The following is a 56199-nucleotide window of genomic DNA, read 5'->3' as shown; positions in this document are numbered from 1 at the left end:
CCAGCAGCAGCGGCGGCTGAGGGCTGGCCAGCAAGGCCTGCAGTTCACGCGCGCTGAGCTCCTGCATCGCGGGCCGGCGTCAGAACGAGAAGGCCGGGGCCTGCTCGAATCCGGGCAGACGCGGCGCGACAGTCTCGAACAGCACGGTCTGGCTGCTGCCCTGCGCCGAGCGGTGCAGCAGCTGGGCCTGCATCACCGGCTCATGGCCGACGATGGCGATCAGCCGGCCGCCCGGCTTCAGCTGGTCCACCAGCACCTGGGGCAGCTCGGCCACCGAGCCGGACAGCACGATGACGTCGAACGGCGCCTCGCCCGGCAGGCCCTGGCGGCCATCGGCCTCGATCACCTTGACGTTGACCACGCCGGCCCGGCGCAGCGCCTCGCGGGCCTGGGCGGCGAGTTGGGCATCCGGCTCCAGCGTGTACACCTGCTGGGCGCGGTGGCCCAGCAGCGCGGCCATGTAGCCGCTGCCAGTGCCGATCTCCAGCACTTTCTCGTGGCGCTGCACCTGCAGCTCCTGCAGCAGGCGCGCCTCCACCCGCGGGGGCAGCGTGCGGCGGGTGGCATTCAGCGGCAGCTCGGTGTCGGTGAAGGCCATGTTGCGATAGGCGGCGGGCACGAAGTCCTCGCGCTTGACCACGGCCAGCAGTTCCAGCACCGACGGGTCGAGCACGTCCCAGGGGCGGATCTGCTGCTCGATCATGTTGAAACGGGCTTGTTCGAAGTTCATTTCTCGTCCTCTCGTTGGGCGCGCTCCGCGCGGCCCTGGGGATGCCATGACCCAAGGGGTGCCATGGCCCGGCCGGCATTCTAAGGAATGCCCGCCCCGCCCTCGCCCGGCGGGTCGGTCGGCTGTCGCATGCGCACGGCAGCGGGCATCTGTCCAGGGTCGCGGAGCAGTCCTCGCAGCATCAGTTCCATCTGTGTCGCCAGCACCAGGTCCGGGTCGGGCTTGGGGCCATGACCCAGCCCGCAGGCGCCGATGGAATGCTGGTGCATCACCAGGTGCAGCACCGGGCCGATCAGCACATGCACGGTGGACTCCACGTCCACCGGGCGGAACTCGCCGCGCGCCACGCCGCGTTGCAGCACCTCGGCCAGCAGCGCGCAGAAGGGCAGGATCACCTCGTCCACATAGAAGCGGGTCAGCTCCGGGAAGTTGCGCGCCTCGCTGACCATGATCTTCATGATGCCGCCCACCGGCGTGCAGCCCATGCGCTGCCACCACTCGTGCATGACCCAGACCAGCAGCTCGGCCATGGGGCCCTGGTGGCGCGCCAGTTCCTCGGCCCCCTCGGCGATCTTGGCCGCCAGCGATTCGCGCACCACCGCCTTGAACAACTCTTCCTTGGAGGGGTAGTACAGGTACAGCGTCCCTTTGGAAACGCCGGCCCGCGCGGCCACCTCCTCGGAACGGGTGGCGGCAAAGCCCTTCTCGACGAACAGGGCCAGCGCCGCGTCCAGGAGTTCCTGGGGGCGGGCCTCCTTGCGGCGCTGACGGGGACTGGCGGGGCTGCTCATCGAATAATGACCAATTGGTCAGTAATGTAGAAGAGCCCGGGGCCAGGGTCAATCCTGGCGCTCTCAGTCGCGAGCGAAGAGCGCCACCACCGCCTCCCTGACCCACTGATGCAGCGCCGAGCTGTCGTGGCGCTCGTGCCAGAACAGCTCGACCGTGCGCGATGGCGCCGCCAGCGGCGGCGGCACGCGGCGCAGGCCCGCCATGTTGAAGACCTCCAGCCCTCGGGACCAGGGCAGCACGGCGATCAGGTCCGAGCGTCGCACCACCTCATAGGCGCTCGCATAGTGGCTCACCGTCGACACCCGCCGTCGCTCCAGCCCGCGGCTGTGCAGCACGCGGTCATAGATGACGTTCGTCGTGCCCTCCAGGCTGACGTCGACCTGGGGCGCGTCGAGGAATTTCCTCAGCGGGATCCTGGCGTAGGCAGCCAGCGCATGGTTCTTGCGCATGAAACAGAAGAAGTCCACCGTCCACAGCCGACGCGAGCGCAGATAGGCCGGTCGTTGGATGTCGTCGCTGTAGGCACCGATCGCGAAGTCGGCGCGGCCGTCGCTCAAGGTCTGGCAGAAGTCCATCACCGTGCCGGCCACGGCATGGCAGCGCACGCCCGGCGCATGCCGGCCCAGGTGCTCCAGCAGGCCGGGCGCCACGAGACAGCTGACGTAGTCCGACATGGCCACGCGCAACTCCGCGCGGCAGCTCGCGGCCTCGAAGCTCGCCCCTTCGATGGAGTCGCGCACCACTTGCAGCGACATCGCCAATGGGCCCCACAGCTCGGTTGCCCGCCGCGTCGGGGCCACGCCGGCCCCCTGGCGCACGAACAAGGGATCCTCGAAGGTCTCGCGCAGGCGGCGCAGTGCATTGCTGACGGCGGGCTGGCTCAGCGACAGCTTGTCGGCCGCGCGGGTCACGCTGCCCTCGGTCATCAGGGCTTCGAACACCTTCAGCAGGTTGAGGTCGGCGGAACGGTAGCTCATGGCGCCAGGGTGGCTTGCTTCGCCCATCCGGACAAGCATTCACCGCATGAATGTATCAAATTCCAACTATAAATTATTAAAAATGAAACAACCTCCCTAGGATCGCGTCCAAAGAAGTCGGCCCTCGCACCGGCTCGTTTGGAGACTGCCAATGACCATGATCTCTGCCCGCATCGAGCGGCTGCCGTTCTCGGGATTCCACCGCAAGCTGCTGCTGGCTGGCGGCCTGGGCTACACCTTTGACGCGATGGATGCCGCCATCATCGCCTTCGTGCTGCCGGTGCTGCGCAGCGCCTGGGCGCTGTCCAGCCTGCAGCTCGGCATCATGGCCAGCGCCGGCTTCGTGGGCTTCTTCTTCGGCGCCCTGGCCGCCGGCACCTTGGGCGACCTGATCGGCCGCCGCGCCGTGATGATGTCGGCTCTGGTCGTCTATTGCCTGGCTTCGGCGCTGAGCGCGATGACCCAGGACTGGACCAGCTTTCTGGGGCTGCGCATCGTCGCCGGGCTGGGCTGCGGCGCCGAGAGCGTGATCATCGCGCCCTATCTGTCGGAGTTCGTCGCGCGCCGCTACCGGGGCGCGTTCACGGGAACGCTGGCCGGCTTCTTCTCGTTCGGCTTCGTCGCCGCGGCCCTGCTGGGCTATCTGGTCGTCCCGGCTCACGCCGAGGGATGGCGCATCGTCATCTTCATCACGGCCCTGCCGGTGCTGATGCTGCTTTGGTGGCGCCGCACGCTGCCGGAGTCGCCGCGCTGGCTGGAGAGCCAGGGCCGCGTCGCCGAGGCCGAGGCGGTTGTCCAGGCGATGGAGCGCTCGGTCGAAGGCCGCGGCGCCACGCTGCGTCCGCTGGACGCGCAGGAGGTGGCCGCCAGCGCGCCCAGCACCACACAAGGCTCGGTGCTGCGGAACTACGCGACCCTGGTGGCTCGCGGCCTGCGCCGCACCACGGTGATGACCTGGCTGATGTGGGCATCCATGACCTTCAGCTACTACGCCTTCTTCACCTGGATCCCCAGCCTGCTGGTGCAAAGCGGCATGACCATCACCAAGAGCTTCGGCTATTCGCTGGTGATCTACATCGCCCAGGTGCCCGGCTATTTCACCGCCGCGTGGATGAACGAGCGCATCGGCCGGCAGGCCACCATCGTCTCCTACATGCTGCTGGGCGGTCTGTGCGCGCTGGGCCTGGCGCTCACGCGCAGCGAAAGCCAGATCATGCTGATCGGCGTGCTGCTGTCCTTCTTCATGAATGGCGCCTACGCCGGCATCTATGCCTACACGCCGGAAGTCTTTCCCACCCATGTCCGCGCCACCGGTTCGGGCCTGGCCTCGGGCATCGGGCGCATCGGCGGCATCGCGGCGCCGGTGCTGGTGGGCCTGGTCTACCCCAGCCTGGGCTTTGCCGGCGTGTTCGGCATGACCACGGCGGTGCTGCTGTTCGGCTCGGCCGCGGTGCTGATCCTGGGCGTGCCCACGCAAGGCCGATCGCTGGAGACGATCACCTCCGGCACGTTCACGGGCTGAGCACCGGAGCCCCGCCATGAACCACAGCTCCGAATCCATGCCCGTGGCCTGGCTGTCCCGGGTCGCGCAATCCCATGCGCAACAGGGGCGCCACCCAGGCGCGGTCTTTGAAGCACTCAACGAGGCGGCGGCGGCGGTGCTGGGCCACCGGCTGTTCACGGTGTTGCGCTTCGACCGCCACGCGCGCCAGGCGCAGCGCGTCTACACCAGCCAGCCCGACGCCTATCCCCTGAACGGCAGCAAGCCAATCGCCGATTCGCCGTGGGTGGCCCAGGTGCTGGAGCGCGGCGAGCCCTACATCGCCCGCGACGCCGACGACATTCGCGCCACCTTTGCAGACCATGCGCAGATCCTGTCGCTGGGCTGCGCCAGCGCGCTGAACCTGCCGGTGTGCTGGCAGGGCGAAACCCTGGGCACGTTGAACCTGCTGCACCAGGAGGGCTGGTACCGCCCCGCCCATCTGGCCTTCGGCCTGGTGCTGGCCCAACTCGCCCTGCCCGCGCTGCGGGCGCCCGCAAGAGCCTGTTTCTGAACCTCCATGATCCGCAACACCACACTGATCAAGAACGCCCGGCTGCTCGACCCCCTGCAGGCGGAGCTGCTGGACCGCCACGACCTGCTGATCGAGGGCGACACGATTCGCGAGGTCTCCGACCGTCCCCTGGCGGCGGGCCATGCCCGCGTCATCGACGCCGGCGGCAGGACGGTGATGCCGGGGCTGATTGACCTGCATGTGCATGTGATCGCGGTGGAGCTGAACCTGGCACTGCAGGCGCATCTGCCCAATGTCCTGGTGACCTTGCGCAGCGTGCCCATCCTGCGGGGCATGCTGCGGCGCGGCTTCACCACCGTGCGCGACGCGGGCGGCGCCGGGGCCGCGTTCAAGCAGGCGATGGAGGCCGGCTTGATCCAGGGCCCGCGGCTCTTCGTGTCGGGCCGCGCGCTGAGCCAGACGGGCGGGCATGGCGACGCGCGCGCCCGCTCGGACTACCTCACCGCCGCCAGCCTCTGCCCCAATTGCGCGCGCGTCGGCGAGATCGCGCGCGTCGCCGACGGCGTGGACGCGGTGCGCAAGGCCGCGCGCGAGGAACTGCAGATGGGCGCCGACCAGATCAAGATCATGGCGTCGGGCGGCGTGGCCTCGCCCACCGATCCCATCGAGGCCTTCGGCTACAGCGAGGACGAGATCCGCGCCATCGTCGCCGAAGCGGCGGGCCGCCAGACCTATGTGCTCGCGCACGCCTACACGCCGGCCACCATCGCGCGGGCCGCGCGCTGCGGCGTCCGCAGCATCGAGCATGCCAACCGGGTCGACGCCCAGAGCGCCGGCGTGATGGCCCAGTGCGGCACCTACGCGGTGCCCACGCTGGTCACCTATGACGCGCTGGCAACCGAAGGCGCCTCGCTGGGGCTGCCGCCGGCCAGCGTCGCCAAGGTGGCCGAGGTGCGCGATGCCGGGCTGCGCGCGCTGGAGATCCTCAAGGCCGCCGGTGTGCCGATGGGCTTCGGCACCGACCTGCTCGGGGCCTCTCACCGGCTGCAGAGCGACGAGTTCCGTTTGCGCACCCAGGTGCTGTCGCCGGCCGAGGTGATCGCCAGCGCCACGGTGGTCGGCGCCGAGCTGCTGGGCATGGGCCAGCGGCTGGGACGCCTCGCGCCGGGCGCGCTCGCGGACTTGCTGCTGGTGGATGGCAATCCGCTGCGCAGCATCGACTGCCTGCTCGGCCAGGGCGAGCACATCCCCCTGGTCATGAAAGGGGGCGTCGTGGAGTTCCAGGCCCTGTGACCCGGCGCGCCGGGGCCTGACACCTGGCGCCCGGCACCCGTACCGAGATGCCGATGCAGTGCCCGCCACAAGCCCTCAGGGCCCCGTGGCGGCGGGAGCCTGGGCGTGTCCGTGCACTTTCTCAACCCCTCACTGGAGACAACGCGATGAAGAATTCCAAGCTGCGCCGCCCCCGGCGCCACGCCTCGCTGGGCCTGCTGCCCCTGCTGCTGGCCCTGCAGGGCACACCGGCCCAGGCGCAAACCCTGTCCCTCTACGGACTCGTCGACGCCGCCATCACGGCCACCAGCACCGGCGCGCCCGGCGGTGCCAGCGTCAAGGGCGTGGGCTCGGGCGTGCTCGCGGCCTCGCGCTGGGGCCTGCGCGGCGGCGAGGAACTGGGTCATGGCGTCAAGGCCTTCTTCACGCTCGAAGCCGGGCTGGACATGGACACCGGCGCGGCCAAGCCCTATGCCGGCAACCCGGCCACGGCCACGCCTCAGGCGCCCAATGGCGGGGTCGGGACGGGCTTCAACCGGCGCGCCATCGTGGGACTGGAGAGCAGCACCTACGGCTCGCTGAGCCTGGGGCGCGACTACACCCCACTGTTCTATGCCGGACTGGAGTCCGACATCTTCCGCTTCGGGCTGTTCGGCAACCTGCAGGCGATCGTGCCGCTGGCCGGCGGGGTCGAGCGCTGGGCACGCGTCAGCAATGCGCTGTTCTACCGCTCGCCATCCTGGGACGGCCTCAGCGGGCGCGTCGCCTACAGCCTGGGTTCCGAGAGTGCTGGCGGCGATGCGGCCAGCCCGCCCCGCCATGCCAACGAGTTCGTCGGCCTGGGTGTCGACTACACGACGGAGCGACTCAGCCTGAACGCGTCCTACCAGGCGCTGACCTATCCCGTGGTCGGCGGCTCGCCATCGGCCTTCACCGGTGCGACGGCCCAACGCAAGGACCTGCTGCTGGGCGCGCGCTACACGCTGGGCGCGCTCACCGTCGCCGGCGGCTACTGGCAGGTCGGCGCGCCTCAGCGCGCCCGCAACGCCTGGTTGGGTGCCTCGGTCAGCATGGGCCAGATCCTGCTGCTGGGGCAGTTGCAGCGCCTGCATCAGGACGGTCCGGCCGGCACCGCCGCGCGCAAGGGCACGGTGCTGGGGCTGGGCACCCTCTACAGCCTGTCCAAACAGACGGTCGTGTATGCCAACTATGGCCGGTTGTTCAACGGCGCGAATGCATCCTTCAGCCTCTACGCCAGCGATGCGCTGGTGGCCGCCGCCCAGCCGGGCGCCGACCCCAGGGGCCTGGCGGTCGGTGTGCGCCAGTCGTTCTGAGTGACCGTCTCCGACGTCGAAGCCACGCGGAGGCAGCCCCCGGCGAGCGGCTCGTGGCCTTTTGGAAGACGACGCCGCGGCCAGGGAATAAATCACCGTTCGGCCGTGACGCCCCCTCAAGCGAGCGTCCGGCCGCGCGCGGTGATCCCGGATACTGCCGCCCATGCTTGAGAGACCGCGCCTACGTTCCTCCCGCCCGTCCCCCCCCCTGCTGCGCGCCAGCGCCTGCGCCGCGCTGTTGGCCCTGTCGGGCTGGGCCGGGGCCACGCCCGACAAGGCGGCCCGCTTCTACGAAGACGCGCTGCAGCGCTACGAGTCCAAGGACCTGCCCGGCGCCGCGATTCAGCTGAAGAACGCGATCCGCGAGGACCAGCGCCTGCTCGCCGCCCATCTGCTGCTGGGCAAGGTGCTGCTGCGCTCCGGCGAACTGCGCGCCGCCGAAGCCGCGTTCGAGGAGGCGCGCAAGCAGGGCGTCAGCCGCAGCGAGCTGATGCTGCCGCTGGGCGAGCTGTACACGCTGCTGGGCGAACGCAAGAAGCTGCTCGCCGAAATCTCCCCCGCCGGCCTGCCGCCCAACCTCCAGGCCGAGGTGCTGACGCTGCGCGGCTCGGCCCAGGCGCTGCAGGGCGATGCGGCCGAGGCGCGGCGCAGCTTCACCGAGGCGCGCGCCGCCGCGCCGCGTTCGCCGGTGCCCTTGATCGCCGAGGCGCCGCTGCTGCTGCGCCAGGGCGAGCGCGAACCCGCCAAGGCCGCGGCCCGCAAGGCCACCGAACTGGCGCCGCAAAGCGCCGCCGCCTGGTACACGCTGGGCTCCATGCTGCACGCCACCGGCGACCTCAAGGGGGCGCTGGCCGCCCACGACCAGGCGCTGAAGCTGGAACCGCGCCATGTCGATGCCCTGGTCTCGCGCGCAGCCGTGCTGCTGACCCTGGGCCGCGAGGCCGACGCCGAACGCGACCTCGCCCAGCTCAAGACCTGGGACCTGCGCGACCCGCGCGCCTCCTACATGCGCGCCACGCTGCTGGAGCGCCGCAAGGACCCGGCCGCGCGTGCCGCCTACGAAGAGGCGGCCAGCCTGCTCGATGCCGTGCCGCCCGGCGCGCTGCAGGCCAGCGAACCGCTGCTGCTGGCCGGCGCGCTGGCGCAGAACGCGCTGGACAACGGCGAAAAGGCGCGCGAGCTGCTGAAGTCGCTGCTCAGCCTCAACCCGCGCCACTATGCCGGCCAGCTGCTGCTGGCCTCCATCGCCGTGCGCGCGCAGGACTACAACGTGGCCCAGCCGCTGCTGGAAAACCTGCAGCGCGCCGACCCCAGCGACACCCGCGTGATGTACCTGCTGGGCACGGTGCAGATGGCGCGCAAGCGCTATCTGCAGGCCAGTGAACTGCTGGAAAAGGCCGTAGCCCAGGGGGGCGCCCCCGAAGCCATGCAGGCGCTGGGCTTCAGCCAGCTCGCGCTGGGACAAGGCCGCGAAGGCCTGGCCAACCTGGAAAAGGCTTTCGCCGCCAACGTCGCCGATGCGCGCGCCGGCATGCAGCTGACCATGATTTACGCCAGCCAGGGCCAGACCGCCAAGGCAGTGCAGACGGCGGAGTCGCTGCTCAAGCGCGATCCAGCCAACCTGGCCTTGCTGAACTTCCTCGGCAACATGAAGGGCCGCATCGGCGACAAACGCGGCGCCCGCGAGGCCTTCGAGCAGGTGCTCAAGAAGGACCCGTCCTTCCGCCCCTCGGTGCAGAGCCTGGCCTGGCTGGACATGGAGGAACGCCGCTTCGACGCCGCGCGCGCGCGGCTGGCGCCGCTGCTGGCCGCCAACCGCGACGACGCCGAGATCCTCTTCCAGACCGGCGTGCTGGAATACCGCGCCGGACGGCTGGAGCAGGCCCAGCCGCTGCTGGAGCGCGCCAGTGAGCTGCAGCGCGGCGACCCGCGCGCCGGCCTCGCGCTGATCGAAGTGCTGAATGAGCAGCGCCAGAGCGCCAAGGCGCTGGAAGCCGCCAAGGCCCTGGGCGCCAAATACCCCAGCCACCTGACCGTGCAGGTGGCGGAGGCACGCGCCTATCTGGCCGCCGGCGATGCGCGCAATGCCCGGCTGCGCCTGCAGGAGGCGACCAAGCTGGCCGAGTTCGACGCCGGCAAGCAGACCGCGATCGGCCGGCTGCAGCTCGCCGCCGGCAACCTGGACGGCGCCGAGTACAACGTGCAGAAGGCGCTGCAGGCCAGCCCCGACGACCTGGGCGCGCTGACCCTGCGCGTCGAGATCGCGGCCAAGCGTGGCCAGCCGGCCAAGGTCGACAGCGCGCTGGCCGCCCTCAATGCCAAGCACGCGGGCAGCGTGCCGGCGCTGATCACCAGCGGCCATGTCGCGATGTCGCGCGGCCTGTTCCCCGCCGCGCTGAACAGTTATCGCGGCGCGATGGACAAGGCACCCAACACCGCCACGGCCATCCTCGTGACCCAGGCCCAGCTGGCCGCGGGCGACCTGCCCAAGGCCCTCGCCTTCATCGAGGGATGGAGCGCCAAGAACCCGGCCGACCGCAATGCCCTCAAGGCCGTCGCGGAACTGCAGGTGCTGGCGGGCCGCCACGACGCGGCCAAGGCCTCGCTGCAGCGCCTGCTGGCCGCGGAGCCGGGCAACGCCTCGCTGATGAGCCGCCAGGCCCAGGTGCTGCAGCAGCTCAAGGACCCCGGTGCCCAGGCTTTGGCCGAGAAGGCCCTGGCCGCCGCGCCGGACGACCCCGAGGTGGCCGACGCCCTGGGTTGGATCCTGGTGCAGCGGGGCGACCCGTCGGGCGCACTGCGCCACCTGCGCGCCGCGCGCCTGCGCAACCCGGCGCAGATGGACATCCGCTTCCACCTCGCCAGCGCGCTGGCCCAGGTCGGCCGCAAGGCCGAGGCCAGGGAGGAGCTGGCCGTGGTCGTCGCCAACGCCGGTGGGCGCGCGCTGCCGCCGGCCGTCCAACAGCTGCGCAAGGATCTGGGACTGTGATCTCGTCCACACAAACCCCGCATCGGCGCCACAGCCCCCCGGGTCGTGGGGTTGTGGGCGATCTACGACTTGTTACGCTTGCGCCCCAGCTGCGACCGGTCCGTGCCGGCCGCCGCCCGACTCCAGACCGACACCAGGGAGAAGAACACATGCCCGCCATTGCCGCGCCGACCAAGACTGCCGTCCAACTGCTGCTGGCCATGGGCTTCGCCCTCGGGGCCCTGCAGGCTCAGGCGGGCAACGCCAACCTCAGCAGCGCCAACCAGACCAAGGGCACCAGCGCCACCGTCTACTTCGGCGACAGCTCGCGCTCGGCGAGCTTCCGCTCCCAGAAGGTCACCGACACCAGCAGCAATGAATCCTTCTGGGTCTATTGCGTGGACCCGCTGACCAGCACCGACCTGCCCTCGTCCTACACGACCATGAGCCTGTCGGACTGGCTGACACCCACCGGCTCCAGCGAATACAAGGCCCAGTTCTCGCAGGGTAGCTACACCAGCAGCACCTACACCAACCCGGCGTCGGGCAACAAGTACATCGCTCGCAACGAGGCCACCGTGCTGTCCAAGCTGACCGAGCTGTACGCGCATGCCTACGCCGAGGCCGACCCCACCAAGTCGGGCAACGACACCAAGGTCGCCGCCTTCCAGTGGGCGGTGTGGGAGCTCGAAGGCGAGAGCAACTACAGCAGCACCGCCGGCGGCCTGCGCTTCAATACCGCGGCCGCCACGCCCAACGCGTCGCTGAAGACCCAGGTCGACGCCTATCTGAGCGCCCTGGCCTCCGGCAACTGGAGCAACGTCAACGGCACCGACCTGTCGGCCACGACCAACTACACCTACACGGTCTACCAGAGCAACAACTTCGCCTCGCAGTCCTTCCTGCGCGTGACCGCCGCCGGCAACAGCAACAACGTGCCCGAGCCGGGCTCGCTGGCCCTGGCCGGCATGGCGCTGTTCGGCGTCTTCAGCCTGCGCCGCAAGGGCGGCAGCACCCGCTGAACCCGGGTTTGCGATGACACCACAGCCAGCCCGCGGGGCTGGCTTTTTTTCGCCGCGGCCCGGCCCGTGGGCGCATGCCCGCGCGGTCGCGCCGCTATGATCCGCGCTCGCCGGCCGCCCTGGGCCGTCTGAAGTTCCATTCGCTAGGAGGTCCGTGTCTTGGACGTCGTGCTGTTGATCAAGGCCGCCCTGATGGGCATCGTCGAAGGCCTGACCGAATTCCTGCCCATTTCCTCCACCGGCCACCTGATCCTCGCGGGCTCGCTGCTCGGCTTCGACGACGACAAGAGCAAGGTCTTCGACATCGCGATCCAGACCGGCGCCATCCTGGCGGTGATCATCGTCTACTGGCAGCGGCTGCGCGACACGGCGGCCGGCCTGGGCAGCGACGCGCGCGCGCGCCGCTTCGTGCTCAATGTCGCGATCGGCTTCCTGCCCGCCGTGGTGCTGGGCCTGCTGTTCGGCAAGGCGATCAAGGCCCATCTGTTCACGCCCACCGTGGTCGCCTCCACCTTCATCCTGGGCGGCCTGATCATCCTGTGGGCGGAGCGCCGTCCGCCGTCGGCCGTGCGCGTGCAGGACGTGGACCAGATGGGGCCGCTGGACGCGCTGAAGGTGGGGCTGGTGCAGTGCCTGGCCATGGTGCCGGGGACCAGCCGCTCCGGCGCCACCATCATCGGCGGCATGCTGCTGGGCCTGTCGCGCAAGGCGGCCACCGACTTCTCCTTCTTCCTCGCCATCCCGACGCTGATCGGCGCCGGGCTGTACAGCCTCTACAAGGAGCGCGCGCTGCTGTCGGCCGCGGACATCCCGCTGTTCGGCGTGGGCCTGCTGTTCTCCTTCGTCAGTGCCTGGATCTGCGTGCGCTGGCTGCTGCGCTACATCTCCTCGCACAGCTTCGTGCCCTTCGCCTGGTACCGCATCGCCTTCGGCATCGTGGTCTTGGCCACGGCCTGGAGCGGACTGGTGGTGTGGGCCGACTAAAATCAAGCCCATGACGATCACGATCAAGACCGGCGCCGACATCGACGCCATGCGCGTTGCCGGCCGTCTGGCCTCCGAAGTGCTGGACATGCTGACGCCGCATGTGAAGCCCGGGGTCACGACGCAGCAGCTGGACGACCTCGCACGCCACCACATCCTCGAGGTGCAGGGCGCGATCTCGGCCACCATTGGCTACCAGCCGCCCGGCTACCCGCCCTTCCCCGCGGCGATCTGCACCTCGGTCAACCACCAGGTCTGCCACGGCATTCCCAACGACCGGCCGCTGAAGAACGGCGACATCGTCAACATCGACGTTACCGTGATCAAGGATGGCTGGCACGGTGACACCAGCCGCATGTTCATCGTCGGCGAGGGCTCCATCGCCGCCAAGCGCCTGTGCAGCTTCACCTACGAAGCCATGTGGCGCGGCATCGCCAAGGTCAAGCCCGGCGCGCGCCTGGGCGACATCGGCCATGCGATCCAGACTTTTGCCGAGAACGCCGGTTTCTCCGTCGTGCGCGAATTCTGCGGCCATGGCATCGGGAAGAAATTCCACGAAGAGCCGCAGGTGCTGCACTACGGCCGCCCGGGCACGCTGGAAGAGCTGGTGCCCGGCATGGTGTTCACCATCGAGCCCATGATCAACGCCGGCCGCCGCGAGATCCGCGAGATGGGTGACGGCTGGACCATCGTCACCAAGGATCGTTCGTTGTCGGCGCAATGGGAACACACCATCGTCGTCACCGACACCGGCTATGACGTGCTCACCCTGTCGGCCGGCAGCCCGCCACCGCCGGCCTTCATCACGGCCACGCGGACCTAGTCAGCTTGTGCCGCCCGTCCAAGGAGTACCTTGGCCGGCCCTCAGGGGCGGCGATGACGGCGGCATTCAGCCATCGGTAGCGAGCGGCGGCATGAGGCCCAGCGTGGCGTCGAGCCATCCCCGGCGCGCGACTGATCTCCGGAACGGCGGAGTCGCCCCGGTGGTCGTCGGACCACGCCTCGGAGCCCGGCGCCAGCCTCGGTCGAATCGAATTCCTGGCCCTCTTTGGGGCTCCTTGTCCTGGACCCGCAGGAACAGGAACTCGCCGGCCAGAGCAAGACCCGGCGGCCCCTGCGCACAGCGCGGCAAGCCAAGGCCGGCCGCCCAGCCCCACCAAACTCCATGCCATGGAGCCATGCCGCCATGAGCCCTCCCCACGTCGCCCTGAGCGAACTCCGCCAGCACTTCAAGAGCGGCAAGGCCGAACTGCTGGAGCGCTTCGCGCAGGCCAAGCCCAGCGCCGCCGCGGCGCAGACGCTGATGCGGCGGCTGGCGCGCCATGTGGACGCCACGCTGCAGCAGCTCTGGGCCCAGGCCGGCATGCCGGCCGACGCGGCCCTGGTGGCCGTGGGCGGCTACGGCCGCGGCGAGCTCTTCCCCCATTCCGACGTGGACGTGCTGCTGTTGCTGCCCGACGGCCTGGAAGCCCACCAGCCCGGACCGCTGAAGGCCGCGCTGGAAGCCTTCATCACCGCCTGCTGGGATACCGGGCTGGAGATCGGGTCGTCGGTGCGCACCCTGCGGGAATGCCTGGACGAGGCGGCCGGCGACGTCACCATCCAGACCGCGCTGCTGGAATCGCGCTGGCTGGCCGGCGCGCGGCCGCTGGTGCGGCGCTTCGAGCGTGAGTTCATGCAGGCGCTGGACGCGCGCGCCTTCCTGCGCGCGAAGACGCTGGAGATGCGCCAGCGCCACACCAAGTTCGAGGAAACGCCCTACGCGCTGGAGCCCAACTGCAAGGAAAGCCCCGGCGGGCTGCGCGACCTGCAGGTGCTGATCTGGATCGCGCGCGGAGCCCAGCTGGGCAAGACCTGGCCCCAGCTCGCCGCCAAGGGACTGATCACCGCCTTCGAAAGCCGCCAGCTGCAGCGCAACGAGAACCTGCTCAAGCTCATCCGCTGCCGCCTGCACCTGATCGCCGGGCGGCGCGAAGACCGCCTGGTCTTCGACCTGCAGACCGCCGTCGCGCAGAGCTTCGGCTATGTCGCCAGCCCGGGGCAGCGCGCCTCGGAGCAGCTGATGCGGCGCTACTACTGGGCCGCGAAGGCGGTCGCCCAGCTCAACCAGATCCTGATGCAGAACCTGGAGGAGCGCATCCTGGGCACCCAGGAAAATGCGCTGCGTCCGCTCAACGAGCGCTTCCTGGACCGCGGCGGCATGCTGGAGGTGGCCAGCGACGATGTCTACCAGCGCGACCCGCACGCCATCCTGGAAACCTTCCTCGTCTTCCAGCAGACGCCCGGCATCAAGGGCCTGTCGGCGCGCACGCTGCGCGCGCTCTACAACGCGCGCGCGCTGATGAACAGCAGCTTCAGGCGCGACCCGGACAACCGGCGCATGTTCATGCGCATCCTGGAACAGCCCCAGGGCCAGACCCATGTATTCCGGCTGATGAACCAGACCTCGGTGCTGGGCCGCTATCTGTGGGTGTTCCGGCGCATCGTCGGGCAGATGCAGCACGACCTGTTCCACGTCTACACGGTGGACCAGCACATCCTGATGGTGCTGCGCAACATCCGGCGCTTCTTCATTCCCGAGCATGTGCACGAGTACCCGTTCTGCTCGCAGCTCGCCGCGCAGTTCGACAAGCCCCAGCTGCTCTACATCGCCGCGCTGTTCCACGACATCGCCAAGGGCCGCGGCGGCGACCATTCCGAGCTCGGCGCCACCGAAGTGCGGCGCTTCTGCCGCGAGCACGGGCTGGAACGCGCGGACCGCGAGCTGGTGGAGTTCCTGGTCGCGCAACACCTGACCCTCTCAAGGGTGGCGCAGAAGGAAGACCTGTCCGACCCCGAGGTGATCACCGAGTTCGCCGGACTGGTGCGCGACGAGCGCCACCTGACTGCCCTGTACCTGCTCACCGTGGCCGACATCCGCGGCACCAGCCCCAAGGTCTGGAACGCCTGGAAGGGCAAGCTACTGGAAGACCTGTACCGGCTGACGCTGCGCGCGCTGGGCGGCGCCAAGCCCAACCTGGACGCCGAGATCGAAACGCGCAAGCAGGAGGCACGCCAGCAGCTGGCCTTGCTGTCCATGCTGCCCGGCACCGAGGCGCCGCTGTGGAACACGCTGGCGATCAGCTACTTCGCGCGCCACGACGCGCAGGACCTGGCCTGGCATGCGCGCGCGCTGTGGCGCCATGTGCAGAGCGAGGCGCCGGTGGTGCGCGCGCGCCCCTCGCCGGTGGGCGAAGGCCTGCAGGTGCTGGTCTATGCGCGCGACCAGCAGGACCTGTTCGCGCGCCTCTGCGGCTACTTCGACGGCGCCGGCTTCAACATCCTGGACGCCAAGGTCCACACCACGCGCAGCGGCTACGCGCTGGACACCTTCCAGGTGATCGCGTCGGACCTGGACCTGAACCACCGCGACCTCGCGTCGCTGGTCGAGACCAAGCTGGCCCAGGTGCTGACGCAGCAGGCGCCGCTGCCGGAGCCGCGGCGCGGACGGTTGTCGCGCCGCGTCAAGAGCTTCCCCTATCCCGCGCGCGTCTCGCTGCGTCCGGACGAGCGCGCGCAGGCCTGGCTGCTGTCCGTGTCGGCCACCGACCGTGCCGGTCTGCTCTACGCCATCGCGCGCGTGCTGGCCCAGCACGGCATCAACCTGCAGCTGGCCAAGATCTCCACCTTGGGCGAGCGCGTCGAGGACACCTTCCTGGTCGATGGCCCCGCGCTGCAGCAGAACCGGCTACAGCTGCAGATCGAGAACGAGCTGCTGGACGCCGTCGCCCTTCCCTCCTGAACCAGAGCTGTTTCGCCGCATGGCCACCTATCAGCAAATCGAAGCCGCCAAGGCCCTGGCGGAGCTGTCGCGCTTCGCGGCGGTGATCGACGTGCGCTCGCCGGCCGAGTTCGCCGAGGACCACATGCCCGGCGCCGTCAACTGGCCGGTGCTGAACGACGAAGAGCGCCGTGTCGTCGGCACGCTGTACAAGCAGGATCCCTTCGAGGCGCGCAAGCTGGGCGCCTCGATGGTGGCGCGCAACATCGCCGCCCACCTGGACGCGCATCGCGAGCGCCTGCCCAAGCACTGGCGGCCGCTGGTCTATTGCTGGCGCGGCGGCCAGCGCTCGGGCGCGATGAACTGGTTCCTGAACCAGATCGGCTTCAAGTCGCTGCAGTTGCTGGGCGGCTACAAGTCCTTCCGCGCCGAGGTGCGCCTGGCGCTGGAGCAGCTGCCTGGCCGGCTGCGCCTGGTGGTGCTCTGCGGCCGCACTGGCTGCGGCAAGACCCGGCTGCTGCAGGCGCTCGCGGCGCAGGGTGCGCAGGTGCTGGACCTGGAGGCGCTGGCGCGCCACCGCGGTTCGGTGCTGGGCGCCCTGCCCGGCTCGCCGCAGCCCTCGCAGAAGGGCTTCGACACCGCGCTGTGGCGGGCGCTCGCGGCGCTGGATCCGGAGCGGCCGGTCTATGTCGAAAGCGAGAGCCGCAAGATCGGCTCGGTGCAGCTGCCCGAGGCCCTGCACCGGCAGATGCGCGGCCATGGCCAATGCGTGTGGGTGGAGATGGACGAGCCCGGCCGCGTCGAGCTGCTGCTGCAGGACTACGCCCACTTCCGCGCCGACCCCCAGGGCTTCGGCGCGCTGCTGGACGGCCTGGTGACGCTGCGCGGCCGCGAGCGCGTGCAGCGCTGGCAAGACCTGGCCCTGCAGGGCCAATGGGCCGAAGTCTTCGCCGAACTGATGCGCGAACACTACGACCCCGGCTACGAGCGCTCGCTGCTCAACCACTTCCCGCAGCTCGCGCAGGCCCAGCGCCTGCAGCTGCCCGACGGCAGCCCCCAGGCCATGGACAGCGCCGCACGCCGCCTGCTCGCGCAGGACTGACTCCGCCCCATCCGCTGCCGCCGCAGGCTGCGCCCCGGGGCTCCCCCGGAACAACAGGTATTCAGGGCCGAGCGCCGGGCCGCCCCAAGCCGGCCCATCTGGCGATGTGCGAGCGGGCCCACCCCCGCGAGCATCGCCGCCCCCTCGGGGGGCCGACCAGCGTATTCGCTGGCCGGGGGGCCGCATTGCCACGGGCCGGCGCCGGGCTGCCCCAAGCCGGCCCACAGGGTGACACAGGCGGGGCAAGCCCCGCCTGTGTCACCGCCCCCTCTGGGGGCCGGACCCGCGTACCCGCGGGTCCGGGGGGCCTCAATTCCTCGCGTGCGTCACCCGAAACTCCCGCACCCCCGGCAACTCATGCAGGCGGCTGGAGAGCCGCGTCAGCGTCTCGCCGCCATAGTTGCGCCGCGCGGTGCAGACGAAACGCCACTCCTCGAAGTCCGCGCTGCGCTCGATGCTCAGCGAGCCGGGCGCGAAGCGGTAGCCCAGCATCTCGGTGAAGCGCACCAGATCGTCCTGCTGGAAGCGCTGGCCGGGCCCGCCGCGGATCACCACCGCGATCGCCGGGTGCGAGGGCAGCGCGGCCTCCAGCTTGGAGCCCCACATCATCAGCGCGGCGCACAGCGCGGAAAGGCTGACCGCGGCAAAGTAAAAGCCCATGCCCAGCAGCACGCCCACCGCGCAGGCCGCCCACAGCGAGGCCGCCGTGGTCAGCCCGCTGATGTTCATGCCCTCGCGCATGATCACACCGGCGCACAGAAAACCGATGCCGGTCACCACGCCCTGGATCACCCGCGTGGGGTCGGCGACCAGCGGCATGCTGCCGCCGGCCAGGTGGCCGCCGTACCACTGCTGCGGGTAGGCCAGCAGGATGATCACGCCGGTCGAGGCCATGCAGACCAGCGCATAGGTGCGCATGCCCGCGGCGCGGCCGTGGAAGCTGCGCTCGTAGCCCAGCAGCAGCCCCAGCAGGGCCGCCGCCAGCAGATGCGCGAGCATCAGCACATTGGCCTGCATGGGCTCGCCGGTCCAGTAGTGCTTGAGCAGCTCGGGGTCCAGCAGGTTCATCGCGTACTCCCGCGGCCAGGACGCCGGTTGATGGCGGAGCTCAGACCGCCAGCAGCTCCACCTCGAAGATCAGCGTGGCATGCGGCGGAATCACGCCGCCGGCACCATAGGCGCCATAGGCCAGCTCGGGCGGGATCACCAGCCAGCGGCGGCCGCCCACGGCCATGCCCTGCACGCCTTCGTCCCAGCCGGGGATCACCTCGCCGCCGCCCAGGTTGAAGCGGAAGGGGTCGTTGCGGTCCTTGCTGGAGTCGAACTTGCGGCCGCGCTGGCCGTCCTTGTAGAGCCAGCCGGTGTAGTGCACGGTCACGCGCTTGCCCGCGGCGGCCACTGTGCCGTCGCCGACCACGGCGTCGTGGTACTGCAGGCCGCTGCCGGTCTGGCTCAGGTCCAGCACCAGCGGCTCGCTGCCGCCGCTCACGCCCAGCAGTTCGACCTCGAACATCAGCGTCGCGTTGGGCGGGATCACGCCGCCGGCGCCGCGCGCGCCATAGCCCAGCTGCGGCGGGATCACCAGCACGCGGGTGCCGCCGATCTTCATGCCCTGCACGCCTTCGTCCCAGCCGCGGATGACCATGCCACCGTCGAGCTCGAACTCGAAGGGTTCGCCGCGGTCCTTGCTGGAATCGAACTTGGCGCCCTTGCGCCCATCCTGGAACAGCCAGCCGGTGTAGTGGACCTTGACGTCCTGCCCGGCCTGCGCCGTGGCGCCTTCGCCGACGTGCGTGTCCTCGTACTGCAGACCGGAGGCGGTGGTGATCATGGGTTGTCCTTTGGTTTTGGAGGGAGGGAAATCGTCAGACCTCGATCATGCCACCCGTGCGGCGCGCCAGCGCAATCCCCAGGCCTGCGTCGCGGCCGCCAGCCAGTCCGCCAGTGTCGCTGCGGGCAGTTCGGGCAGGCCCAGCGCCGCGCCGGCGCGGCGCAGCGCGGCCAGCGGATCGTCCAGCACCAGCGCCTGGGCACCGTTCTGCTTGGAGAGCTTCTCGCCGTTGGCGCCCAGCACCAGCGGCGTGTGGAGATAGCGCGGCTGCGGCAGGCCCAGCAGCTGCTGCAGCCGCATCTGGCGCGGCGTGTTGTCGGCCAGGTCCTCGCCGCGGACCACGTCGGTGATGCCCTGCTCGCCGTCGTCGACCACCACGGCCAGCTGGTAGGCCCACAGGCCGTCGGCGCGCTTCAGCACGAAGTCGCCGACCTCCCGGGTCAGGTCTTGCCATTGCGGGCCGAGGCGGCGGTCCGTCCAGCCGATGCCCAGCGGCGCATCGTCGTCGCGGCCGGCGGTGCTGCGCAGCCGCCAGGCCCGCGCGGGCCGCCCCCGCAGCCCGTGGCGACAGGTGCCGGGATAGACCAGCTCGCCATGGCGTTCGCGCGGGCCCCCGCGGAGCGCGAGCGCCTGTGCGATGTCCTTGCGCGAGCAGGCACAGGGATAGGCCCAACCCAGGGCCGCCAGCCGCTCCAGCGCCGCCTGGTAGAGCGCGCTCCGGCGCGACTGCCACAGCGGCGGCTCGTCCGGCAGAAGGTGCACGGCCGCGAGCTGCCGCAGGATGAACTGGTCGGCGCCCGCGGGGCAGCGCGGGCCGTCCACGTCCTCGATGCGCACCAGCCAGCGCCCCTGGTGGGCGCGCGCGTCCAGCCAGCTGGCCAGCGCCGCGACCAGCGAGCCGGCGTGCAGCGGCCCGGTGGGCGACGGCGCGAAGCGGCCCACATAGGGGCGGCGCTCGCCAAGGGATTGAGAAGTGGCCGAGGCGCTGGCCGCGCTCACAGCAACAGGCCCTCGTGCTGCTCGATCAGCGCCTGGCGCGTCACGCCCGTCTGCAGCTGCGCCAGCCACCAGGCCAGGGCCTTGGCCGGCGGGTGGCCGGTGTTGCGCCAGGCGTAGTGCAGCGGCACGCGGCGCTCGCCCTGGTAGGTGCGCTTGGCCACCAGGCGGCCGGCCTCGACATGACGGCGCACCATGGGCGTGGGCAGCGAACCGCAGCCCAGCCCGCGCAGCAGCGCCTCCAGCTTGGTGGCCATCGAGGGCACGGTGAGCGTTTCCTGCCCCGGCACCACGCCCACGGTCAGCGGAGCGAGCTGGCGCGCCGTGTCGGCCACCGCGACGATGCGGTGTTGGGCCAGCAGCGCGGCGCTGAGCGGCTCGGGCGCGCCGGCCAGCGGGTGATGCGGCGCGACGCAGAAGGTCATCGCCAGCGGCCCCAGCGGCTCGCAATAGACCGCGCTGCCGGGCGGCTGGGCGCTGGTGCCGATCGCCAGGTCGGCCTGGCCCGAGATCAGCGCCTCCCAGGTGCCCGAGAGCACCTCGGTGCGCAGCCGCAGCCTCGTCGGCGGCGGCTGGCCCATCTCGCGCTGCTGGTAGAAGGCCTCCATCAGATCGAAGAGCGCGCGGCGGGCGATCGCGTCGTCGATCGCGATGGTCAGCTCGCTCTCCCAGCCGGTGGCGACGCGGCGCACGCGGTTGGCCACGGCGTCCATCTCCTGCAACAGGCGGCGCCCCTCGGTGAGCAGCTCCTGGCCCGCCGCGGTCAGCACCGCCTGGCGCGAGCTGCGGTCGAACAGCAGCACATCCAACGCCTCCTCCAGCTGGCGCACGCTGTAGGTCAGCGCCGAGGGCACCTTGCCCATCTCGCGCGCCGCGGCGGCAAAGCTCCCGCTGCGCGCGATGCTGTCCATCATCGCCAACGCCTCCGGCGTCAGCACGCGGCGCTTGTCGGGTTGCTGCTGCGCGCTGGTGCGCGGCATCTCGCTGGCGGACGCGGCCGCAGTCGGCCGGGAGGATTCAGGCGAAGAGGGGTTGGAACGCGGCATGGCTTCATCTTATTTGAACGATGGCTTCAAGAGCCCGCTGCCCCGCTGCGGACCGCGCTGCCTACAGTGGATCCATCCAAGGAGAACCCCATGCTTGAACTGATCCGATCCTCCGACCGCGGCCATGCCGACCACGGCTGGCTCAACAGCTATCACAGCTTCTCGTTCGCCGACTACTACAACCCACGCCGCATGGGCTTTGGTCCGCTGCGCGTGATCAACGAGGACCGCATCGCCCCGGGCACCGGCTTCGGCACCCATGGTCACCGCGACATGGAGATCATCAGCTATGTGCTCAGCGGCGAGCTGGCCCACCAGGACAGCATGGGCAACGGCCGTGCTGGTGGCGCCCATGCCGGCGTGATCCGGCCGGGCGACGTGCAGCGCATGAGCGCCGGCACCGGCGTGATGCACAGCGAGTACAACCATGCGCAGGACCGCAGCACCCACTTCCTGCAGATCTGGATCATGCCGGAGCGCCAGGGCGTGGCGCCCAGCTACGAGCAGGCGCACTTCCCCGATGCCGACAAGCGCGGCGCGCTGCGCCTGGTGGCCTCGCCGGACGGGGCCCAAGGTTCGGTCACCCTCCATCAGCAGGCCCGGCTGTATGCCGGCTTGTTCGACGGCGCCGAACAGGCCCAACTCCCCCTGGCCGCGGGGCGCCTGGCCTATGTGCACCTGGTGCGCGGCGAGCTGACGGTGAACGGCCAACCCCTGAAGGCCGGCGACGCGTTGCAAATGGCCGACGAGCCCGCCGTGACCCTGTCCGCTGGGCGTGACGCGGAGGTGCTGGTGTTCGATTTGCCGGAATAGGGCCCCCCGCCCAGCGGGACCGCTGGGCGGCCCCCAGAGGGGGCGGCGAAGCAGGCGGGGTATGCCCCGCCTGCTTCGCCCTATGGGCCGGCTTGGGGCGGCCCGGCGCTCGGCCCCTGGAATACACCCCCTCGTCCAGGGAGTACCCTGGCCGGTCCCCCAGGGGGACGCCGATACGGGCGGCATTCAGCCACCCGTATCGCCAAGCGGGCCGGCTTGGGGCAGCCCGGCGCTCGGCCCTGGAATACCCCCCTCGTCCAGGGAGTACCCTGGCCGGTCCCCAGAGGGGACGCCGATACGGGCGGCATTCAGCCACCCGTATCGCCAAGCGGGCCGGCTTGGGGCGGCCCGGCGCTCGGCCCCAAATGCAGTCGCTGTTCGCGGCGAAATTGGCAGGCGTCTCGGCAAGAGGCCCGATGTGGAGTCGAGCCGTACTCGGCGAGCGACTTACATCCTGAGCGGTGGAGCCGCCCCGATGGTCGTCGGGCCAGGACTCAGTGCCCAGCGCGGGCCTCGGTCAAATCGCATTTCAGGCCCTCCTTTTGGTGACTTTTCCTGGGCCCTCAGGAAAAGTCACCCGGCTGCCGGGCCGGGACCCGGCGGGCTCTGCGCCCCGCGCAACAAAGCAAAGAGCAAAGAGCAAAGAGCAAACAACTCCAATCCCCCCTCCCCCCGAACCGTAAACTGCCGGCCATGCAAGCCGCCCTCCGCCACCTGAGTCTGATGCCCCTCGCCGACTGGCTGGGCCTGCTGCTGTTCTTCGCCGGCTGGGTGGGCTATGCGCGTTTCGCCAAGCGCCGCGCGCAGCAGCGGGGCTCGCTGCTGGCCATCTCCAACGCGGTGCGGCGCCGCTGGATGCTGCAGCTGACCTACCGCGAGGTGCGGGTGCTGGACGGCACGGTCTCGCACAGCCTGCTGTCCAGCCCCTCGTTCTTCGCGTCCACCACCATCCTGATCATCGGTGGCCTGCTGGCCGCGCTGGGCGCGGGCGAACAGACCAGCGCCATGGTGCGCGAGCTGCCCTTCACCGTGAACACCAGCACCGTGGTCTTCGACCTGAAGCTGGTGCTGCTGGTCGGCATCTTCGTCTACGCCTTCTTCCGCTTCACCTGGAGCATGCGGCAGTACAGCTTCGGCTCGCTGCTGATCGCATCCTGCCCCGAGGCCCAGCAGTTCGAGACCCAGGACCTGTCGCGCGAGGCCTTCGCCGACCGCGCCGGCCGGGTCATGGGCCTGGCGGCCGAGGCTTTCAACGATGGGCTGCGCGCGTATTACCTGGCCTTCGCGATGGTGGCCTGGTTCTTCTCGCCCTGGGCCTACATGCTGGCGACGCTGGGCGTGATCTATGTGCTGTTCCAGCGCGAGTTCCACTCCGAGGTGCTGGACGCCCTGCGGCAGGATCTGTGAGCTGACACAAAAAAGCCCGGTGCCCAAGAAAGGCACCGGGCTCCCGGAGTGGTGGCGCGACGCGGGCAGCGCGTCGACTCAGTGCACCACCCGGCCGAAGCCGAACTCCCCGTTCTCCACGCCGACCGGGATCACGTCCTTGGGCCCGAAGCGGCCCTGCAGGATGAGCTTGGACAGCGGGTTCTCGATGCGCTGCTGGATCGCGCGCTTGAGCGGACGGGCGCCAAACACCGGGTCGAAGCCGACCTTGGCCAGTTCGTCCAGCGCCTCGTCGCTGACGTCCAGGCGCATCTCCAGCTTGGCCAGGCGCTCCTCGAGCTGGCGCAGCTGGATCTTCGCGATGGACTTGATGTGCTCGGCGCCCAGCGCGTGGAAGATCACCGTCTCGTCGATGCGGTTCAGGAACTCGGGGCGGAAGTGCTGCTTGACCTCGCTCCACACCGCGTCGCGGATCACCTCGTCGCCCTGGCCCTGCAACGCCATGATGTGCTGCGAGCCGAGGTTGGAGGTCATCACGATGACGCAATTCTTGAAGTCCACGGTGCGGCCCTGGCCGTCGGTCAGGCGGCCATCGTCCAGCACCTGCAAGAGCACGTTGAACACGTCCGGGTGGGCCTTCTCCACCTCGTCCAGCAGCAGCACGCTGTAGGGCTTGCGGCGCACGGCCTCGGTCAGGTAGCCGCCCTCGTCATAGCCCACATAGCCCGGGGGCGCGCCGATCAGCCGGCTGACCGAATGCTTCTCCATGAACTCGCTCATGTCGATGCGCACCATGTGGTCTTCGCTGTCGAACAGGAAGCCGGCCAGCGCCTTGCACAGCTCGGTCTTGCCCACGCCGGTCGGGCCCAGGAAGAGGAAGCTGCCCAGCGGCCGGTTCGGATCGGACAGACCCGCGCGGCTGCGCCGGATGGCGTCGGCCACCGCGGTGATGGCCTCGTCCTGGCCGACCACGCGCTCGTGCAGCTTGTCTTCCATCTTCAGCAGCTTGTCGCGCTCGCCTTGCATCAGCTTGGACACCGGGATGCCGGTGGCGCGGCTGACCACCTCGGCAATCTCCTCGGCGCCGACCATGGTGCGCAGCAGCTGCGGGGTGTTGCCTTCGCCCTTGGCCTTGCCGGCCTCCTTGGCCTGCGCCTCCTTCAGGCGCTTGTCCAGCTCGGGCAGCTTGCCGTACTGCAACTCGGCGACCTTGTTGAAGTCGCCCTTGCGTTTGAGTTCCTCGATCTGGAAGCGGATGCGGTCGATCTCTTCCTTGACCTGGGCCGAGCCCTGGGCCGTGGCCTTCTCGCTCTTCCAGATTTCGTCCAGGTCGGCGTACTCGCGCTCGAGCTTGAGGATCTCGTCCTCGATCAGCGCGAGGCGGCGCTGCGAGGCCTCGTCGGTTTCCTTCTTCACCGCCTCGCGCTCGATCTTCAGCTGGATCAGCCGGCGGTCCAGCTTGTCCATGGCCTCGGGCTTGGAATCGATTTCGATCTTGATCTTGGCCGCGGCCTCGTCGATCAGGTCGATGGCCTTGTCGGGCAGGAAGCGGTCGGTGATGTAGCGGTGCGAAAGCTCGGCCGCGGCGACGATGGCCGGGTCGGTGATCTCCACGCCGTGGTGCACCTCGTACTTTTCCTGCAGACCGCGCAGGATGGCGATGGTGGCCTCCACGCTGGGCTCGTCGACCAGCACCTTCTGGAACCGGCGCTCCAGCGCGGCGTCCTTCTCGACGTACTTGCGGTACTCGTCCAGCGTGGTGGCGCCGATGCAGTGCAGTTCGCCACGCGCCAGCGCGGGCTTGAGCATGTTGCCCGCGTCGATCGCGCCTTCGGCCTTGCCGGCGCCGACCATGGTGTGGATCTCGTCGATGAAGAGAATGATCCGGCCCTCGTCGGCCGCGACCTCCTTCAACACGGACTTGAGCCGTTCCTCGAACTCGCCGCGGTACTTGGCCCCGGCCAGCAGCCCGGCCATGTCCAGCACCAGCACGCGCTTGTCCTTCAGCGTCTCGGGCACCTCGCCCGCGACGATGCGCTGGGCCAGGCCCTCGACGATCGCGGTCTTGCCCACGCCGGGCTCGCCGATCAGCACCGGGTTGTTCTTGGAGCGGCGCTGCAGCACCTGGATCGCGCGGCGGATCTCGTCGTCACGGCCGATCACCGGGTCCAGCTTGCCGGCGCGCGCGCGCTCGGTCAGGTCCAGCGTGTACTTCTTCAGCGCCTCGCGGTTGCCTTCGGATTCCTGGCTGTCCACCTTCTGGCCGCCGCGCACCGCGTCGATCGCGGTTTCCAGCGCCTTGCGGCTCAGGCCATGGCCGCGCGCCACGCCGGCGAGGTCGCTCTTGGCGTCGGCCAGCGCGAGCAGGAACATCTCGCTGGCGATGAAATGGTCGCCGCGCTTGGAGGCCTCCTTCTCGGCCGCCTGCAACAGGCCCACCAGATCGCGGCTGGGCTGGACCTGCTGGCCCTCGCCCTGCACCTGGGGCAGCCCGGCCAGGATGCCGTCCACCGCGCCCTTCAGCGCGGGGATCTTGACGCCGGCGCGCTCCAGCAGGGCCTTGGGGCCCTCGTCCTGCATCAGCATGGCCGCCAGCAGGTGGGCGGGCTCGATATAGGGGTTGTCGCGCGTGACCGCCAGACTCTGGGCCTCGCCCAGGGCTTCCTGAAAGCGCGTGGTGAATTTATCGACTCGCATGGATGTCCTCCGTTGGCGAGGAAATGGGAGCACCGGCGGCTATTTCAAGCCCTGTTCGCGCACAGGCACTTGACCCAGGGCAAGGCCTGGCCCCGCTCAGCGCAGCAGCGCGCGCATCAGCGCCAGCCCCAGCGCCGCGGCCCCCAGGCTGCCCAGCAGATGGGCCAGCGCGTGCGCCAGCGCCATGCCGGGCTGCCCGCGCTGCAGCAGGGCCAGCGATTCGCCGGTGAAGGCCGAGAAGGTGGTCAGCCCGCCCAGAAAGCCGGTGACCAGCAGCAGCCGCAGCATCTCGTCCGGATGGCGGCCCAGCCATTCCAACGCCATGCCGATCAGTAGGCCGCCCAGCACGTTGACCGCCAGCGTGCCCAGCGGAAATCCCATCCAGCGCGGGTTCAGCCACAGCGCCAGGCTCCAGCGTGCCCAGGCGCCCAGCGTGGCGCCCAGCGCGACCGCGCCGGCCTGCAGGGCGGTGGCGCCGCTCACGCGGCGTTCCCGCTGGCGATGCCCCAGCGCGCCAGCGCCTCGTCGTCGGCCACGCGGGCGTCGACCCAGTGGGCGCCGTCGGGGCCGTGCTCCTTCTTCCAGAACGGGGCCTGGGTCTTCAGATAGTCCATCAGGAATTCGCAGGCCTGGAAGGCCTGGCCGCGGTGCCGGCTGCTGACCAACACGAGCACGATCTGCTCGCGCGGCTTCAGCGGCCCGACGCGGTGGATCACACGCGCCGCGCGGATGTCGAAGCGGCGCAAGGCCTGGTCCACCATGGCCTCGATCGCGGCCTCGGTCATGCCGGGATAGTGCTCCAGCTCCATCAGCTCGACCGGCGCGCCATCCGCACCGTCGCGCACGGTGCCGACGAAGCTCACCACGGCGCCAACGCCGCCATCGTCGCGGCGCAGGGCCAGGGTCTCGGCCCCGAGGTCGAAATCTTGGGTCTGGATCAGGACGCGGGCGCTGGAAGTCATGGGCGGGATTCTGACACTGCCCACCTCGGAGGGGCTCGCAATCCGTCCGCGCTGAGGGATACTGCGCCGTCTTGGGAATCACAAGTTTGGGAGCTTGACGCCATGGGACTGATGGACTTCATCAAGAAACAGTTCATAGACATCCTGCAGTGGACCGAGGATGGCGATGGCACGCTGGCCTGGCGCTTCCCGATGCAGGACTTCGAAATCCAGTACGGCGCCTCGCTGACCGTGCGCGAATCGCAGATGGCGGTCTTCGTCAACGAGGGCAAGGTGGCCGATGTCTTCGGTCCCGGCATGTACAAGCTGACGACCCAGACCCTGCCGGTCCTGACCTATCTGAAGAACTGGGACAAGCTGTTCGAATCCCCGTTCAAGAGCGACGTCTACTTTTTCAGCACCCGCCAGCAGGTCGACCAGCGCTGGGGCACGACCCAGCCGGTGACCATCCGCGACAAGGACTTCGGCGCCGTGCGCCTGCGCGCCTTCGGCAACTACGCCTACCGCGTCGCCGACCCCAAGCGCTTCCACACCGAAATCTCCGGCACCCGCGAGCGCTACACGGTCGCCGAGCTGGACGGCCAGCTGCGCGGGATGATGCTGCAGCACATCTCCGACGCGGTCGCGCAGAGCGGCATCCCCTTCCTGGACCTGGCGGCCAACCAAGTGGCCTTCGCCAAGGCCCTGCTGGAGGCCACCGCGCCCTCGTTCGAGGCGCTGGGCCTCAAGCTGGAGAGCGTGACGCTGCAGAACGTCTCGCTGCCCGAGGAGCTGCAGAAGATCCTCGACCAGAAGATCGGCATGGGCATGATCGGCCAGAACATGGGCCAGTTCATGCAGTACCAGACCGCGCAGGCCATCCCCAAGCTGGCCGAGGGCGTGGGCCAGGGCGGCGGCGGCGTGGCCGGCGACGCGATGGGTCTGGGGGCAGGTCTTGCGCTGGGCCAGACCCTGGCGCAGCAACTGCAGGCCGGCATGGCCGGCTCGGCCGCGTCGGCGGCCACCCCGGCCGCCGCGGCGCAGCCGCAGCCGGTCAGCCAGGGCGCCGACGAGGTCCTGCTGCTCCTGGAGAAGCTGGGCGACCTGAAGGCCAAGGGCATCCTGACCGACGAGGAGTTCGCGGCCAAGAAGGCCGAGCTGCTGAAGAAGCTGAGCTGATTGGCTCCCCCGCCCTCTCCCACTCCGGCCTCCCCGCAGCGCCGCTGGCAGGCCGCGTGCCCCAATTGCGGGGCGCCGGTCGAATTTGCGTCGGCCGCGTCGGCCAGCGCCGTCTGCAGCTATTGCCGCTCCACGCTGCTGCGTGAAGGCGAGAGCCTGCGCAAGATCGGCCTGAGCGCGGAGCTGTTCGAGGACTACTCGCCGCTGCAGCTGGGCGCCGCCGGGCGCCATGCCGGGCTGGCTTTCAGCGTGGTCGGCCGGCTGCAGCTCAAGTACGCCCAGGGCAGCTGGAACGAATGGCATGTGCTGTTCGGCGCCAGCGGTGGCGCGCCGCCGCGCAGCGGCTGGCTGTCCGAGGACAACGGCAGCTTCGTGCTCAGCTTCGAGGCGCCGCTGCAGGGCCAGGCGCCGCGCGTCGGCGACCTGATCGCCGGCAGCCAGCAGATCGTCAACGGCATGGGCTGGCAGGTCGCGTCGCACGAGGACGTCACCGTGGCCGCCGCCCAGGGCGAGCTCCCTCATGCCCCCCTGCTGGAGCGCAGCTACCCGGTGGTCGACCTGCGCAACGCCCAGGGCGAGGTCGGCACGCTGGAGTTCGCCGACGCGCAGCGGCCGCAATGGTCGGTGGGGCGCCCGGTGCGCCTGGCCGAGCTGGCGATGACCGGCCTGCGCGAAGACAGCAGCAAGACCCTGGGCTCGCGCGGCCTGCCCTGCCCCAGCTGTGGCGCCGCGCTGGAGCCCAAGCTGGAGACCACCCAGTCCATCGTCTGCGGCCAGTGCCAGGCGGTGGTGGACATCTCGCAGGGCGCGGGCGCCGACCTGAAGCATTTCGCCCAGGAGACCGGCCTGCCGCCGCAGATTCCGCTGGGCAGCAGCGGCAACCTCGCGCTGCTGGGCGGCAAACCGCTGCCCTGGCAGGTGGTGGGCTACCAGGAACGCTGCGACATCCCCGAGAGCAGCGAGGACGAACAGAGCTTCTGGCGCGAGTACCTGCTCTACAACCGGCTGGAGGGCTTTGCCTTCCTGGTCGACACCGACGACGGCTGGAGCATCGTGCGCCCGCTCACCGGCGCGCCCAAGCCCGGCAAGGGCGGCGCCGTGCTGTGGCAGGACAAGTCCTTCGCCAAGCGCTGGACCTACGCCGCCAAGGTCACCCATGTGCTGGGCGAGTTCTACTGGCGCGTGCAGCGCGAGGAACGCGCCCGGGTCACCGACTACGAATGGAAGAACGGCGGCCGCACCGAGCTGCTGAGCCGCGAGCAGACCGGCAACGAGGTGACCTGGAGCCATGGCCGCACGCTGGACGCCGACGAGGTGCGCCGCGCCTTCGCGCTGCCCGACGAGGCGCGGCCGCAGCTGGCGCGCGACGTCGGCAGCGGCGTCGACGGCAACCGGCTGCTGCGCAACATCATCATCGGTTTTCTGCTGCTGGCGCTGCTGGTGGCGCTGCTGCGCGCCTGCAGCGACGACGACTGCGAGCCCTACCGCAAGTCCTACGGCGAATACAGCGCCGAGTACCAGCAATGCAAGCGCGCCAGCGCAGGCTCGGGCGTGCGCATGGGCTCGGGCGGCGGCTCCTTCGGGGGCTACAGCGGTGGTGGCGGCGGACACAAATAGCGCGCAAGGAGAGACGACATGGAATTCGAATGGCTCAAACCCGGCATCGTGCTGGGCTCCATCCTGTACGCGGTCATCGGCGTGCTGGTGTTCTGGATCAGCTTCGTGATCATCGACAAGCTCACGCCCTACAAGCTGTGGGAAGAGATCGTCGAGCACAAGAACATGGCGCTGGCCGTGGTCGTCGCGGCGATGTGCATCTCGATCGGCCAGATCGTCGCGGCCGCCATCCACGGCTGAACGGCCGCGCCGTGCTCCGCGCCCTGCCGCGGACGGGAAAGGTTGCCACCCGGCATCCGATGTGAGCAGGCGTAAAGCCTCTTGGGAGCGCGCGCGGGTCTTTCTAGACTGCCGCCCTTCCCGAAAGGTCCGCCATGCCACACGCCCAACGCCTGATCGCTTCCACCCTGGCCCTGTCCTGCCTGCTGAGCGCGCTGCCCTTGCGCGCTCAGGCGCAGATCGTTCCCACGGACGCCTTGCTGGCGACCACCCAGCCCGCGGGTGACGCCGGTCGTGAACGCGTGCGCGCCTTCCTGGCGCGCGCCGATGTCCATGCCGCGCTGCAGCAGCAGGGCGTGGACGCCGACGCGGCGCGCGCCCGCGTGGACGCCCTGTCCGACGCCGAGATCGCCGAACTCGACGGCCGCATCGCGCAGGCCCCCGCCGGTGGCGACGTGCTGGGCGTGCTGTTCACCGTCTTCGTGATCCTGCTGGTGACCGACATCCTGGGCCTGACCAAGGTCTTCCCCTTCACCCGCTCGGTGCGATGACACCGCGGCGCGGCCGGCGCGCGCTGCTGACCGCGGCCGGCGCGCTGGGCCTGGGTGGACTGGGCGGCTGCGCCACGCCGCCGCAGACCCGGGCGCTGGATCAGCACTGGCCGCCGGGCCTGCCGCCGCGCGTGCGGCTGGACGACACGCCCTTCATTGCGCAGCAGGACTACGAATGCGGCCCCGCCGCGCTGGCCATGCTGCTGCAGCGCGCCGGCCGGCCGGTGACGCCGGAGCAGCTCAAGCCCCAGGTCTACCTGCCCGGCCGCCAGGGCTCGCTGCAGCTGGAGATGCTGGTGGCCGCGCGCCGCCACGGCCTGGCCAGCCATCGCCTGCCGCCGCGCCTGGACGCGCTGCTGGCCGAGCTGGCCGCGGGCCATCCGGTGCTGGTGTTCCAGAACCTGTCGCTGCCGCTGGCGCCGGTCTGGCACTACGCGGTGGCGATCGGCTACGAGCGCGACACCCGGACACTGTGGCTGCACAGCGGCCGCGAGGCCGGCATGGCCCTGCCGCTCGAAGTCTTCGAGCGCACCTGGTCGCGCGCCGACCACTGGGCCATGCTCGCGCTGCCGCCCGAGCAGCTGCCCGCGACGCTGGACGCCGACGCGCTGGCCAGCGGCCTGGTCGCGCTGGAGCGGCTGGATGCGGCGGCCGCGCAGCGCGGCTATGCGCAGGCCCTGCGGCGCTGGCCGCGCCACGCGGTGCTGCTGATGGGATTGGGCAACAGCGCCTACGCGCAACGCCGCCTGGACCAGGCGCAGGACGCCTATGTGCGCCTGACCCTGGCCCATCCGCAACTGGCCGACGGCTGGAACAACCTCGCCCAGGTGGCGCTGGAGCGCGGCCGGCGCGGCGAGGCGCGCGCGGCCATCGCGCGCGCCGTGGCACTGGGCGGGCCGCGCGAGCCCGCCTACCGCGCGCTGCAGCGCCGCATCCAGGCCGGCGGGTCCTGAATCGAACGGCGCGGCACCGGGCGCGTGTTAGCCTCGCGCGCATGCCGGACACCCACAACAACACCACCACCTCCGACACCGACCCCGAAACCGACGCCACCCCCTCTCGCGTCACGCTGCCCGAAGTCCTGCTGCTCGCCAGCGTCTTCGTGATCGCGGCCTGCGGGCTGGTCTACGAACTGGCCGCCGGCGCGCTGGCCAGCTATCTGCTGGGCGACTCGGTGCTGCAGTTCAGCACCATCATCGGCAGCTATCTGTTCGCCATGGGCGTGGGCTCCTGGCTGTCGCGCTACATCGAGCGCCAGCTGGTCGCCCAGTTCCTCACCATCGAGCTGCTGGTGGGCGTGATCGGCGGGCTGATGCCGGCCCTGCTCTTCACCGCGCACAGCCTGCTGCCGCCCGGCCACCTGGGCGCCTTCCGTCTGCTGCTGTACGGCATGGTGCTGCTGGTCGGCGCGCTGGTGGGGCTGGAGATCCCGCTGGTGATGCGCATCCTGAAGCGCCACTTTCGCGCCCGCTACCAGCTCAAGCATCTGGTCTCGCAGGTGCTGACCTTCGACTACCTGGGCGCGCTGGGCGTGGCCGTGGCCTTCCCGCTGCTGCTGGTGCCGCATCTGGGCCTGGTGCGCACCGGGCTGTTCTTCGGCCTGCTCAATGTGGGTGTGGCGGTCTGGGCGCTGTGGCTGTTCCGCGCCGAGCTGCGCGCGCTGAAGCGTCACGCGCTGGCCTGCGCGGCCAGCCTGGCGCTGCTGGTGGTGGGCATGGTCTACGCCGACCAGCTGAGCACCTGGGCCGAGGACCGCTTCTACGGCGAGCACATCGTGCTCAAGCACAGCAGCGCCTACCAGCGCATCGTGCTGACCGAGAGCCAGGCCGGCGTGCGCCTGTTCCTCAATGGCAACCTGCAGTTCCATTCGCGCGACGAGTACCGATACCACGAGGCCCTGGTCCATCCGGCGATGGCCGCGCATGGCGCGCCGCGCAAAGTGCTGATCCTGGGCGGCGGCGATGGCATGGCGCTGCGCGAGGTGCTGCGCTATCCCTCGGTGCAGCAGGCCACGCTGGTGGAGCTGGATCCCAAGATGACCGAGCTGTTCGCCAGCGCGCCGCGGCTACGCGCGCTGAACGGCGATGCGCTGCGCGACCGCCGCGTCCGCGTCGTCAACACCGACGCCTTCGGCTGGCTGGAGCAGACCGACGAAAGCTTCGACATCATCCTGATCGACTTCCCCGACCCGAGCAATTTCGCGCTGGGCAAGCTCTACACCGCGAGCTTCTACAAGCTGGTCGACCAGCACCTCAACGCCAGCGGCTACGCCGTCGTGCAGTCCACCTCGCCGCTGATCGCGCGGCGCAGCTTCTGGACCGTGGTCCACACCCTGGAATCGGTGGGGCTGCAGACCCAGCCCTACCACGCCCACGTGCCCAGCTTCGGCGAATGGGGCTTCGTGTTGGCCGGCCGCCGGCCTTGGACGCCGCCGCGCCAACTGCCCAGCGGGCTGCGCTTCCTCACGCCGGAGGGCGTGCTGGCGCTGACGCAGTTCCCGTCGGACATGGCGCGGCCGGGCGCCGGCGAAGCGCCGCTGGAGGTCAACCGGCTGTCCAACCAGGTGCTGGTGCATGAGTTCGAGCGCGAATGGGGCCAGGTGAAATGATGCCGCCGGAGGCGGACGGCCACGGGCCTGGCCCGGCCGCGGTCCCGCAGCCGCGGCCAACGACCCGCCGGCGCTGGATGGGCGGCGCCGCCGCGCTGCTGGGCGGCGCGGTCGGCCTGCCGGGCTGCCGGCCCGCGGACGGCGACGCGCGGCAGGCCTTGAAGGACACGCTGGCGCGGCTGCAGGGCGGCTGGGTCGGCGCCGCGCATGCGCGCGGCCACCGGCTGCGCGATGCGGGCCCGCCGGCCTGGCCCGCGGGCGAGCCGCCGCGCCGCGCCCAGGTGCTGGTGCTGGGCGCCGGCATCGCCGGACTGGCCTGCGCGCGGCGCCTGCAGGCGGCCGGCGTGGACACGGCGCTGCTGGAGCTGGAAGACCAGCCTGGCGGCAACAGCCGCGGCCATGCGCTGCACGCCGCGGGCCGTGCCCTGCCCTGCCCGCTGGGCGCGCACTATCTGCCGCTGCCGGGTCCGCAGGCGCGCGAGGTGCAGGAGCTGTTGGCCGAGCTGGGCCTGGTGCGCGAGTTCGCCGGACGCCCGGTCTACGACGAGCGCCACCTGTGCCACAGCCCGCAGGAGCGGCTCTTCCACCAAGGCCGCTGGCACGAAGGCCTGCTGCCGCCCAGCGAGGACGCCGGCGTGCTGGCGCAGTACCGGCGCTTCGGCGCCGAGGTCGAGCGCGCGCGCCGCGAACTGGGCTTCGCGATGCCCGCGCATCGCGCGCCGTGGACGCCCGGTCATGCGCGGCTGGACGCGCAGACCTTCGCACAGTGGCTGGACGAGCGCGGCCTGGACGCGCCGCCGCTGCGCTGGTATCTGGACTACTGCTGCCGCGACGATTTCGGCGCGCCGGCCGCGCAGGTCTCGGCCTGGGCCGGGCTGCACTACTTCGGCAGCCGCCACGGCTTCATGCAGGCCGAGGAGCGCGAGGCCGTGCTCACCTGGCCCGAGGGCAACGCCTGGCTGGTGCAGCGCCTGGCCGCGCCGCTGGCCGGGCGGCTGCATACCGGCCGCAGCGTGCTGGCGCTGCGCGAGCAACGCCACGAGGTCGAGGTGCTGGCGCTGGACGAGCGCAGCGGCCGGCCGGAGCGCTGGAGCGCCGCGCAGGTGGTGCTGGCGCTGCCGCTGTTCATCGCCGCCCGCATCGTCCAGCAGCCGCCCGAGGCGCTGCGCCAGGCCGCCGCGCAGGCACGCTACGCGCCCTGGCGCGTCGCCAACCTGCTGCTGGATGCGCCGCCGCTGGAACGCCTGGGCCTGGGTCCGGCCTGGGACAACGTGGTCTACGGCAGCGCCTCGCTGGGCGTGGTGAACGCCGCCCATCAGGCGCTGGACCCGCGGCCCGGCCCGCAGGTCTGGACCGCCTACCAGGCCCTGCCGGTGGCGCAACGCCAGGCCTTGCAGACACAGGACTGGGGCAGCGCCGCGGCCGAGATCCTGGCCGAGCAGATGCCGCTCTATCCCGACCTGCTGCAACGTGTGCAGCGCATCGACCTGATGCGCTGGGGCCATGCGATGAGCATTCCTCTGCCCGGCGTGCGCGGCAGCGCGGCGCTGGCCGAGCTGCGCGAACGCGGCCAGGGCCGGCTGCATGTGGCGCATGCCGACCTGGCGGGCTATTCGGTGTTCGAGGAGGCCTACACCTCGGGCTGCGAGGTGGCGCAGCGGCTGCTGCGCGCGGCCGGTCGGCGCGCCTGACTCAGCCGCCGGTCACCGGCGGGAAGAAGGCGACCTCGGCCCCATCGGGCACCTCGGTGTCCTCGGCGGCCAGCACCTGGTTCAGCGCGCAGCGCAGCACGCGGCCGCGCGCCAGCGCGCTGGCATGCGGTTCGCCGCGGGCGATCAGGCGGTCGCGCAGCGCGCCCAGCGTGAGCCCCGGCTCGTGCGCCAGGGTCTCCGCGGAACCCAGGGCCTCGCGCAGCGAGGCGAAGTAACGCAGCTGGATGGTCATGGCGTCGTGGCTCTCAAGAAAACAAAGGGCCGGCGCGAAGCGGCAGGTCCCGGGGCGTTCAGAACAGTTCGGAGAACGGCAGGAAGCGCAGCGTCTGCCCCGGCTCGACGGTGGCGCCGGGCGCCAGCTCCACCAGGCCGTCGGCCCAGGCGGCCGAGCTCAGCACGCCCGAGCTCTGGTTGCCGAAAAGCTGCAGCCGGCCCTCGTCGTCGAGGCGGGCGCGCAGGAACTCGCGGCGCTTGTCACCCTTGGTCCAGCGGAAGCCGGCCGGCAGCGGCCAGGCGCGCGGCTGCAGCTGCATCGCGCCCTGCATGCGCAGCAGCACCGGCCGCACGAAGAGCAGAAAGGTCACGAAGCTGGACACCGGGTTGCCCGGCAGGCCCAGCACCCAGGTCTTGCCCTCGCCGTCCGGGCGGTGCACCTCGCCGAAGGCCAGCGGCTTACCGGGCTTGATCGCGATCTGCCACAGGTCCAGCCGGCCCTCGGCCTGCAGCGCCGGCTTCAGGTGGTCCTCTTCGCCGACGGAGACGCCGCCGGAGCTGAGGATGAGGTCCGCGCCACCCGCGACGCTGGCGGCCTCGCGCAGCGCGGCACGCGTGGCGGCCAGACTGTCGGGCACCAGGCCCAGATCGCGCACCTCGCAGCCCAGCGCCAGCAGCAGCGCGTGCAGCGTGCTGCGGTTGGAGTTGTAGATCTGCCCCGGGCCCAGCGGCAGGCCCGGCATCACCAGCTCGTCGCCGGTGGAGAACAGCGCCACGCGCGGCTTGCGTGCCACGCGCAGCCGCGCGGCGCCGGCGGTGGCGGCCAGGCCCAGCGAGCCGGCATGCAGCCGCAACCCCGCCGCCAGCACGCGCTGGCCGCGGTGCAGGTCCTCGCCGCGGCGGCGTATCGCCAGCCCCGGCGTGAGCGGGGCCAGGATGCGCACCTGTCCGAGGCCGCCCGCCGCGCCATCCGCGGCCGGCAGCGCCTCGCAGCTCTCCTGCATCAGCACCGCATCGGCGCCCTCGGGCACCGGCGCGCCGGTGAAGATGCGCGCCGCCGTGCCGGGTTGCAGCGGCCGCGGCGTGCTGCCCGCGGGCACGCGCTGCGACACCGGCAGCACCGTGCCCGGTGCGGGCACGTCGGCGACGCGCAGCGCATAGCCGTCCATCGCGCTGTTGTCGTGAGGCGGCACGTCCAGCGGCGAGATCAGGTCTTCGGCGAGCACACGGCCGCCGGCTTCGGCGGTGGGCAGCCACTCGGTCCCGGCGAGCGGTTGCACCGCCGCGAGCAGGCGCTCCAGCGCCTCGTCCATGGACAACAGGGTGGAACGCGGGTCAGACATGGGTGGCGAGATAGTCCTTGACGGGCTGGACCTGCGCGGGCAGCCGCTGCACGCGCTTGGGCAGCGCCTCGATGCCGGCCAGGTGCGCAGGGCGCGGCGGCGTGAAGCCCAGCGCCTCTTCGATGGTGGCGGCGAACTTCGCCGGCAGCGCGGTCTCCAGCACCAGCATGGGAACGCCGGGCTGGCGCCGCTCCAGCGCCACCTTCAGCCCGTCGGCCGTGTGGGTGTCGATGATCTGGCCATAGCGCTCATGGCACAGACGCAGCGTCGCCAGCCGGTCGGCATGGCTGCTGCGCCCGGATGTAAAGCCGAAGCGCGCGATCGCGGCCGTCTCGTCCGCCGACAGCGCGAAGCGCCCGTCGCGCTCCAGCGCGTCCTTGAACAGGGCCTTCACGCGCGCGCCGTCGCGGCCCAGCAGGTCGTAAACGAAGCGCTCGAAGTTGCTCGCCTTGGAGATGTCCATCGACGGGCTGGAGGTCTCGTGCGTCTCCGCCGTCGGCCGCGGCCGGTAGACGCCGGTGCGGAAGAACTCGTCCAGCACGTCGTTCTCGTTGGTGGCCACCACCAGCTGCGCGATCGGCAGGCCCATCATGCGCGCCACATGGCCGGCGCAGACGTTGCCGAAGTTGCCGGACGGGACCGTGAAGCTGACCTGGGGCCAGTCCGCCAGCGTCGCCGGCGCGCTGCCCTCGGGCAGCCGGCCTTCTGCCCGGAGGGCGTAGAAGTAGCCGGCGAAGTAGTACACGACCTGGGCCAGCAGGCGCGCCCAGTTGATGGAGTTGACCGTGCCGATCTTGTAGCGGCGCTTGAAGTCCAGGTCGTTGGAGACCGCCTTGACAATGTCCTGGCAGTCGTCGAACACGCCCTCGACCGCGAGGTTGTGGATGTTGGCGTCCTGCAGGCTGAACATCTGCGCCTGCTGGAAGGGGCTCATGCGCCCGTGCGGCGAGAGCATGAAGACATTCACGCCCTTCTTGCCGCGCATCGCGTACTCGGCCGCGCTGCCGGTGTCGCCGCTGGTCGCGCCGAGGATGTTGAGCGTCTCGCCGCGACGGCCCAGTTCGTACTCGAACAGTTGGCCCAGCAGCTGCATCGCCATGTCCTTGAAGGCCAGCGTGGGCCCGTTGGACAGGGCCTGCAGCGCCAGCCCCGGCTCCAACGGCTTCAGCGGCGTGATCTCGGGCGTGCCGAAGACCTCGGCGGTGTAGGTGCGGCGCACCAGCGCGCGCAGGTCGTCGGCGGGGATGTCGTCGATGTACAGCGACAGGATCTCGAAGGCCAGGTCCGCGTAGGACAGGCCGCGCCAGCGCGCCAGGGTCGCCGCGTCGAGCCGCGGATAGGCCACCGGCAGGTAGAGGCCGCCATCGGGCGCCAGGCCCTCCAGCAGGATCTCGCAGAAACGGCGCTCCGTCTGGTCGCCACGCGTGCTGATGTACTTCATGATCGGATCAGGCCAGCTCTTCCTTGCGCAGCCGCACGATGGGCGCGAGCACGGTGGGCAGCCCCTGCATCTGCGCCAGCGCCTTGCTCATGCGTCCTTCCTCGGTATCGTGGGTCAGGATGATCAGGTCGGTCTGGCGCTCGCCCTCGGCCGATTCACGCTGCAGCACCGCGTCGATGGAGATGTCGTTCTCCGCCAGGATGGTGGTGATGCGCGACAGCACGCCGGCCTCGTCGGCGACGCGCAGGCGCAGGTAGAACGAGGTCTGCACCTGCTCCATCGGCAGGATGGGCGTGTCGCTCATCGCATCGGGCTGGAAGGCCAGGTGCGGCACGCGGTGGTCGGGGTCGGCCGTGTGCAGGCGGGTGATGTCGACCAGGTCCGCGATCACCGCCGACGCGGTGGGCTCGGAGCCGGCGCCCTTGCCGTAGTACAGCGTGGTGCCGACCGCGTCGGCCTGCACCAGCACCGCGTTCATCGCGCCCTCGACATTGGCGATCAGCCGGTTGGCCGGGATCAGCGTCGGGTGCACGCGCAGCTCGATCCCACCGCCGTCGACGTTGTTGCGCCGCCGCGCGATGCCCAGCAGCTTGATGCGATAGCCCAGCTGCTCGGCATAGCGGATGTCGGCGGGCTGCAGCTGGGTGATGCCCTCCACATGGGCCTTGTCGAACTGCACCGGGATGCCGAAGGCGATCGCGCTCATGATGGTCGCCTTGTGCGCGGCGTCCACGCCTTCGATGTCGAAGGTCGGGTCGGCCTCGGCATAGCCCAGGCGCTGCGCCTCCTTCAGCACGGTGCCGAAGTCCAGGCCCTTGGAGCGCATCTCCGACAGAATGAAGTTGGTCGTGCCGTTGATGATGCCGGCGATCCACTCGATGCGGTTGGCGGTCAGGCCCTCGCGCAGCGCCTTGATGATGGGGATGCCACCGGCCACCGCGGCCTCGAACGCCACCATCACGCCCTTGGCGCGCGCGGCGGCGAAGATCTCGCTGCCATGCACCGCCAGCAGCGCCTTGTTCGCGGTCACCACATGCTTGCCGGCCGCGATGGCCTCCAGCACCAGGGTCTTGGCGATGCCGTAGCCGCCGATCAGCTCGACGACGATGTCGATCTCGGGGTTGGCAATGACCTGGCGCGCATCCGCCACCACCGGGCAGGCGTCGCCGACGATGCTGCGCGCGCGCTCGACGTCGAGGTCGGCCACCATCGCAATCTCGATCCCGCGGCCTGCGCGGCCACGGATTTCCGCCTGGTTGCGGCGCAGCACCTGGAAGGTGCCACTGCCCACGGTACCGATGCCCAGCAGGCCAACTTTGATCGCTTTCATCTCGTACTCGCTCGTCTCGTCTTGAATTCCCCAGCGGCACCGGCTCTGCCGGGCCACCGGATGCGCTCCCTTGAAGGGGAGACAGGTGCTTCGGGGGGTCAGGCCATGTGGCGCTTGCGATAGTGCGACAGGAACCGTTCGATGCGGCCAATGGCCTCACGGAGATCGTCCGTGTTGGGCAGGAACACGAGCCGGAAGTGATCGGGGGCGATCCAGTTGAAGCCCGTCCCCTGCACGATCAGCACCTTTTCCTCGGCCAGCAGCTCGTAGGCGAACTGCTGGTCGTCCTCGATCGGATAGATCTTGGGGTCCAGGCGGGGGAACATGTACAGCGCGGCCTTGGGCTTGACGACGCTGACGCCGGGGATCTGGCTGATCAGCTCGTAGGCCAGGTCGCGCTGGCGCGCCAGGCGGCCGCCCGGCGCGACCAGGTCCTTGATGCTCTGGTAGCCGCCCAGCGCGGTCTGGATCGCGAGCTGGCCCGGCGTGTTGGCGCACAGGCGCATCGAGGCCAGCATGTTCAGGCCCGTGATGTAGTCGCGCGCATGGCGCTTCTCGCCGGACACCACCATCCAGCCGGCGCGGTAGCCGCAGCTGCGGTAGTTCTTGGACAGGCCGTTGAAGGTCAGGCACAGCACGTCCTCGGCCAGCGACGCGATGCTGGTGTGGATGTGGCCGTCGAACAGCGTCTTGTCGTAGATCTCGTCGGCCATGATGATGAGCTGGTGCTCGCGGGCGACCTGGACGATCTCCTTGAGCAGCTCGGCCGGATAGAGCGCGCCGGTCGGGTTGTTGGGGTTGATGACGACGATGGCCTTGGTGCGCGGCGTGATCTTGGCGCGGATGTCGGCGATGTCGGGGAACCAGTCGCTGCCCTCGTCGCAGATGTAGTGCACCGGCGTGCCGCCGGACAGTGCCACGGCCGCGGTATAGAGCGGGTAGTCGGGCGACGGCAGCAGCACCTCGTCGCCGTTGTCCAGCAGCGCGTTGAGCGCCATCACGATCAGTTCCGAGGCGCCGTTGCCCAGGTAGACGTCGTCCACCGCGACGCCCTTGATGCCCTTTTCCTGGCAGTAGTGCACCACCGCCTTGCGGGGCGCGAACAGGCCCTTGGAATCGGTGTAGCCGGCGGCATCGGGCAGGTTGCGGATCATGTCCTGCACGATCTCGTCCGGCGGCATCAGGCCGAAGGCGGCGATGTTGCCGATGTTCAGCTTGATGATCTTCTGCCCCTCTTCCTCCATCTGGCGCGCCTTGTCGAGCACGGGTCCGCGGATGTCGTAGCAGACATTGGCCAACTTGCTGGACTTCGCGACGGTCTTCAAGACGGTGACTCCTCGGAGCGGGAACAAGAGTGGATGGAGCCTGACGCCAGGGACTCCGGGGGATCTTGCATTTAAACACAGGGATTCCCCCGGGCCGGCGCACGGCAGGCTTCATGACTGCCAAAATGAGCGTCAATGAAATTTCAACTCGACGAGCCGCAAGGCGGCAACAGCATCTCCCGGCACGATGCGCAGACGGTCTGGGTGAACGGTCAGGCACACGCGCGCAGCGTGCTCGTGCCCTGGCAGGGCGAGGTCCAGGCCTGGGACGTGCAGCGCCTCGAAGACCTCGGTGAGCAGCACTTCGCGCAGATCCTCGCGCTCAAGCCGGAGCTGGTCGTGTTCGGCAGCGGCGCAAAGCTGCGCTTCGTGCATCCGCGGCTCTACCGCGCATTGATCGACGCGCGCATCGGCATGGACACCATGGACACCGCGGCAGCCTGCCGCACCTACAACGTGCTGGCGAGCGAGGGGCGTTCGGTGTTGGCCGCGCTGCTGATTCCGGGTTGATGGCGGGCCCCGCACCGCTCCCCCGCCAGGGGGGCGCCTGCGTCAAGGGTGCGCTGGCCGTTCGACGTATAATTGTTGGCTGTGCCCGCCGGGGCTCCATCCTTCATATAACGCCACATGACGCCAGCGCTCAACAAACCCCTTCCGGACATTGAAGCTCTTGCAACGGGAGGCGTGAAATTCACACCCCAGGCCTTCTTGGGCCGGGTCGTGGTGCTGTACTTCTACCCCAAGGACAACACCCCGGGCTGCACCACCGAGGCCATGCAGTTCCGCGACCACCACAAGGACTTCGTCAAGGCCGGCGCCGTTGTGCTCGGCGTCTCGCGCGACAACATGGTCTCGCACGAAAAGTTCAAGCAGAACCTGGAGCTGCCCTTCGAGCTGATCGCCGATACCGAAGAGAAGCTGTGCCACATGTTTGGCGTGGTGAAGAACAAGATCATGTACGGCAAGAAGGTCAAGGGCATCGAGCGTTCGACCTTCCTGATCGACGCGCAGGGCATTCTGCGTGAGGAATGGCGAGGCATCAAGGTGGCCGGCCATGTGGACGAGGTCCTGAAGGCCGTGAAGTCCCTGAAGAAGGAAGCCGCCTGAGCCCGTTGCGCTCTGGCTGACCGGGTGGCGCGAGCCGCCCAGTATCCACCAGGCCGGCCCCAGCCATCGCGCTGCGGCCGGCTTTGTTGTATCCGGGCGGCGGCCGGGGATGGCTCACGGCCCGGGAAGGCAGTTTGTGCATAATCGACGCATGCCCCTGTGCCATCGCAACCCACCCAGCGCAAGCCGCACCGAGCCTGGTGCGGCTTTTTGCTTTGTGGGCAGGGGCAGGACCTCCGGCCCTGCTTCCACGATGGAGGGCCCAGGGCTTTACCCGCCTGTCTCGCTCACTCGCACATGCCACTGCCCAAGCCTCCGACCCAGCGCGCCAGCCGCCTAGACCCCGAAGCCCTCGCGACGAACCTGTCGCCCAGCAAACGCCCGCCCGTGCTCGAGGCTCCCGCGACCGCCGCCGTTGCCGCCGCGTCCCCCGCCCTGCCCTCCGCTGTCACCGCCGCCCCCGCGGCCAGCGCCGCGAAGTCGGCCGGCCGGACACGCGCCGGCGGCAAGCCGCGCGACGCGGTCGCCGCGGCACCCACGCCCGAATTGCGTGGCAGCACCCAGCCCTCGCTGGCGCTGGTGGCACCGCCACCCACGCCCGCCAAGGCCAAGCCGGCCGCGACGCGCGCCAAGGCCCGCAAGCAGCCCGCCGGCGAACCCAAGCTCTTCGTGCTGGACACCAATGTGCTGATGCACGACCCGATGTCGCTGTTCCGTTTCGAGGAGCACGACATCTACCTGCCCATGATCACGCTGGAGGAACTGGACGGGCACAAGAAGGGCATGACCGAGGTCGCGCGCAACGTGCGCCAGGTCAGCCGCGAGCTGGACCACCTGGCCGCCAGTCTGAAGAGCAGCAGCCTGGAGGAGATGGCCAAGGGCCTGCCGCTGGACGGCACCGGCCACCGCGAGGCCGGCGGCAAGTTGTTCTTCCAGACCCAGCTGCTGAACGCCGCGCTGCCCCAGGGCCTGCCGCAGGGCAAGGCCGACAACCAGATCCTCGGCGTGGTGCAGGCGCTCAAGGAAGCGCAGCCGGGCCGCGAGGTGGTGCTGGTGTCCAAGGACATCAACATGCGCGTCAAGGCGCGCGCGCTGGGACTGCCGGCCGAGGACTACCGCAACGACAAGACCCTGGAGGACTCGGACCTGCTGTACACCGGCGTCCAGGCCCTGCCGGCGGACTTCTGGGAGCGCCACGGCAAGACCATGGAGAGCTGGAGCCAGGGCGGCACCACCTTCTATCGCATCAGCGGCCCGCTGGTGCCCACGCTGCTGGTGAACCAGCTGGTCTATCTCGAAGCCCCCGGCGCCGCGCCGCTGTATGCCAAGGTCAACGAGATCACCGGCAAGACCGCGGTGCTGCGCACGCTGAAGGACTACGGCCACCAGAAGAACGCCGTCTGGGGCGTCGCGGCGCGCAACCGCGAACAGAACTTCGCGCTCAACCTGCTGATGGACCCGGACTGCGACTTCGTCACGCTGACCGGCTCGGCCGGCACCGGCAAGACGCTGATGACCCTGGCCGCCGGGCTGTCGCAGGTGTTGGACGAGCGCCGCTACAGCGAGATCATCGTCACCCGCGTCACCGTGCCGGTGGGCGAGGACATCGGCTTCCTCCCCGGCACCGAGGAGGAGAAGATGGGCCCCTGGATGGGCGCGCTGGACGACAACCTAGAGGTGCTGGCGCGCAGCGACAACAGCGCCGGCGAATGGGGCCGCGCCGCCACCAACGACCTGGTGCGCAGCAAGATCAAGATCAAGAGCCTGAACTTCATGCGCGGGCGCACCTTCCTGAACAAGTACGTGATCATCGACGAGGCGCAGAACCTGACGCCCAAGCAGATGAAAACGCTGATCACCCGCGCCGGTCCGGGCACCAAGATCGTCTGCCTGGGCAACCTGGCGCAGATCGACACGCCCTATCTGACCGAAGGCAGCTCGGGCCTGACCTATGCGGTCGACAAGTTCAAGGGCTGGGCCCACAGCGGCCACGTGACCCTGGCGCGCGGCGAACGCTCGCGCCTGGCGGACTTCGCGTCCGAGGTGCTGTGACCCGGGCGCGCCGCCACGCCGCCGGCTGACGCCCATGCGCTTCTATGTTTCGGACCTGGACGGCACCCTGCTGGACCCGCAGGCCCAGCTGTCCTCGCGCACCCGCAGCGGGCTGACCGAGCTGCTGCTGGAGGGCCTGCCCTTCACGGTGGCCAGCGCCCGCAACGTGGTGTCCATGCGCCGCATCCTGGAGGGGCTGCCGATCCGGCTGCCGGTGGTCTCGTCCAACGGCGCCTACATCGCCGACCTCACCAGCGGACGCTACGAGCTGGTCAATGCGATGGAACCGGCGCTGGGGCAGGCCATCTTCGCGCTGGTGCGACGGCACGGGCTGATGCCCTTCGTCGCCACGCATGGTCCGTCGGGCGACCAGCTGTTCTGGCAGACCGTCAGCAACGAGGGCCAGCAGCGCTTCGTCGACGAGCGCGAGCGCCAGGCCGATCCGCGGCTGCGCCGCACCGAGCGCATGCAGGACGAACTGCGCGATCCGGTGGTCACCTTGCTGGTGGTCGACGCGGCCGGGCCGCTGCGGGCCCTGCAGGCCGAGATCGAGGCGCAGTTCGGCGACCAGGTGATCACCCACCTCGCCGACGACATCTACATGCCCGGCTGGCCCTGGCTCAACGTGCACGACCGCCGCGCCAGCAAGGACCAGGCGATCGCTTCCCTGGCGCAGCGCTACGGCCTGCTGGGCCGCGAGCTGGTCGTGTTCGGCGACCAGGTGAACGACCTGCCCATGCTGCGCGCCGCGCACCACGCCATCGCCGTGGCCAACGCCAGCGACGACGTCAAACGAGCGGCGCACCGCATCATCGGCCCCCATCACGAGGACGCGGTGCTGCACTACATCGCACAGGACTGGCAGATGCTGCGGGGCGGCTGAGTACCCCGGCCTCGCGTCGCCGCGCGGGATTGGCGGCTCAGCGGCTCTGGCCCAGCAAGCCGCCCAGTTGGCTCAATTGGCCCAACAGCCCGTCCAGGCCCGGGTCGCCCTGGGGCAATTGGCCCTGAGGCGTGAGCCGATCGACGATCTGCGGCAACCACTGGCTCAGCTGGGTGCTGGCCTCGCCCGGCGACACGCCGGCCTGCTGCGCCAACTGGCCCAGCAAACCGCCATGGCCACCCAGCGCCGCGCCCAATTGATCCGCCGACACCGGCAGATTGGCGCCCGTGGACACCCAGGACCGGACCTGCTCGCCCAGCCCCGCCGACTCCAGCTGCTGCAGCAGCGCGCCCAGCCCGCCGGCCACGCCGCCGCCCTGCCCCTGGCTGGACAGCAGCCCGGCGATCAAGCCCACCCAGTCGGCGCCACCGGCGCCCGCCTGGCCACTCAAGGCCTGCTGGGCGGCGCCCAGCATCGAATCCAACAGCCCCATGGTCTTACCTCCATCGCGGCAACGGCGCCGCGGCGAGGGGATTGTGGCGCGGCAACGATGTCAGAGGTCGATCAATCGCCTCAGGTCCGGCCCAGTGCCGCGCGAATCTGCTCCAGCGCGCTGGGATCCTCGATGGTGGACAGGTCACCCGGATCGCGTCCTTCGCTGACCGCCTGCAGCGCCCGGCGCAGCAGCTTGCCGGAACGCGTCTTGGGCAGGGCCGTGACCAGCCGCACCCGCGCGGGGCGCGCCACCGCGCCCAGTTCGGCGTCGACCTTCTTCAGGATCTCGCCTTCCAGCGCCTGGGCCTGTTCGGGCGTCGCCGCCCTGGCGGGGTCGCGCAGCACCGCGAAGGCCAGCGCCACCTGCCCCTTCAGCGCATCGGCCACGCCCACCACCGCCACCTCGGCCACCGCCGGATGGCCGGAGATGCACTCTTCGATCTCGCGCGTGCCCAGGCGATGGCCGGCGACGTTGATCACGTCGTCGCTGCGGCCGAGGATGAAGTAGAAGCCATCCTCGTCGCGCATGGCCCAGTCGAAGGTGGAATAGACCTGCTTGCCGGGGATGCCGTTCCAGTAGGTGCGCACGAAGCGCTCGTCGTCGCGCCAGACGGTCTGCATGCAGCCCGGGGGCAGCGGCCCCTCGATGGCCAGCAGGCCCTTCTGGTGCGCGCCGTGCAGCTCCTCGCCGGTGGCCTCGTCCAGCAACTTGACGCGGTAGCCATACATGGGCACGCCCGGTGAGCCGAACTTGGGGCTGTCATCGGCCACGCCGCGCGCCAGTGTCAGGATGGGCCAGCCCGTCTCGGTCTGCCAGTAGTTGTCCAGGATGGGCTTGTTCAGGCCCTCGGCGATCCAGCGCGCGGTGGGCTCGTCCAGCGGCTCGCCAGCCAGGAACAGCGTGCGCAGCGAGCTCAGGTCGTGGCGCGTCAGGAAGGCCGCGTCGTGCTTCTTCAGCACGCGGATCGCGGTCGGCGCGCTGAACATCACCGTGACCTTGTACTTCTCGACCAGCTGCCACCAGATCCCGGCGTCCGGCTCGGCCGACGCCCCGCGCCCGCTGAGCACCGGCAGGCCCTCGTACATCAGCGTCGCCATGCCGGCGATCAGCGGCCCGTAGATGATGTAGCTGTGGCCGACCACCCAGCCGATGTCGCTGGTGGAGAAAAAAGTCTCGCCCGCATGGCCGCCGAAGATGTGCTTCATGCTCGCGGCCAGCGCGACGCAGTAGCCGCCCACGTCGCGCTGCACACCCTTGGGCTTGCCGGTGGTGCCGCTGGTGTAGAGCGTGTAGCTGGGCGTGCTGGACTCCAGCCAGACGCAGTCCACCCGCTCGCCGCCATGCGCCTGGCGCAGCGCGGCGTAGTCCAGGTCGCGCCCGGCCACGCGCTCGAACGGCGCCAGGCCGCGGTCCACCATCAGCACCTTCTCGGGCTTGTGCTGGGCCAGCTGGATGGCCTCGTCCAGCAGCGGCTTGTAGGGCACGACCTTGCCGCCGCGGCTGCCCGCGTCGGCGCTGACGATCAGGCGCGGCGTCGCGTCGTCGATGCGGCTGGCCAGCGCATGGCTGGCGAAGCCGCCGAAGACCACCGAGTGGATGGCCCCGATGCGGGCGCAGGCCAGCATCGCGAACGCCGCCTCCGGGATCATGGGCATGTAGATCTGCACCCGATCGCCCTGCTGGACGCCCTGGGCGCGCAGGATGGCGGCCAGGGTTTCCACCTCGCGCTGCAATTGCGCGAAGCTGTACACCCGTTTCTGCCCGGTCTCGGTGGAGACCCAGATCAGCGCCGCCGCGTCGGGCCGCTGGCTGGCGTGGCGGTCCACCGCGTTGTGGCACAGATTGGTGCGCCCGCCAACGAACCAGCGCGCGAACGGGGGGCGCGAAAAGTCGCAGACCTGCTCGAAAGGCTGCTGCCAGTCGACCAGTGCCGCCTGCTCGCGCCAGAACGCGTCGGGCTGGTCCAGCGACTGTTGATAGAAGGCCTGATAGGCGGCGGCAACCATGGCATGTCTCCTGGCATTGGCAGGGGCCCCAGGACGCCGGGGCCCTGCGCTTCTTTATGGATCGAGGGGTGGATTGATTTCATACAGAGGCCCTGACAGCAGTCTGACCCTCCGAGCCGAGCACTGCGGCATTTGCTGCACCGCAAAAAACCGCGCATTCCGGCACAGGACGCGGCGCGCTTCTGTGGTCCAATACGGACCCAGCATTCGTTCCGTGGAAACCCTAGGTTCTAGGGAGTACCGTGGACCGTCCGTCGACTCAGACCTCGGACAAACACGTATCCATTCGAGACTTCCCTTGACAGCCCTTGGCCCGGCTTCTTAAGCTGCGCGCCGATCACCATGACCGAATCCCGCCTCACTTCGTCCCCCGCGAAATCGCTCCCCCGCCTGTGCCGGCCCCTGGCCTGCGCGACGGTGCTGGCGATGGCCTGCGTGGGCGCGGTGCAGGCCCAGTCCGCTCCCGCCGCCACGCCGGCCCTGAAGCCGCCGCCCGGCACCATGATGGGCGCCTACGGGCAGAGTCTCAGCCAGGCGGCCGCGGCCCCCGCAAGCCCGACCGCGACCCCGCCGAGCGCTCAAGTGCCGGCCGCGGCCGGTACCGGCAACGCCGGTGATGCGGTGAGCCGCTTCCTGCAGGAAAAAGGCCTGCTGGGCAACAGTGGCAGCGGCATGCTCAGCCAGGTGCGCGACAAGGCGTCCGATCTGGTGCTGTCGGCGATGAACTTCCTCGGCGTCCCCTACAAGCGGGGCGGCAATTCGCAAGACAACGGCTTCGATTGCAGCGGCTTCACGCGCCACATCTTCGAAATGAGCCTGGGGCTGGTGCTGCCCCACCGCGCCGACGAGCAGGCCCGGCTGTCCAGCCTGGTGCCCATCCAGCGCGAAGAACTCAAGCCCGGCGACCTGGTGTTCTTCAACACCATGCGCCGCACCTTCTCCCACGTGGGCATCTACGTCGGCGAGGGCAAGTTCATCCATGCGCCCCGCACCGGCAGCGCCGTGCGGGTCGAGGACATGCGCGAAAGCTACTGGGCCAAGCGCTTCACCGGCGCGCGCCGTGCCGACCTGGGCGCCATCGACGCCAGCCTGGTCGAGCGCGCCAGCCGCTGACCCCTCCGCTCCGTCACGGCGCCCGAGCCCTCGCCGCAGCCGCCCATCGCGGTTGTATTTCGCGCAATTGATAGGCATCAATTCGCATCGCGCGCTATCGTGGCAGCATGCGACCAATGCCCTACACCCGCCAAGCCCTCCATGAATCGCGCCGTTTCGGCGTGCGGCCGGTGCCGCCGCTGCGGCCCCTGGCCTGGCTGGCCATGGGCTGGCGCGACCTTTGGCGCTGCCCGCTGCCCTCGCTGCTGCAAGGCCTGGGGCTGGCGCTGATCGGCAGCCTGATCCTGACCCTGGCGCGCGACCGCTTCTGGCTGCTGGCCGGGGCCTTCAGCGGCTTCCTGCTGGTCGCGCCCATCCTGGCCACCGGCTTTTATGCGCTGAGCCATGCGCTGGAGCTGGGCCGGCGTCCGGACCTAGGCACCGTCGCCCAGGCCTGGTGGCCGCGCAACGGCCAGTTGGTCAAGTTCGGCCTGCTGCTGGCGTTGGCCGGAACCGGCTGGGTGCTGGTGTCGGCGGCGCTGATCACGGCCTATGCGCCGGGCCACATCAGCACGCCGGCCGACTTCCTGCGCCGCGTGGTGCTGGCGCCCGAAGGCTATCTGTTCGAGGTCTGGCTGGCATTGGGCGCGCTGCTGGCCGCGCCGGTGTTTGCCTCCACCGTCGTCGCGGTGCCGCTGCTGATGGAGCAGCGCATGCGCGTGCTGGCCGCGGTGTTCGCGAGCTGGCGCGTCGTGATGGAGCATCCCGCGCCGATCGCGCTGTGGGCCTTTCTCATCATGGCCCTGACCCTGCTGGGCATGGCCACCTTCATGCTGGGGCTGGTGCTGGTGCTGCCCCTGCTGGGTCACGCCAGCTGGCATGCCTACCGCGACCTGGTGCGCCGCCCCCAGGGCGAGCACTGAGCGGCAATGGAGAAGTAAGTTGTTCGGGTATTCCGAGGAGCAGATCGCTCAGTTCGGCCTGAGCGTGGGCGTTACCGCCTTCATGCTCTACATGCTGTTCATCATCCTGCAGCTGGCGCGCGAGTCCAAGGCGGGCCGCTTCGGCACCTTCATCCTGCTGCTGGGCCTGGGCTTCGGGCTGCTGGGCTTCGCGGCCAAGGGCGTGATCAAGTACTTCCTGGCGGGCGTGGGCGAATGAACGGCCATGTCGCGCTCAAGCACGCGTCGCGCGTGTTCCGGCACAGCCTGTTCGAGGACCTGCAGGCCCTGCTGACCGGCAGCCTGTTCGTCGCCCTGGGCGTGGCGATGTTCAAGCAGTTGGGCATGCTGACCGGCGGCACCGTGGGCATTGCGTTCCTGCTGCACTATGCCGGCGGCTGGCCCTTCGGGGCCCTGTTCTTCTGCCTCAACCTGCCCTTCTACTGGCTGGCCTACCGGCGCCTCGGGCTGGCTTTCACGCTCAAGACCATTGCCGCGATCACGCTGATGTCCACGCTGTCGGAGCTGCTGCCGCAATGGCTGCAGTTCGGTCGGCTGCATCCGCTGTTCGGCGCCGTGGCCGGCGGCCTGCTGATCGGGGCCGGCATGCTGATCCTGTTCCGCCACCGCGCCAGCCTGGGCGGCCTGAACGTGCTGGTGCTGTGGCTGCAGGAGAAAAAAGGCTGGCGCGCCGGCATCGTGCAGGCGGTGCTGGACGGCTGCATCCTGCTGGCCTCCGCCGCCTTTGTCGCACCGGAGCGCATCGGGCTGTCGCTGCTGGGCATGCTGGCGATGAATGCGGCGCTGGCGATCAACCACCGACCCGGCCGCTACACCGCGCTCTGATCCAGGCCCAGGGCTGCCCCGGGGCCGGCCCATGGGCCCACAGCCGCTATGCTGCGGGCAGCCACGCCGCAGCCCATGATCCGCCTCGCCCTGCCCCAGCCGCTGTCCCGCGCCGCCATCCCGGGCCGGCCGGCGCCGCTGCATCAGGCGCTGCTGCTGGCTCTGCTGCTGCATGTCTGGCTGATCCTGATGTTCGGCAGCGCGCCGGGCGGCAGCGCCAAGCCCGGCGAAGGCCGCTGGGGCTCGCTGAGCGTGAACCTGCGCGGCCTGCGCCCCGAGGCCGGCAGCGGCGCCGGCGCGCCCAGCGTGCCCGAGGCCGGTCCCGTGGGCACGCATGCCCAGCAGCGCTTCGGCGGCATGGTCAGGCCGGCCGATTCGCCCCCCCCGCCCGACGCCGGCCCCGGCGCGGCACGACTGGGACAGTGGCGCGCCCAGCCCAGCGAGCGTGCCACCGGTCGCGACACGCCTGGACCGGCGCCAACGCGGCCCCCCGCCGACGAGCGCCCGGCCACGCCCGCACCGGCCGAGCCCACCGAACCGCCACCGACCACGACTGTGCCGCAGCCCGCGCCGCCGTCCGTGCAGCGCTTCGAGGCCACGCCGCCCCCCCGGCCCGAACGCGCGGCAGCGGGCCGCATCGAGGCGATCAACGCCCAGGCCCAGGCACGGCAAGACCTGCCCCCCTCGCCCAGTTTGACCCTGCCCGAGCCCACGGCAACGATCCAGCGCCTGCAGGCGCCACCGCCCCCGACCGCCTCCGCCCGCCAGGCGCTCTCTCCTATCGAGCCCCGGCGCGCCGACCCGGGCGCCACGGAGGCGCCGCTCGCGCCGGCACCGGCACTCGTCCTGCCGGCCGCACCCGCGACACGCCAGTTCAACGCCGACCCTGTCCCCTTCTTGGCCCGCCCGGCGCCGGCAGCGCCCATCGAACGCCGCAGCCCCGCCCGGCCCGAGCTCGCCGCACCGCTGTCCACCACGCCAGCGCTGCAGCTGCTCACGGCTCCGCCGGCGGTGCTGCGCCAGATGGACGGCGAGGCCCCCCTGCCCGCCACCGCGGCACAACGCCCGGCTGCGATCGAGCGCAACCCGGCGGTGACGCAGGCCAACGCCACATCCAGCGACCTGCAACCCGCGCCCCGGCTGGAACTGCCCGCGACCGCCCCAACCCCCTCGTCAGCCGCACCCGCACCGGTACCCGCGACCGCCACACCGCCCGGCACGACCGCCGCCTCGGCCACGCCCGAGCGCAGCACCCCGCCCGCATCGACCGGCCATGCGTCCCCGGGCCCGCAGCCGGCCTCGCCGGCAGGCCGCGTCGCGCTGGACGGCTCCACGCTGCCGGGTGGTCCCGACGCGGGCGCCCGCGTGGGCCATGACCTCGCACTGCCGCCTTCGGCCCCGGCGAGCGCGCCGCAGCGTCCGCTGGATCTGCGCCTGCCGCGTGGCGGCGAGCCCTCGCGCGGCAGCGCGATCGGGCTGATACGCACCGTGCCCGTGCCACCAGAGCACAAGAACAAGGTGGAGAAGGCCGTGGAGAACGCGGCCAACAAGGACTGCCGCGACGCCTATGCCCGCTACGGCGTGTTGGCGGCGCTGCCGCTGGCCGCCGACGCACTGCGCGACAAAGGCTGTCGCTGGTAGGCCCGGCCGCGGCCGCGTGGCCCACCCATGCGGTGCATCGGCTCAGACCAGATCGCCCGCCAGCGCGCTCAGCGTCTCGGCCGGGATCTCCCGGTGCGCGGGGTAGTTGCGGTGGTCGCAGCCCAGCAGCACCCGGGCCCCGGCCCGCACCGCCTGGCGCGCCACCAGCGGCAGCTCGAAGCGCAGGAAATGCACCGACGAGGTCTTCTGTTCGTTCTCGCGCGCCAGGTCCTCGTCGGCGATCGCGTACTGCCTGGCGTGCCCCTCGACCTCGACGAACATGCGGTCTTCCACGCCGATCAGGCCCGCCAGCGCGCGCCGCCGCTCGTTCGGGTCGGGATACTCCAGCAGCAGCGTGGCCTTCCAGTTCGTGCCGTCGGGCAGCAGCGGCGCATAGGCGGCGATCTCCTGCAGGATGCCCTCGGGCTCGAAGATGCGCTCGATGCGCAGCATCTCCTGGATCTGGTAGCGGATGGTCTGTTCGTCCTCGAACTGCAGCGTCATGTGCTCACCCAGCTGCACGCTGCGCAGGCGACGGTGGGCGATGATCTGCGGCTTGAGCGCCGCGCGGGCCCGCGCATAGGCCTCCAGGCTCATCAGTGTGTCGGGGGTGAGTGTCGGCGGCGGCATCGCGGCTCCTGTGAGAAGGTCGGGAACGTCAGTCCAGGCCATAGGCCCGTCGCACCAGACTCAGCGGGTGCATCATCGCGCGCGCCGGCGTGCCGGCCTCGGCCATGCCCTGGCCGATGTGATGGATGGCCAGCGCGCAGTCCGACGCGATCACCTCGGGATCGTCCTTGGCCATGGCCTTGAACACCGGCCGGCCTATCTTCATCGCGACCGGGTGATAGGGCGTCTTCACACCGTAGGTGCCGGCATGGCCGGAACAGCGCTCCACGGTGTTGAGCTGCAGCGCCACATGGCGGCCGATCAGCTTGAACATCTCCTCGGTCTTGCGGCCCATGTTCTGCACCCGCGCATGGCAGGGGATGTGGTAGCTGACCCGGCCCAGCGGCGTCTTGAAGTCCGTCCTCAGCAGGCCGTCCTTGTGCCGCGCCACCAGGTATTCGAAGGGATCCCAGATCGCGTCGCGCACCTGCAGCACCTCGGCATCGTCCGGGAACATCAGCGGCAGCTCCTGCTTGAACATCAGCGTGCAGCTGGGGATGGCGCTGAGGATGGCATAGCCCTCGCGGGCGTAGCGCGCCAGCACGGGGATGTTGGCTTCCTTGTGGCGCGCCACCGCGTCCAGGTCGCCCAGCTCCAGCTTGGGCATGCCGCAGCAGCGCTCCTTCTCGACGATTTCATAGGGAATCTCGTTGTGCGCCAGCAGCTTGAGCAGGTCGTGGCCGATGCCCGGCTCGTTGTAGTTGATGTAGCAGGTGGAGAAGATCGCCACCCGGCCCGGCGTGCGCTCGCCGTGGGTGACCACCTGCGCGCGGCTGTCGGCGGCGCCCCAGCGGAAACGCCAGTTCGCCAGCGGCGGCATCCAGGCCCGCGGATGCACGCCCAGCACGGCGTCCATCGCGCGGCGCGCCGCGCGCGTGCGGTTCACCGCGTTGACGCCCTGAACCACGACGGGAATGCCGGCGAACTGGCCATGCACGTCGGTGGAGGCGAGAAAGCGCTCGCCCACACCGACCTCGCCCTTGCGGAAGCGGATCGCCTTGGCGCGCAGCATGGTGTGCGGGAAGTCCAGGTTCCAGGCATGCGGAGGCACATAGGGACACTTGGTCATGTAGCAGAGGTCGCACAGATAACACTGCTCCACCACCTTCCAGAAGTCCTGGCGCGCCACCCCGTCCACCTCGCCACTGGGCCCCTGGTCGACGAGATCGAACAAGGTGGGAAAGGCCTGGCACAGGTTGACGCAGCGCCGGCAGCCATGGCAGATCTCGAAGATGCGCTCCATCTCGTGGAGGCATTGCTGTTCGTCGTAGAACGAAGGGTTCTTCCAGTCCAGCGGATGCCGGGTGGGCGCCTCCAGATTGCCTTCTCTCGTGCTCATGAGCCGCTCCGGGGACAGGATCGCGCAATGCGCTGGAGCCCACGGCGGCCCCGGCGCATTGCGGCGCACACGCGCCGCCGCCCCGCGTGGAAGTACCCGCCTCGCGGCGGGCTAGGCCGGTCTCAGTCGACCAGCGCGTCCAGTGCCTTCTGGTAGCGGTTGGCGTGCGAGCGCTCCGCTTTCGCCAGGGTCTCGAACCAGTCCGCGATCTCGTCGAAGCCTTCGTCGCGCGCGGTCCTGGCCATGCCCGGGTACATGTCGGTGTACTCGTGCGTCTCGCCGGCCACCGCGGCCTTCAGGTTGTCGCGCGTCGCGCCGATCGGCAGCCCGGTGGCCGGGTCGCCCACCTGCTCGAGAAACTCCAGATGCCCATGCGCGTGGCCGGTCTCACCTTCGGCCGTGGAACGGAACAACGCCGCCACGTCGTTCTGGCCCTCGATGTCGGCCTTGTTCGCGAAGTACAGGTAACGGCGATTGGCCTGCGACTCACCGGCGAACGCGTCCTTGAGGTTCTGCTCGGTCTTGGATCCCTTCAGTCCCATGGCTCACTCCCTTCGGAAATGGTTGGCGATCACTGAAAGCGGCCCCCTGGGCCCCTGCACCCGGATGCCTCTCGAACCGGCGGCACGCCAAGACGCTAGCTCAAAGCCCGGACGGGAGCCAATACAGAACTTCAATGCGATTCATAGCAGTGCGCTATACCAGCGCAGATCCAGCAGGTGGCGCGCCATCTGGTGGCTGCGGCCCTCGGGGTCGGCGAGGTCGTGCAGCACGGTGAAATGGTTGAAGCCCCGCAGGCGCTCGCAGACCGGCACGGTGCGCGGTCCCCAGGCCTCGCGGATCAGCCCCGTCTGGCGCTGGAATTCCTCGCTTTCGTCGCCGCCCACCAGCGCGTACAACGGCTGCTCGGGCGGCGGGAAATGCACCGGGCTGAGCCGCCGCACCGACGCCTCGTCCAACCGCAAATCGGCCTGCAGCGAAGGCACGCGCAGCAGCGGTGCCAGGTCATGCAGGCCCGAGATGCTCAGCGCTCCCTTGACCAGATGGCGCGGCAGCTCCGGCGCCACCGTCTTCCAGTCGCAGCACATCAGCATCGCCGCCAGGTGCCCGCCCGCCGAATGCCCCGCGACGACGATGCGCGTCGGGTCGCCGCCATAGCGCCCGGCATGGCGCCAGACCCAGGCCAGCGCCTGGCTCAGCTGCAGTGGGATGCGCTCCATCCCCACCTCGGGACAGAGGCTGTAGTTGGGCACGACCACCATCGCACCCTCGTCGCGGAACACCGCGGCCAGGAAGGAGTGGTCGCTCTTGTCCAGCGAGCGCCAGTAGCCGCCGTGCAGAAAGACCAGCACCGGCGCCGGCTCCGCGGTATCCGCCGGAAAGACGTCCAGGCGCTCCATCGGGCCCTCGCCATAGGGCAGGTCCAGATGGGCCGGGATGCGCGAACGCGTCAGCGCCGAGGCCTGCGCCCAGCGCTGCAGGATCTCGGCGCTGTCGCTGACGCGCTGGCGGTTGTTGTACTGGGCCTCCCACCAGGCCGAGCTGGATGGCTTCATCGTGTGCTTCCGAGGGTGCAACGCGCCGCAGTGTGCGCGATCCCGGCCCCGCCCGGCCAGCGGGGCAGCCCTAGCCGCGCGGCGACACCCACAGCATGCGATGCGCTTGTCCACAGCACGGAAATCTCTGCTATAGTCGCATTCTCGTTGGGGGGGTAGCTCAGCTGGGAGAGCGTCGCGTTCGCAATGCGAAGGTCGGGAGTTCGATCCTCCTCCTCTCCACCAACAGATTCGGCCCCAGAGGGAAACCTCTGGGGCTTTTGTCTTTTCAGCGCCCGCCCCGGCGCACGGCCTCAGGCATCGCGGTGGTCCGCTTCGCCAGCTTTCCAATAGCCCTTGGCGCTCACGCGGTGGCGTTCGATCCCGCGCTCCAGCAGGTAGTGCTGGCGCAGGCGGCGGATGGTGCTGGACTCGCCGGCCATCCAGAGATAGCCGGGGCCGGCCGGCAGCGGGCGATGCAGCAAGGTCTGGCACAGGGCCACGCCGGGCCCCTCCCGCGCCAGCAGCCAGTCGGTCCTGAGTTTGGCCGCGTCGTCGATGGGCTGGCGATCGGCTTGCGACGGCAGCTCCACATAGACCTTGGCCTTGAGGTCCGCCGGCAGCGCGCTGGCGATGCGCTGCAGCGCGGGCAATGCCGTGATGTCGCCGGCCAGCAGCACCCAGCGGGCATCGGCCGGCAGCAGGAAGCCGCCACTGCGCGGCCCGGCGATGCCCACGCGGGCCCCGGGCTGCGCGTCGGCCGCCCAGGTCGAGGCGGGCCCGGCCTGCGGTCCATCGCCGTGCAGGACGATGTCCAGGTCCAGGCTGGCCGCATCGTGGTTGATGCCGCGTATCGTGTAGGCCCGCCCTTCGCCCGAGGGCAGGAAGAGCTTCACCCAGGCGGCCGGCTCGTCCACGCCCTCCGCCCGCAAAAAGGCGGCAAGTTCAGCACCGCCGACGGTGACACGCCGCATGCAGGGCGTCGGCGAAGCCACGGCCAGCACCTCGGCCACGGCCCAGGACAGGCGGAGTTGGGTGGGTTCATTGGCCATGCCGGACTCCCGGGGTGGCGCGCAGCAGCCGCAGCGCGATCAGCAAGGCCAGCCCCACCGCGACGGCACCGACCAGGAACACCGTGCCCACATCGCCCGCGCCGGCCACGGCGCCCAGCGCCGGCGCCGTGATCCCCAGAGAAATGTCCAGGAAGGCGACATAGGCCCCCATGGCCACGCCGCGGTTTTGCGGCGGCGCGCGCCGCACCGCCTCCACGCCAAAGCCAGGGAAGGCCAGCGAGTAGCCAAAGCCCGTCAGCGCCGCCCCCAGGTAGGCCATGGGAGCCGCATCCGCGCGCCAGATCAGCAACTGGCCGACCACCTCGATGAGCACGC

At 70.2% G+C, this 56199-nt stretch carries 51 protein-coding genes, 1 tRNA gene and 2 pseudogenes (2 of these 54 cut by a window edge); 29 read left to right on the top strand and 25 right to left on the bottom strand.

Annotation, left to right across the window (positions count from 1 at the left end):
* The 4 genes from LZ017_RS11880 to LZ017_RS11865 all read right to left on the bottom strand — a co-directional run.
* A protein-coding gene (locus LZ017_RS11880) for a rhodanese-like domain-containing protein (RefSeq protein WP_241397042.1) crosses the window boundary here: on the bottom strand, nt 1-67 show its 5' end (the start). It extends 260 nt beyond the left edge of the window; 67 of the gene's 327 nt are visible here — the first part of the coding sequence; its start codon is at nt 65-67; its stop codon lies beyond the left edge, outside the window.
* 12 nt (nt 68-79) lie between these two features.
* On the bottom strand, nt 80-730 hold the full coding sequence (locus tag LZ017_RS11875; RefSeq protein WP_241397041.1) for a protein-L-isoaspartate O-methyltransferase: 651 nt from the start codon (nt 728-730) through the stop codon (nt 80-82).
* A gap of 80 nt (nt 731-810) precedes the next feature.
* Nucleotides 811-1521, bottom strand: a complete 711-nt coding sequence (locus tag LZ017_RS11870; RefSeq protein WP_241397040.1) for a TetR/AcrR family transcriptional regulator — start codon at nt 1519-1521, stop codon at nt 811-813.
* A 63-nt stretch (nt 1522-1584) separates the two neighbouring features.
* The gene (locus tag LZ017_RS11865; RefSeq protein ID WP_241397039.1) at nt 1585-2499 is read right to left on the bottom strand and encodes a LysR family transcriptional regulator; all 915 of its coding nucleotides are present in this window, start codon (nt 2497-2499) and stop codon (nt 1585-1587) included.
* A 151-nt stretch (nt 2500-2650) separates the two neighbouring features.
* On the opposite strand from LZ017_RS11865, the gene LZ017_RS11860 reads away from it, so the two are divergent.
* The 10 genes from LZ017_RS11860 (at nt 2651) to mnmH (ending at nt 16956) form a co-directional block, all read left to right on the top strand.
* A complete protein-coding gene (locus LZ017_RS11860; RefSeq protein ID WP_241397038.1) occupies nt 2651-4021 on the top strand; it encodes an MFS transporter in 1371 nt (456 codons plus the stop codon).
* Between the two features lie 16 nt (nt 4022-4037).
* Nucleotides 4038-4553: a GAF domain-containing protein gene (locus tag LZ017_RS11855; RefSeq protein WP_241397037.1), complete on the top strand. Its 516-nt coding sequence runs from the start codon at nt 4038-4040 to the stop codon at nt 4551-4553.
* Between the two features lie 6 nt (nt 4554-4559).
* Nucleotides 4560-5807, top strand: a complete 1248-nt coding sequence (locus LZ017_RS11850) for an amidohydrolase family protein (protein ID WP_241397036.1) — start codon at nt 4560-4562, stop codon at nt 5805-5807.
* A 146-nt stretch (nt 5808-5953) separates the two neighbouring features.
* Nucleotides 5954-7120, top strand: a complete 1167-nt coding sequence (locus LZ017_RS11845) for a porin (RefSeq protein WP_241397035.1) — start codon at nt 5954-5956, stop codon at nt 7118-7120.
* 163 nt (nt 7121-7283) lie between these two features.
* A complete protein-coding gene (gene prsT / locus LZ017_RS11840; protein WP_241397034.1) occupies nt 7284-10109 on the top strand; it encodes an XrtA/PEP-CTERM system TPR-repeat protein PrsT in 2826 nt (941 codons plus the stop codon).
* Nucleotides 10110-10258: 149 nt separating this feature from the next.
* Entirely contained in the window at nt 10259-11110 is an 852-nt protein-coding gene (locus tag LZ017_RS11835; RefSeq protein WP_241397033.1) for a PEP-CTERM sorting domain-containing protein, read from the top strand.
* Nucleotides 11111-11269: 159 nt separating this feature from the next.
* Complete coding sequence (locus tag LZ017_RS11830) at nt 11270-12094, top strand: undecaprenyl-diphosphate phosphatase (RefSeq protein WP_241397032.1); 825 nt, start codon at nt 11270-11272, stop codon at nt 12092-12094.
* A 10-nt stretch (nt 12095-12104) separates the two neighbouring features.
* Nucleotides 12105-12917: a type I methionyl aminopeptidase gene (map, locus tag LZ017_RS11825; RefSeq protein ID WP_241397031.1), complete on the top strand. Its 813-nt coding sequence runs from the start codon at nt 12105-12107 to the stop codon at nt 12915-12917.
* 363 nt (nt 12918-13280) lie between these two features.
* Nucleotides 13281-15875 carry a [protein-PII] uridylyltransferase gene (locus tag LZ017_RS11820; protein WP_241397030.1) on the top strand — a complete coding sequence of 865 codons (2595 nt, stop codon included), beginning with the start codon at nt 13281-13283 and terminating at the stop codon, nt 15873-15875.
* Nucleotides 15876-15894: 19 nt separating this feature from the next.
* Nucleotides 15895-16956, top strand: a complete 1062-nt coding sequence (gene mnmH / locus LZ017_RS11815) for a tRNA 2-selenouridine(34) synthase MnmH (RefSeq protein ID WP_241397029.1) — start codon at nt 15895-15897, stop codon at nt 16954-16956.
* Between the two features lie 309 nt (nt 16957-17265).
* Here mnmH and LZ017_RS11810 read toward each other — a convergent pair whose 3' ends face one another.
* The 5 genes and pseudogenes from LZ017_RS11810 to LZ017_RS11790 all read right to left on the bottom strand — a co-directional run bounded on the left by LZ017_RS11810 (nt 17266) and on the right by LZ017_RS11790 (nt 20763).
* Nucleotides 17266-18024, bottom strand: coding sequence for an MgtC/SapB family protein (locus LZ017_RS11810; RefSeq protein WP_241397028.1), 759 nt, complete (start codon nt 18022-18024; stop codon nt 17266-17268).
* A 40-nt stretch (nt 18025-18064) separates the two neighbouring features.
* Nucleotides 18065-18412 (bottom strand): FKBP-type peptidyl-prolyl cis-trans isomerase, encoded by a 348-nt coding sequence (locus LZ017_RS11805; RefSeq protein ID WP_241397196.1) that lies wholly within the window; start codon nt 18410-18412, stop codon nt 18065-18067.
* 30 nt (nt 18413-18442) lie between these two features.
* Nucleotides 18443-18787 (bottom strand): annotated as a pseudogene (locus LZ017_RS11800) (FKBP-type peptidyl-prolyl cis-trans isomerase); the annotation flags it as partial.
* A gap of 45 nt (nt 18788-18832) precedes the next feature.
* Nucleotides 18833-19786, bottom strand: a complete 954-nt coding sequence (gene gluQRS, locus LZ017_RS11795; protein ID WP_241397027.1) for a tRNA glutamyl-Q(34) synthetase GluQRS — start codon at nt 19784-19786, stop codon at nt 18833-18835.
* Nucleotides 19783-20763 carry a LysR family transcriptional regulator gene (locus tag LZ017_RS11790; RefSeq protein WP_241397195.1) on the bottom strand — a complete coding sequence of 327 codons (981 nt, stop codon included), beginning with the start codon at nt 20761-20763 and terminating at the stop codon, nt 19783-19785. Before LZ017_RS11790 ends, gluQRS begins: the two co-directional genes overlap by 4 nt.
* Before the next feature lie 156 nt (nt 20764-20919).
* On the opposite strand from LZ017_RS11790, the gene LZ017_RS11785 reads away from it, so the two are divergent.
* Both LZ017_RS11785 and LZ017_RS11780 read left to right on the top strand, forming a co-directional pair.
* A complete protein-coding gene (locus tag LZ017_RS11785; RefSeq protein WP_241397026.1) occupies nt 20920-21642 on the top strand; it encodes a pirin family protein in 723 nt (240 codons plus the stop codon).
* Between the two features lie 693 nt (nt 21643-22335).
* Nucleotides 22336-23049 (top strand): DUF599 domain-containing protein, encoded by a 714-nt coding sequence (locus LZ017_RS11780; protein ID WP_241397025.1) that lies wholly within the window; start codon nt 22336-22338, stop codon nt 23047-23049.
* Between the two features lie 78 nt (nt 23050-23127).
* Here the strand turns inward: LZ017_RS11780 and clpB are convergent, their stop codons facing one another.
* The 3 genes from clpB to LZ017_RS11765 all read right to left on the bottom strand — a co-directional run bounded on the left by clpB (nt 23128) and on the right by LZ017_RS11765 (nt 26687).
* The gene (gene clpB, locus LZ017_RS11775; RefSeq protein WP_241397024.1) at nt 23128-25725 is read right to left on the bottom strand and encodes an ATP-dependent chaperone ClpB; all 2598 of its coding nucleotides are present in this window, start codon (nt 25723-25725) and stop codon (nt 23128-23130) included.
* Between the two features lie 96 nt (nt 25726-25821).
* Nucleotides 25822-26208, bottom strand: coding sequence for a fluoride efflux transporter CrcB (crcB, locus tag LZ017_RS11770; RefSeq protein ID WP_241397023.1), 387 nt, complete (start codon nt 26206-26208; stop codon nt 25822-25824).
* A complete protein-coding gene (locus LZ017_RS11765) occupies nt 26205-26687 on the bottom strand; it encodes a molybdenum cofactor biosynthesis protein MoaE (RefSeq protein ID WP_241397022.1) in 483 nt (160 codons plus the stop codon). Before LZ017_RS11765 ends, crcB begins: the two co-directional genes overlap by 4 nt.
* A gap of 102 nt (nt 26688-26789) precedes the next feature.
* On the opposite strand from LZ017_RS11765, the gene LZ017_RS11760 reads away from it, so the two are divergent.
* From LZ017_RS11760 to LZ017_RS11730, 7 genes are all read left to right on the top strand, one after another.
* Nucleotides 26790-27845: an SPFH domain-containing protein gene (locus LZ017_RS11760; RefSeq protein ID WP_241397021.1), complete on the top strand. Its 1056-nt coding sequence runs from the start codon at nt 26790-26792 to the stop codon at nt 27843-27845.
* Nucleotides 27846-29462 (top strand): DUF4178 domain-containing protein, encoded by a 1617-nt coding sequence (locus LZ017_RS11755; protein ID WP_241397020.1) that lies wholly within the window; start codon nt 27846-27848, stop codon nt 29460-29462.
* Nucleotides 29463-29480: 18 nt separating this feature from the next.
* Nucleotides 29481-29702: a DUF350 domain-containing protein gene (locus LZ017_RS11750; protein WP_241397019.1), complete on the top strand. Its 222-nt coding sequence runs from the start codon at nt 29481-29483 to the stop codon at nt 29700-29702.
* A 134-nt stretch (nt 29703-29836) separates the two neighbouring features.
* Entirely contained in the window at nt 29837-30232 is a 396-nt protein-coding gene (locus LZ017_RS11745; protein WP_241397018.1) for a PA2779 family protein, read from the top strand.
* Nucleotides 30229-31185: a PA2778 family cysteine peptidase gene (locus LZ017_RS11740; RefSeq protein ID WP_241397017.1), complete on the top strand. Its 957-nt coding sequence runs from the start codon at nt 30229-30231 to the stop codon at nt 31183-31185. Before LZ017_RS11745 ends, LZ017_RS11740 begins: the two co-directional genes overlap by 4 nt.
* A 41-nt stretch (nt 31186-31226) precedes the next feature.
* Complete coding sequence (locus LZ017_RS11735; RefSeq protein ID WP_241397016.1) at nt 31227-32840, top strand: polyamine aminopropyltransferase; 1614 nt, start codon at nt 31227-31229, stop codon at nt 32838-32840.
* 77 nt (nt 32841-32917) lie between these two features.
* Nucleotides 32918-34531 carry an FAD-dependent oxidoreductase gene (locus LZ017_RS11730; RefSeq protein WP_241397015.1) on the top strand — a complete coding sequence of 538 codons (1614 nt, stop codon included), beginning with the start codon at nt 32918-32920 and terminating at the stop codon, nt 34529-34531.
* A gap of 1 nt (nt 34532) precedes the next feature.
* Here LZ017_RS11730 and LZ017_RS11725 read toward each other — a convergent pair whose 3' ends face one another.
* The 5 genes from LZ017_RS11725 to LZ017_RS11705 all read right to left on the bottom strand — a co-directional run bounded on the left by LZ017_RS11725 (nt 34533) and on the right by LZ017_RS11705 (nt 40204).
* Nucleotides 34533-34784 carry a MoaD/ThiS family protein gene (locus LZ017_RS11725; protein WP_241397014.1) on the bottom strand — a complete coding sequence of 84 codons (252 nt, stop codon included), beginning with the start codon at nt 34782-34784 and terminating at the stop codon, nt 34533-34535.
* 58 nt (nt 34785-34842) lie between these two features.
* Nucleotides 34843-36108 (bottom strand): gephyrin-like molybdotransferase Glp, encoded by a 1266-nt coding sequence (gene glp / locus LZ017_RS11720; RefSeq protein WP_241397013.1) that lies wholly within the window; start codon nt 36106-36108, stop codon nt 34843-34845.
* Nucleotides 36101-37549: a threonine synthase gene (gene thrC / locus LZ017_RS11715; protein ID WP_241397012.1), complete on the bottom strand. Its 1449-nt coding sequence runs from the start codon at nt 37547-37549 to the stop codon at nt 36101-36103. The genes glp and thrC overlap by 8 nt, the downstream gene beginning before the upstream one ends.
* Nucleotides 37550-37556: 7 nt before the next feature.
* Complete coding sequence (locus LZ017_RS11710; RefSeq protein ID WP_241397011.1) at nt 37557-38879, bottom strand: homoserine dehydrogenase; 1323 nt, start codon at nt 38877-38879, stop codon at nt 37557-37559.
* A 98-nt stretch (nt 38880-38977) separates the two neighbouring features.
* Entirely contained in the window at nt 38978-40204 is a 1227-nt protein-coding gene (locus tag LZ017_RS11705; RefSeq protein ID WP_241397010.1) for a pyridoxal phosphate-dependent aminotransferase, read from the bottom strand.
* Between the two features lie 135 nt (nt 40205-40339).
* Between LZ017_RS11705 and LZ017_RS11700 the strand changes: the two genes are divergently transcribed.
* From LZ017_RS11700 to LZ017_RS11685, 4 genes are all read left to right on the top strand, one after another.
* Nucleotides 40340-40714: an Mth938-like domain-containing protein gene (locus LZ017_RS11700; RefSeq protein WP_241397009.1), complete on the top strand. Its 375-nt coding sequence runs from the start codon at nt 40340-40342 to the stop codon at nt 40712-40714.
* A 117-nt stretch (nt 40715-40831) separates the two neighbouring features.
* The gene (locus LZ017_RS11695; protein WP_241397008.1) at nt 40832-41311 is read left to right on the top strand and encodes a peroxiredoxin; all 480 of its coding nucleotides are present in this window, start codon (nt 40832-40834) and stop codon (nt 41309-41311) included.
* A 297-nt stretch (nt 41312-41608) separates the two neighbouring features.
* Entirely contained in the window at nt 41609-43363 is a 1755-nt protein-coding gene (locus LZ017_RS11690; protein WP_241397007.1) for a PhoH family protein, read from the top strand.
* A gap of 34 nt (nt 43364-43397) precedes the next feature.
* Nucleotides 43398-44246: an HAD family hydrolase gene (locus LZ017_RS11685; RefSeq protein ID WP_241397006.1), complete on the top strand. Its 849-nt coding sequence runs from the start codon at nt 43398-43400 to the stop codon at nt 44244-44246.
* Nucleotides 44247-44283: 37 nt separating this feature from the next.
* On the opposite strand, the gene LZ017_RS11680 is transcribed toward LZ017_RS11685, so the two are convergent.
* Nucleotides 44284-44781 (bottom strand): YidB family protein, encoded by a 498-nt coding sequence (locus tag LZ017_RS11680; RefSeq protein WP_374109916.1) that lies wholly within the window; start codon nt 44779-44781, stop codon nt 44284-44286.
* 38 nt (nt 44782-44819) lie between these two features.
* Nucleotides 44820-46751: pseudogene (locus LZ017_RS11675) on the bottom strand (propionate--CoA ligase); the annotation flags it as partial.
* Nucleotides 46752-47090: 339 nt separating this feature from the next.
* Between LZ017_RS11675 and LZ017_RS11670 the strand changes: the two are divergent.
* The 5 genes from LZ017_RS11670 to LZ017_RS11650 all read left to right on the top strand — a co-directional run bounded on the left by LZ017_RS11670 (nt 47091) and on the right by LZ017_RS11650 (nt 51268).
* Nucleotides 47091-47861, top strand: coding sequence for a C40 family peptidase (locus LZ017_RS11670; protein WP_308194072.1), 771 nt, complete (start codon nt 47091-47093; stop codon nt 47859-47861).
* 107 nt (nt 47862-47968) lie between these two features.
* Nucleotides 47969-48763: a DUF2189 domain-containing protein gene (locus LZ017_RS11665; protein ID WP_374109913.1), complete on the top strand. Its 795-nt coding sequence runs from the start codon at nt 47969-47971 to the stop codon at nt 48761-48763.
* Nucleotides 48764-48782: 19 nt separating this feature from the next.
* Complete coding sequence (locus tag LZ017_RS11660) at nt 48783-49001, top strand: DUF2788 domain-containing protein (protein ID WP_241397002.1); 219 nt, start codon at nt 48783-48785, stop codon at nt 48999-49001.
* Entirely contained in the window at nt 48998-49627 is a 630-nt protein-coding gene (locus tag LZ017_RS11655; RefSeq protein ID WP_241397001.1) for a YitT family protein, read from the top strand. The genes LZ017_RS11660 and LZ017_RS11655 overlap by 4 nt, the downstream gene beginning before the upstream one ends.
* 75 nt (nt 49628-49702) lie before the next feature.
* The gene (locus LZ017_RS11650; RefSeq protein ID WP_241397000.1) at nt 49703-51268 is read left to right on the top strand and encodes a hypothetical protein; all 1566 of its coding nucleotides are present in this window, start codon (nt 49703-49705) and stop codon (nt 51266-51268) included.
* 42 nt (nt 51269-51310) lie between these two features.
* Here the strand turns inward: LZ017_RS11650 and LZ017_RS11645 are convergent, their stop codons facing one another.
* The 4 genes from LZ017_RS11645 to LZ017_RS11630 all read right to left on the bottom strand — a co-directional run bounded on the left by LZ017_RS11645 (nt 51311) and on the right by LZ017_RS11630 (nt 54832).
* Nucleotides 51311-51898 (bottom strand): DUF3501 family protein, encoded by a 588-nt coding sequence (locus LZ017_RS11645; protein ID WP_241396999.1) that lies wholly within the window; start codon nt 51896-51898, stop codon nt 51311-51313.
* A 28-nt stretch (nt 51899-51926) separates the two neighbouring features.
* Nucleotides 51927-53276: a (Fe-S)-binding protein gene (locus LZ017_RS11640; RefSeq protein WP_241396998.1), complete on the bottom strand. Its 1350-nt coding sequence runs from the start codon at nt 53274-53276 to the stop codon at nt 51927-51929.
* A 122-nt stretch (nt 53277-53398) separates the two neighbouring features.
* Nucleotides 53399-53818 (bottom strand): rubrerythrin family protein, encoded by a 420-nt coding sequence (locus LZ017_RS11635; RefSeq protein ID WP_241396997.1) that lies wholly within the window; start codon nt 53816-53818, stop codon nt 53399-53401.
* A gap of 141 nt (nt 53819-53959) precedes the next feature.
* Nucleotides 53960-54832 (bottom strand): alpha/beta hydrolase, encoded by an 873-nt coding sequence (locus LZ017_RS11630; protein WP_241396996.1) that lies wholly within the window; start codon nt 54830-54832, stop codon nt 53960-53962.
* Between the two features lie 149 nt (nt 54833-54981).
* On the opposite strand from LZ017_RS11630, the gene LZ017_RS11625 reads away from it, so the two are divergent.
* Nucleotides 54982-55057, top strand: a tRNA-Ala gene (locus LZ017_RS11625).
* Nucleotides 55058-55125: 68 nt separating this feature from the next.
* Here the strand turns inward: LZ017_RS11625 and LZ017_RS11620 are convergent.
* Nucleotides 55126-55863, bottom strand: coding sequence for a siderophore-interacting protein (locus LZ017_RS11620; protein WP_241396995.1), 738 nt, complete (start codon nt 55861-55863; stop codon nt 55126-55128).
* A protein-coding gene (locus LZ017_RS11615) for an arabinose transporter (protein ID WP_241396994.1) crosses the window boundary here: on the bottom strand, nt 55853-56199 show its final stretch. 877 nt of this gene lie beyond the right edge of the window; 347 of the gene's 1224 nt are visible here — the last part of the coding sequence; its start codon lies off the right edge, out of view — the gene reads right to left on this strand; it ends in the stop codon at nt 55853-55855. Before LZ017_RS11615 ends, LZ017_RS11620 begins: the two co-directional genes overlap by 11 nt.

The organism is Pelomonas sp. CA6 (genome assembly GCF_022549225.1).
GTDB lineage: Bacteria > Pseudomonadota > Gammaproteobacteria > Burkholderiales > Burkholderiaceae_C > Roseateles.
This window is presented reverse-complemented; position numbering and strand designations above follow the sequence as displayed.

Coding starts and splice junctions, on each gene's coding strand:
- LZ017_RS11875 (WP_241397041.1), bottom strand. CDS start 730: ATGAACTTCGAACAAGCCCGTTTCAACATGATCGAGCAGCAGATCCGC.
- LZ017_RS11870 (WP_241397040.1), bottom strand. CDS start 1,521: ATGAGCAGCCCCGCCAGTCCCCGTCAGCGCCGCAAGGAGGCCCGCCCC.
- LZ017_RS11865 (WP_241397039.1), bottom strand. CDS start 2,499: ATGAGCTACCGTTCCGCCGACCTCAACCTGCTGAAGGTGTTCGAAGCC.
- LZ017_RS11860 (WP_241397038.1), top strand. CDS start 2,651: ATGACCATGATCTCTGCCCGCATCGAGCGGCTGCCGTTCTCGGGATTC.
- LZ017_RS11855 (WP_241397037.1), top strand. CDS start 4,038: ATGAACCACAGCTCCGAATCCATGCCCGTGGCCTGGCTGTCCCGGGTC.
- LZ017_RS11850 (WP_241397036.1), top strand. CDS start 4,560: ATGATCCGCAACACCACACTGATCAAGAACGCCCGGCTGCTCGACCCC.
- LZ017_RS11845 (WP_241397035.1), top strand. CDS start 5,954: ATGAAGAATTCCAAGCTGCGCCGCCCCCGGCGCCACGCCTCGCTGGGC.
- prsT (WP_241397034.1), top strand. CDS start 7,284: ATGCTTGAGAGACCGCGCCTACGTTCCTCCCGCCCGTCCCCCCCCCTG.
- LZ017_RS11835 (WP_241397033.1), top strand. CDS start 10,259: ATGCCCGCCATTGCCGCGCCGACCAAGACTGCCGTCCAACTGCTGCTG.
- map (WP_241397031.1), top strand. CDS start 12,105: ATGACGATCACGATCAAGACCGGCGCCGACATCGACGCCATGCGCGTT.
- LZ017_RS11820 (WP_241397030.1), top strand. CDS start 13,281: ATGAGCCCTCCCCACGTCGCCCTGAGCGAACTCCGCCAGCACTTCAAG.
- mnmH (WP_241397029.1), top strand. CDS start 15,895: ATGGCCACCTATCAGCAAATCGAAGCCGCCAAGGCCCTGGCGGAGCTG.
- LZ017_RS11810 (WP_241397028.1), bottom strand. CDS start 18,024: ATGAACCTGCTGGACCCCGAGCTGCTCAAGCACTACTGGACCGGCGAG.
- LZ017_RS11790 (WP_241397195.1), bottom strand. CDS start 20,763: ATGCCGCGCACCAGCGCGCAGCAGCAACCCGACAAGCGCCGCGTGCTG.
- LZ017_RS11785 (WP_241397026.1), top strand. CDS start 20,920: ATGCTTGAACTGATCCGATCCTCCGACCGCGGCCATGCCGACCACGGC.
- LZ017_RS11780 (WP_241397025.1), top strand. CDS start 22,336: ATGCAAGCCGCCCTCCGCCACCTGAGTCTGATGCCCCTCGCCGACTGG.
- clpB (WP_241397024.1), bottom strand. CDS start 25,725: ATGCGAGTCGATAAATTCACCACGCGCTTTCAGGAAGCCCTGGGCGAG.
- LZ017_RS11765 (WP_241397022.1), bottom strand. CDS start 26,687: ATGACTTCCAGCGCCCGCGTCCTGATCCAGACCCAAGATTTCGACCTC.
- LZ017_RS11760 (WP_241397021.1), top strand. CDS start 26,790: ATGGGACTGATGGACTTCATCAAGAAACAGTTCATAGACATCCTGCAG.
- LZ017_RS11750 (WP_241397019.1), top strand. CDS start 29,481: ATGGAATTCGAATGGCTCAAACCCGGCATCGTGCTGGGCTCCATCCTG.
- LZ017_RS11745 (WP_241397018.1), top strand. CDS start 29,837: ATGCCACACGCCCAACGCCTGATCGCTTCCACCCTGGCCCTGTCCTGC.
- LZ017_RS11740 (WP_241397017.1), top strand. CDS start 30,229: ATGACACCGCGGCGCGGCCGGCGCGCGCTGCTGACCGCGGCCGGCGCG.
- LZ017_RS11735 (WP_241397016.1), top strand. CDS start 31,227: ATGCCGGACACCCACAACAACACCACCACCTCCGACACCGACCCCGAA.
- LZ017_RS11730 (WP_241397015.1), top strand. CDS start 32,918: ATGGGCGGCGCCGCCGCGCTGCTGGGCGGCGCGGTCGGCCTGCCGGGC.
- LZ017_RS11725 (WP_241397014.1), bottom strand. CDS start 34,784: ATGACCATCCAGCTGCGTTACTTCGCCTCGCTGCGCGAGGCCCTGGGT.
- glp (WP_241397013.1), bottom strand. CDS start 36,108: ATGTCTGACCCGCGTTCCACCCTGTTGTCCATGGACGAGGCGCTGGAG.
- thrC (WP_241397012.1), bottom strand. CDS start 37,549: ATGAAGTACATCAGCACGCGTGGCGACCAGACGGAGCGCCGTTTCTGC.
- LZ017_RS11710 (WP_241397011.1), bottom strand. CDS start 38,879: ATGAAAGCGATCAAAGTTGGCCTGCTGGGCATCGGTACCGTGGGCAGT.
- LZ017_RS11700 (WP_241397009.1), top strand. CDS start 40,340: ATGAAATTTCAACTCGACGAGCCGCAAGGCGGCAACAGCATCTCCCGG.
- LZ017_RS11695 (WP_241397008.1), top strand. CDS start 40,832: ATGACGCCAGCGCTCAACAAACCCCTTCCGGACATTGAAGCTCTTGCA.
- LZ017_RS11690 (WP_241397007.1), top strand. CDS start 41,609: ATGCCACTGCCCAAGCCTCCGACCCAGCGCGCCAGCCGCCTAGACCCC.
- LZ017_RS11685 (WP_241397006.1), top strand. CDS start 43,398: ATGCGCTTCTATGTTTCGGACCTGGACGGCACCCTGCTGGACCCGCAG.
- LZ017_RS11670 (WP_308194072.1), top strand. CDS start 47,091: ATGACCGAATCCCGCCTCACTTCGTCCCCCGCGAAATCGCTCCCCCGC.
- LZ017_RS11665 (WP_374109913.1), top strand. CDS start 47,969: ATGCGACCAATGCCCTACACCCGCCAAGCCCTCCATGAATCGCGCCGT.
- LZ017_RS11655 (WP_241397001.1), top strand. CDS start 48,998: ATGAACGGCCATGTCGCGCTCAAGCACGCGTCGCGCGTGTTCCGGCAC.
- LZ017_RS11650 (WP_241397000.1), top strand. CDS start 49,703: ATGATCCGCCTCGCCCTGCCCCAGCCGCTGTCCCGCGCCGCCATCCCG.
- LZ017_RS11645 (WP_241396999.1), bottom strand. CDS start 51,898: ATGCCGCCGCCGACACTCACCCCCGACACACTGATGAGCCTGGAGGCC.
- LZ017_RS11640 (WP_241396998.1), bottom strand. CDS start 53,276: ATGAGCACGAGAGAAGGCAATCTGGAGGCGCCCACCCGGCATCCGCTG.
- LZ017_RS11635 (WP_241396997.1), bottom strand. CDS start 53,818: ATGGGACTGAAGGGATCCAAGACCGAGCAGAACCTCAAGGACGCGTTC.
- LZ017_RS11630 (WP_241396996.1), bottom strand. CDS start 54,832: ATGAAGCCATCCAGCTCGGCCTGGTGGGAGGCCCAGTACAACAACCGC.
- LZ017_RS11620 (WP_241396995.1), bottom strand. CDS start 55,863: ATGGCCAATGAACCCACCCAACTCCGCCTGTCCTGGGCCGTGGCCGAG.